Annotated in this window: 50 protein-coding genes (2 of these 50 cut by a window edge); 23 read left to right on the top strand and 27 right to left on the bottom strand. The window is 39.5% G+C overall.

What is annotated here, in order from left to right; translation table 11 throughout:
• Nucleotides 1–1296, bottom strand: the 5' portion of a protein-coding gene (gene mutS, locus G6Q48_RS08615) for a DNA mismatch repair protein MutS (RefSeq protein ID WP_166265814.1). Its footprint begins 1272 nt before the window's first position; only the first 1296 of its 2568 coding nucleotides appear in the window; it begins with the start codon at nt 1294–1296; the stop codon falls past the left edge of the window.
• Nucleotides 1297–1709: 413 nt separating this feature from the next.
• Here mutS and umoC point away from each other — a divergent pair, with 413 nt between their 5' ends.
• Nucleotides 1710–2135, top strand: coding sequence for a lysozyme inhibitor LprI family protein (gene umoC, locus G6Q48_RS08610; protein ID WP_166265811.1), 426 nt, complete (start codon nt 1710–1712; stop codon nt 2133–2135).
• A gap of 187 nt (nt 2136–2322) precedes the next feature.
• Here umoC and G6Q48_RS08605 read toward each other — a convergent pair whose 3' ends face one another.
• The 6 genes from G6Q48_RS08605 to G6Q48_RS08580 form a co-directional block, all read right to left on the bottom strand.
• Complete coding sequence (locus tag G6Q48_RS08605) at nt 2323–3642, bottom strand: cytochrome c (protein WP_166265808.1); 1320 nt, start codon at nt 3640–3642, stop codon at nt 2323–2325.
• 11 nt (nt 3643–3653) lie between these two features.
• Nucleotides 3654–4220 (bottom strand): (2Fe-2S)-binding protein, encoded by a 567-nt coding sequence (locus G6Q48_RS08600; protein ID WP_102140099.1) that lies wholly within the window; start codon nt 4218–4220, stop codon nt 3654–3656.
• The gene (locus tag G6Q48_RS08595; protein ID WP_166265805.1) at nt 4217–7135 is read right to left on the bottom strand and encodes a xanthine dehydrogenase family protein molybdopterin-binding subunit; all 2919 of its coding nucleotides are present in this window, start codon (nt 7133–7135) and stop codon (nt 4217–4219) included. Before G6Q48_RS08595 ends, G6Q48_RS08600 begins: the two co-directional genes overlap by 4 nt.
• A gap of 426 nt (nt 7136–7561) precedes the next feature.
• Nucleotides 7562–8797 carry a c-type cytochrome gene (locus G6Q48_RS08590; protein WP_166265802.1) on the bottom strand — a complete coding sequence of 412 codons (1236 nt, stop codon included), beginning with the start codon at nt 8795–8797 and terminating at the stop codon, nt 7562–7564.
• Nucleotides 8794–9345, bottom strand: coding sequence for a (2Fe-2S)-binding protein (locus G6Q48_RS08585; RefSeq protein WP_102140096.1), 552 nt, complete (start codon nt 9343–9345; stop codon nt 8794–8796). The genes G6Q48_RS08590 and G6Q48_RS08585 overlap by 4 nt, the downstream gene beginning before the upstream one ends.
• Complete coding sequence (locus G6Q48_RS08580; protein WP_166265799.1) at nt 9342–12137, bottom strand: xanthine dehydrogenase family protein molybdopterin-binding subunit; 2796 nt, start codon at nt 12135–12137, stop codon at nt 9342–9344. Before G6Q48_RS08580 ends, G6Q48_RS08585 begins: the two co-directional genes overlap by 4 nt.
• Nucleotides 12138–12332: 195 nt before the next feature.
• Here G6Q48_RS08580 and G6Q48_RS08575 point away from each other — a divergent pair, with 195 nt between their 5' ends.
• Together G6Q48_RS08575 and G6Q48_RS08570 are read left to right on the top strand one after the other, a co-directional pair.
• Entirely contained in the window at nt 12333–12896 is a 564-nt protein-coding gene (locus tag G6Q48_RS08575; RefSeq protein ID WP_102140094.1) for a nucleotidyltransferase family protein, read from the top strand.
• Between the two features lie 9 nt (nt 12897–12905).
• The gene (locus tag G6Q48_RS08570; RefSeq protein WP_166265796.1) at nt 12906–13916 is read left to right on the top strand and encodes an XdhC family protein; all 1011 of its coding nucleotides are present in this window, start codon (nt 12906–12908) and stop codon (nt 13914–13916) included.
• Between the two features lie 69 nt (nt 13917–13985).
• Here G6Q48_RS08570 and G6Q48_RS08565 read toward each other — a convergent pair whose 3' ends face one another.
• The 5 genes from G6Q48_RS08565 to gltS all read right to left on the bottom strand — a co-directional run bounded on the left by G6Q48_RS08565 (nt 13986) and on the right by gltS (nt 19855).
• The gene (locus G6Q48_RS08565; protein WP_166265793.1) at nt 13986–15647 is read right to left on the bottom strand and encodes an alpha-keto acid decarboxylase family protein; all 1662 of its coding nucleotides are present in this window, start codon (nt 15645–15647) and stop codon (nt 13986–13988) included.
• A 228-nt stretch (nt 15648–15875) separates the two neighbouring features.
• On the bottom strand, nt 15876–16229 hold the full coding sequence (locus tag G6Q48_RS08560) for a RidA family protein (protein ID WP_166265790.1): 354 nt from the start codon (nt 16227–16229) through the stop codon (nt 15876–15878).
• 2 nt (nt 16230–16231) lie between these two features.
• A complete protein-coding gene (locus G6Q48_RS08555; RefSeq protein ID WP_166265787.1) occupies nt 16232–17473 on the bottom strand; it encodes a D-amino acid dehydrogenase in 1242 nt (413 codons plus the stop codon).
• A 56-nt stretch (nt 17474–17529) separates the two neighbouring features.
• Nucleotides 17530–18438 (bottom strand): LysR family transcriptional regulator, encoded by a 909-nt coding sequence (locus G6Q48_RS08550; protein ID WP_102140089.1) that lies wholly within the window; start codon nt 18436–18438, stop codon nt 17530–17532.
• A gap of 211 nt (nt 18439–18649) precedes the next feature.
• Nucleotides 18650–19855: a sodium/glutamate symporter gene (gene gltS, locus G6Q48_RS08545; protein ID WP_102140088.1), complete on the bottom strand. Its 1206-nt coding sequence runs from the start codon at nt 19853–19855 to the stop codon at nt 18650–18652.
• Between the two features lie 780 nt (nt 19856–20635).
• On the opposite strand from gltS, the gene G6Q48_RS08540 reads away from it, so the two are divergent.
• Nucleotides 20636–21040 carry a RidA family protein gene (locus G6Q48_RS08540; protein ID WP_166265784.1) on the top strand — a complete coding sequence of 135 codons (405 nt, stop codon included), beginning with the start codon at nt 20636–20638 and terminating at the stop codon, nt 21038–21040.
• A gap of 58 nt (nt 21041–21098) precedes the next feature.
• Here G6Q48_RS08540 and G6Q48_RS08535 read toward each other — a convergent pair whose 3' ends face one another.
• The gene (locus tag G6Q48_RS08535) at nt 21099–22442 is read right to left on the bottom strand and encodes an NCS2 family permease (protein ID WP_102140086.1); all 1344 of its coding nucleotides are present in this window, start codon (nt 22440–22442) and stop codon (nt 21099–21101) included.
• Nucleotides 22443–22483: 41 nt separating this feature from the next.
• On the bottom strand, nt 22484–24259 hold the full coding sequence (locus tag G6Q48_RS08530; RefSeq protein ID WP_166265781.1) for an adenine deaminase: 1776 nt from the start codon (nt 24257–24259) through the stop codon (nt 22484–22486).
• Between the two features lie 144 nt (nt 24260–24403).
• Here G6Q48_RS08530 and G6Q48_RS08525 point away from each other — a divergent pair, with 144 nt between their 5' ends.
• The 3 genes from G6Q48_RS08525 (at nt 24404) to G6Q48_RS08515 (ending at nt 27314) form a co-directional block, all read left to right on the top strand.
• The gene (locus G6Q48_RS08525) at nt 24404–25330 is read left to right on the top strand and encodes a LysR family transcriptional regulator (RefSeq protein WP_102140084.1); all 927 of its coding nucleotides are present in this window, start codon (nt 24404–24406) and stop codon (nt 25328–25330) included.
• 166 nt (nt 25331–25496) lie between these two features.
• On the top strand, nt 25497–26393 hold the full coding sequence (locus tag G6Q48_RS08520; RefSeq protein WP_166265778.1) for a hypothetical protein: 897 nt from the start codon (nt 25497–25499) through the stop codon (nt 26391–26393).
• Between the two features lie 186 nt (nt 26394–26579).
• Nucleotides 26580–27314: a vWA domain-containing protein gene (locus G6Q48_RS08515; RefSeq protein WP_166265775.1), complete on the top strand. Its 735-nt coding sequence runs from the start codon at nt 26580–26582 to the stop codon at nt 27312–27314.
• Nucleotides 27315–27430: 116 nt separating this feature from the next.
• Here the strand turns inward: G6Q48_RS08515 and efeB are convergent, their stop codons facing one another.
• From efeB to G6Q48_RS08490, 5 genes are all read right to left on the bottom strand, one after another.
• The gene (gene efeB / locus G6Q48_RS08510) at nt 27431–28705 is read right to left on the bottom strand and encodes an iron uptake transporter deferrochelatase/peroxidase subunit (protein WP_166265772.1); all 1275 of its coding nucleotides are present in this window, start codon (nt 28703–28705) and stop codon (nt 27431–27433) included.
• Between the two features lie 11 nt (nt 28706–28716).
• Nucleotides 28717–29619 (bottom strand): EfeM/EfeO family lipoprotein, encoded by a 903-nt coding sequence (locus tag G6Q48_RS08505; RefSeq protein WP_102140080.1) that lies wholly within the window; start codon nt 29617–29619, stop codon nt 28717–28719.
• The gene (locus G6Q48_RS08500) at nt 29612–30445 is read right to left on the bottom strand and encodes an FTR1 family iron permease (RefSeq protein ID WP_102140079.1); all 834 of its coding nucleotides are present in this window, start codon (nt 30443–30445) and stop codon (nt 29612–29614) included. The genes G6Q48_RS08505 and G6Q48_RS08500 overlap by 8 nt, the downstream gene beginning before the upstream one ends.
• An 11-nt stretch (nt 30446–30456) precedes the next feature.
• Nucleotides 30457–30792, bottom strand: coding sequence for a cupredoxin domain-containing protein (locus G6Q48_RS08495; RefSeq protein WP_102140078.1), 336 nt, complete (start codon nt 30790–30792; stop codon nt 30457–30459).
• Between the two features lie 144 nt (nt 30793–30936).
• The gene (locus G6Q48_RS08490; protein WP_004913787.1) at nt 30937–31494 is read right to left on the bottom strand and encodes an iron transporter; all 558 of its coding nucleotides are present in this window, start codon (nt 31492–31494) and stop codon (nt 30937–30939) included.
• 281 nt (nt 31495–31775) lie between these two features.
• Here G6Q48_RS08490 and G6Q48_RS08485 point away from each other — a divergent pair, with 281 nt between their 5' ends.
• The 3 genes from G6Q48_RS08485 (at nt 31776) to G6Q48_RS08475 (ending at nt 35088) form a co-directional block, all read left to right on the top strand.
• Nucleotides 31776–32705, top strand: coding sequence for a DUF7916 family protein (locus G6Q48_RS08485; RefSeq protein WP_166265769.1), 930 nt, complete (start codon nt 31776–31778; stop codon nt 32703–32705).
• A 193-nt stretch (nt 32706–32898) separates the two neighbouring features.
• Nucleotides 32899–34233, top strand: a complete 1335-nt coding sequence (rimO, locus tag G6Q48_RS08480) for a 30S ribosomal protein S12 methylthiotransferase RimO (RefSeq protein ID WP_102140076.1) — start codon at nt 32899–32901, stop codon at nt 34231–34233.
• Nucleotides 34234–34446: 213 nt separating this feature from the next.
• Entirely contained in the window at nt 34447–35088 is a 642-nt protein-coding gene (locus tag G6Q48_RS08475; RefSeq protein ID WP_102140075.1) for a helix-turn-helix domain-containing protein, read from the top strand.
• A 607-nt stretch (nt 35089–35695) separates the two neighbouring features.
• Here G6Q48_RS08475 and G6Q48_RS22200 read toward each other — a convergent pair.
• Together G6Q48_RS22200 and G6Q48_RS22195 are read right to left on the bottom strand one after the other, a co-directional pair.
• Nucleotides 35696–35869, bottom strand: a complete 174-nt coding sequence (locus G6Q48_RS22200) for a LuxR C-terminal-related transcriptional regulator (protein WP_242685792.1) — start codon at nt 35867–35869, stop codon at nt 35696–35698.
• Between the two features lie 77 nt (nt 35870–35946).
• Nucleotides 35947–36330 carry a hypothetical protein gene (locus G6Q48_RS22195; protein ID WP_242685791.1) on the bottom strand — a complete coding sequence of 128 codons (384 nt, stop codon included), beginning with the start codon at nt 36328–36330 and terminating at the stop codon, nt 35947–35949.
• Nucleotides 36331–36801: 471 nt separating this feature from the next.
• On the opposite strand from G6Q48_RS22195, the gene G6Q48_RS08465 reads away from it, so the two are divergent.
• From G6Q48_RS08465 to purT, 3 genes are all read left to right on the top strand, one after another.
• Complete coding sequence (locus G6Q48_RS08465) at nt 36802–37797, top strand: LacI family DNA-binding transcriptional regulator (protein WP_166265764.1); 996 nt, start codon at nt 36802–36804, stop codon at nt 37795–37797.
• Between the two features lie 150 nt (nt 37798–37947).
• A complete protein-coding gene (gene rarD, locus G6Q48_RS08460) occupies nt 37948–38874 on the top strand; it encodes an EamA family transporter RarD (RefSeq protein WP_102140073.1) in 927 nt (308 codons plus the stop codon).
• 123 nt (nt 38875–38997) lie between these two features.
• The gene (gene purT / locus G6Q48_RS08455) at nt 38998–40176 is read left to right on the top strand and encodes a formate-dependent phosphoribosylglycinamide formyltransferase (protein WP_166265761.1); all 1179 of its coding nucleotides are present in this window, start codon (nt 38998–39000) and stop codon (nt 40174–40176) included.
• 711 nt (nt 40177–40887) lie between these two features.
• Here the strand turns inward: purT and G6Q48_RS08450 are convergent.
• Entirely contained in the window at nt 40888–41442 is a 555-nt protein-coding gene (locus G6Q48_RS08450; protein WP_166265758.1) for a fimbrial protein, read from the bottom strand.
• Between the two features lie 648 nt (nt 41443–42090).
• Here G6Q48_RS08450 and G6Q48_RS08445 point away from each other — a divergent pair.
• The 4 genes from G6Q48_RS08445 to yjiA all read left to right on the top strand — a co-directional run bounded on the left by G6Q48_RS08445 (nt 42091) and on the right by yjiA (nt 46424).
• Entirely contained in the window at nt 42091–42543 is a 453-nt protein-coding gene (locus G6Q48_RS08445) for a WG repeat-containing protein (protein WP_166265755.1), read from the top strand.
• Between the two features lie 431 nt (nt 42544–42974).
• Entirely contained in the window at nt 42975–45128 is a 2154-nt protein-coding gene (locus G6Q48_RS08440) for a carbon starvation CstA family protein (protein WP_102139446.1), read from the top strand.
• A 101-nt stretch (nt 45129–45229) separates the two neighbouring features.
• Nucleotides 45230–45433, top strand: coding sequence for a YbdD/YjiX family protein (locus tag G6Q48_RS08435; RefSeq protein WP_004260586.1), 204 nt, complete (start codon nt 45230–45232; stop codon nt 45431–45433).
• Between the two features lie 22 nt (nt 45434–45455).
• A complete protein-coding gene (gene yjiA / locus G6Q48_RS08430; protein ID WP_166265752.1) occupies nt 45456–46424 on the top strand; it encodes a GTPase in 969 nt (322 codons plus the stop codon).
• Nucleotides 46425–46562: 138 nt separating this feature from the next.
• Here yjiA and G6Q48_RS08425 read toward each other — a convergent pair whose 3' ends face one another.
• Nucleotides 46563–47885: an L-cysteine desulfidase family protein gene (locus tag G6Q48_RS08425; RefSeq protein WP_166265749.1), complete on the bottom strand. Its 1323-nt coding sequence runs from the start codon at nt 47883–47885 to the stop codon at nt 46563–46565.
• Nucleotides 47886–48093: 208 nt separating this feature from the next.
• Entirely contained in the window at nt 48094–49440 is a 1347-nt protein-coding gene (locus G6Q48_RS08420; protein ID WP_102139434.1) for an MATE family efflux transporter, read from the bottom strand.
• 199 nt (nt 49441–49639) lie between these two features.
• On the opposite strand from G6Q48_RS08420, the gene G6Q48_RS08415 reads away from it, so the two are divergent.
• From G6Q48_RS08415 to G6Q48_RS08405, 3 genes are all read left to right on the top strand, one after another.
• A complete protein-coding gene (locus tag G6Q48_RS08415; RefSeq protein WP_102139433.1) occupies nt 49640–50536 on the top strand; it encodes a diaminopimelate dehydrogenase in 897 nt (298 codons plus the stop codon).
• Between the two features lie 171 nt (nt 50537–50707).
• Nucleotides 50708–51430 (top strand): hypothetical protein, encoded by a 723-nt coding sequence (locus G6Q48_RS08410; RefSeq protein WP_102139432.1) that lies wholly within the window; start codon nt 50708–50710, stop codon nt 51428–51430.
• A gap of 4 nt (nt 51431–51434) precedes the next feature.
• Nucleotides 51435–52133 (top strand): hypothetical protein, encoded by a 699-nt coding sequence (locus G6Q48_RS08405; RefSeq protein WP_166265746.1) that lies wholly within the window; start codon nt 51435–51437, stop codon nt 52131–52133.
• Nucleotides 52134–52188: 55 nt separating this feature from the next.
• Here G6Q48_RS08405 and G6Q48_RS08400 read toward each other — a convergent pair whose 3' ends face one another.
• Both G6Q48_RS08400 and G6Q48_RS08395 read right to left on the bottom strand, forming a co-directional pair.
• Nucleotides 52189–53016, bottom strand: coding sequence for a phosphoenolpyruvate hydrolase family protein (locus G6Q48_RS08400; protein WP_166265743.1), 828 nt, complete (start codon nt 53014–53016; stop codon nt 52189–52191).
• A gap of 12 nt (nt 53017–53028) precedes the next feature.
• A complete protein-coding gene (locus G6Q48_RS08395) occupies nt 53029–54246 on the bottom strand; it encodes a Tm-1-like ATP-binding domain-containing protein (RefSeq protein ID WP_166265740.1) in 1218 nt (405 codons plus the stop codon).
• Nucleotides 54247–54622: 376 nt separating this feature from the next.
• On the opposite strand from G6Q48_RS08395, the gene G6Q48_RS08390 reads away from it, so the two are divergent.
• Nucleotides 54623–55246 carry a TetR/AcrR family transcriptional regulator gene (locus tag G6Q48_RS08390; protein WP_102139428.1) on the top strand — a complete coding sequence of 208 codons (624 nt, stop codon included), beginning with the start codon at nt 54623–54625 and terminating at the stop codon, nt 55244–55246.
• 220 nt (nt 55247–55466) lie between these two features.
• Nucleotides 55467–56516 carry an AbrB family transcriptional regulator gene (locus tag G6Q48_RS08385; protein WP_102139427.1) on the top strand — a complete coding sequence of 350 codons (1050 nt, stop codon included), beginning with the start codon at nt 55467–55469 and terminating at the stop codon, nt 56514–56516.
• 59 nt (nt 56517–56575) lie between these two features.
• Here G6Q48_RS08385 and G6Q48_RS08380 read toward each other — a convergent pair whose 3' ends face one another.
• Entirely contained in the window at nt 56576–56923 is a 348-nt protein-coding gene (locus G6Q48_RS08380) for a YacC family pilotin-like protein (protein ID WP_102139426.1), read from the bottom strand.
• Between the two features lie 240 nt (nt 56924–57163).
• On the opposite strand from G6Q48_RS08380, the gene cueO reads away from it, so the two are divergent.
• On the top strand, nt 57164–57671 hold the 5' end (the start) of the coding sequence (gene cueO, locus G6Q48_RS08375; RefSeq protein WP_166265737.1) for a multicopper oxidase CueO. 1154 nt of this gene lie beyond the right edge of the window; 508 of the gene's 1662 nt are visible here — the first part of the coding sequence; its start codon is at nt 57164–57166; its stop codon lies beyond the right edge, outside the window.

Below are 57671 nucleotides of genomic sequence, written 5' to 3'. Positions count from 1 at the left end.
TTCACTGTTATAACCCGGGGCGATAACTCCGCCATCACGTACCAATACAGGTGGCGCATCAATGATAGCTTTTTCAAGTAAGTCTTGTAACTCATCAAATTGACCAATACGATTTTGAAGGGCCTGTAAATACGAACAACTTGATTGGCTTAGTATTTGATGAATATCTTGGTATTGTTGGAATGCGTAACGCATACGGGTTAAGTCGCGTGGGCGTGCAGAACGTAGGGCTAGACGTGCTAATACGCGTTCTAAATCCCCTATTTGGCGCAAAAATGGTTGCAATTCAAAGCCGCATTCTTGCAATGCACTAATAGCTTGTTGGCGGTTATTTAATACTTGAATATTACGCAATGGGGTATGTAGCCAACGTTTTAGCATACGGCTGCCCATTGGGGTCACACACATATCTAAAATGGCGGCAAGTGTGTTTTCTGTACCACCTGCAAGGTTTTGGGTGATCTCTAAATTGCGACGAGTCGCTGCATCCAAAATGACATTATCATTTTGTTTTTCCATCACAATACTGCGAATATGGGGCAGTGAAGTACGCTGCGTGTCTTTTACATATTGCAATAGGCAGCCTGCGGCTCTGAGCGCTTTGTGTGCTTCTTCAACTCCAAAACCGATTAAATCTTTTGTGCCAAACTGTAAACCGAGTTGTTGTTTTGCTGTATCGAGTTCATATTCCCACAGTGGGCGACGACGTAGGCCTTTATTATGTTCAATTAATGCCATACTGGCGAAATCTTCGGGGTATAGAAGTTCAGCAGGGCGAGTGCGTTGCAGTTCGGCTTGTAATGCTTCTTCGTCGGCAATTTCACTTATAATAAAGCGGCCTGAGGTAATATCTAATGTTGCGAAACCAAAACCTTGTTGGTCTTGCCATACCGCGGCTAAAAGGTTGTCTTGCCTTTCATTTAATAGGGCTTCATCGGTAATGGTGCCTGGTGTCACAATGCGTACTACTTGGCGCTCAACTGGCCCTTTACTGGTCGCTGGGTCGCCAATTTGCTCACAAATGGCGACGGATTCACCCATTTGTACTAATTTAGCTAAGTAACCCTCTGCAGCATGGTGAGGGACACCTGCCATAGGGATCGGCTGCCCTGCGGATTGACCTCGCTTGGTGAGGGAAATATCTAACAGTTGAGACGCTTTTTTAGCATCATCAAAAAACAATTCGTAGAAGTCACCCATGCGATAAAACAGCAGTATGTCTGAATGTTGTGCTTTTAGTTTTAGATACTGCTGCATCATTGGTGTGTGGGATTCGAAACTTTGCTTATCAGTCATAATGTTGTCTGTTCTAACGTATTGAGTTAACTAAATTCTGTGAGGTGTTCAGAGACTAAAATACCACAGATCGTATCAAATGAGAGTAGGCAAACGTGTTAGCCATGGATTTCTTTATGGTATTACGTTGAGGTTATCGGGAGCAACGTGCATTTGGTGATAAAGTGTCTGAAATATGTATTAGTGATACAAAGGTAAAATTGATGACTAAAAATGAAATTTATGTAGGCATGTTGTTCTGGATTTTGCCTCATATTAGGAATATGCAAATTCAAGATAAAAATCTAGACTGTAGGATAAGTTTTATTACTATGAGTAAATACTAAGAATAGTCCATAAAGTTAGTGTGTTATATCGATTTTTTTATTCGTATAAGTTAAAAAGGCACTTCATATACAAATTGAGAGGTTTTTATGAAGTTAAGTACATCAAAAGCATTATTTATCGCTGCAGCAATGACTATGCCTGTGATGGTTTATGCTAGTAATGTCCCAGTACCTGGGTTAGCAACGGATCCTCTCAACGAATGCTATGAGCAGATTGCAGATGCTCCACGGACAGCAGTTCAAGCATGTTTACAAAGTAAGCTAGATAGAGCAGATGAGGTGATGAGTAAATCACTTGCAGATGATGAAACTGAACTGAAAAAAATTGACTCTTCTGCAACAGCACAAGCGATTGCTTCTCTAAAAAAATCACAGGATGCTTTTCTGGCGTTCAGAACCAGTGAGTGTCAACGTCAAGGTGATGCTTTACTTGGTGGAAGCGGAATAGGGGATGTGATGTTAGCGTGTAAGGTTAAACTGACTTATTTCAGAATTGAAGCGCTGAGTCTTTAATCGTATTTTTCATTATGTATTTTGGCGCCTTTATGTATGTCATGATGCGCTATTATCTAATATAGAAAAACGTCTTTTCCCCTTAATTAACTTCTTAATTTTTAGTAAGGGGTTTTTAGTCATATCTTATGTCGTTATTATGAATACTCCTCTTTGAGCTAATATAAGTCGCCGAGGAGTATTTTAGTTACTGCGCTGCTTTTTTCAGTTTTTCAACTTGTTCGGCGGTGACGGGTTTACCTTGCCCACCCCACTCAGCACGTGCCCATGAAATTAAATCTGCCATTTCTTGAGGCGTTAAATCATCAGCAAAACTTGGCATGGCATACATACGCTGCCCGTTCGGGAAGGTGGTGGTTGGAATACCAGTTAGTACCACACTGATAAAGGTTTCAGGGCTATCCATGGCTAGGATAGCATTACCTTTTAACGCTGGAATACCATTTGGCACACCTTCTCCGGTGATCCCGTGGCAGCCTGCGCAGGTAGACATATACATCAAGCGGCCCGTTTCCATGGTTTGACTGACATCACCCACTTCTGGTGAACTTGCTTCAGGTAATGGCGCTGGTGGAGTTTTGGCTCCGAGTATTTTTCCTTGTTTATCGGTCATCAAATAAATCGCCATGTCATCCACATCGCTCTTTTTCATCTGACTGGTGGAAAAGTGGGTTACTGTGCTCATGTCTGCAAATGCAGAGCCTTGTGGGGCATTGCCTGTCAGTAAAAACTGGCTCAAAGAGGCGGTATCGTACCCATGTTTGGAAAGCGCTTCTGCCGTGATATCAGGGATCGCTAAACCGGCTTCTTCACCCCCTTGAAGTGACCGTGAAAACTCGACACCCATCATTAGGTTACGTGGTGAGTGGCAAGCACCGCAGTGTGCCAAACCTTCGACAATATACGCGCCACGGTTCCACTCGGCAGAGCGTTGCGGGTCATGGGGCGCATTTTGTTTAGGAAAATTGAGCAAAGTCCAGAAGTTCATAAATGGGCGAACGGGTAGGACAAATACCCCGGTATTTTCTTTGTTTGGCACCGCAATTGGTGGAAGTGACATCACATAAGCATACAGGGCATCAATATCTTCCGATGTGGTCATATGGGTAAATACAAACGGCATCGCAGGGTAGAGATTACCTCTCTCTTTGCCAATTCCGTCTTTTAAAGCACGATGGAAATCAGCACGGGTATAGTTACCGATACCAAATTGCTTATCAGGTGTTATATTTGTGGAGTAAATGGTACCGAAGGGGGTTCCGATAGCACGACCACCCGCAGCCAATGGGCCTTCAGGTAATGAGTGGCAACCAAAGCAATCCCCAGCGGTTGCCAGTTCTTGTCCTCTAGGTAGTAACTTGGCGACTTCTTCTGAGGTCAGCGGTTTATCTAAATCAGGGCCGATACTGGAGGTACGAAAAGCGCCAAACAGGATCGCAAGCATTAATATTATGAATAATAAGATAATAATATAAATGCTCTTACGTAGAGAGCTGGATTTAGCCATGATGTTTCCCCCTAGTCGATCACGCAGCCAGGAGTGTCAAGAGCGACTTTCCTCACAGCTTCATAGTAGCGTACATAACCTGTACAACGGCAAATATGCTCATTGAGGGCTTCTTCAATGGCGTGTTCGAGTTGGTCACGTTTCACTGGGTTTTTCTTCAGTTTATCAAGAAATACCGTCGCGCCCGTGACAAAACCGGGCGCACAATAACCGCATTGGAACGAAAAGTTTTCGATAAAAGCTTGTTGAATTGGCGTTAATTCAACAACTTTGCCTTGTTCATCTAGTTTGGCTTGCCCTTCGATGGTCACAATATTTTTATTGTTGAAATAATGGGCACCAAAGATACAGGTGCGGCTTTCAACCGTTGAGCCATCGGGCTGGATTTCCATAATGGTGCAAGCATGGCAGATCCCTTGTCCGCAACCAAAGTGGGTGCCAGTGAGGTCTAGGTATTCATGTAGAAACTCAATCATTGGCATCCCAACAGGGACATCAATAGGACCAACTTTTTGGCCGTTAATGGTCAGTGTTAGTGGCTTGCGCTCAATAATCGGAACGGCATTGTTGATTTTCATGAGAGTGCCTTTTTAATTTTATCTACCGTGATAGGAAATTCATAGAAACGCTTGCCTGTCGCATGGGTTAATGCATTACTCGTCGCAGGTAAGATTGGGATCATCCCCAGTTCAGCCATGCCTTTTGGTGGCGAAGTTTCTGAGAGAGGTGGTAAGTAATCAATGGTTTGCTGCCAAACCGCCACATCTTTTGCGCGCGGTAGGACATAACGATTAAAGTTCCATGTCCCGTTACCTGGCCCATCTTCATACAGTGGTAATTCTTCCATCAATGCATGGCCAATACCCATCGCGGTACCTCCTTGGATCTGGCCTGAAACTAATTCAGGGACAATCATCGTACCGGGATCCATAATCATATGGTGGCGCATGACATCGACCTCACCTGTCATCGTGTTGACGTTGAGCTCGACTAGGCAAGAAGCGGGTGTGACCGTTGTGGGGTCTGCTTTTGCGCGTTGTGTGGGTGGGTAATAGGCAATTTTACGTTTAATAAAATGATAACCGCCAGTTGTCATCTGTTTTTTCAGTTCTTGTGGCGCACCCTCGCCATAACGAACGGATATCGCATCAAGAGGCAGATTTTTTAAGCCCACAGTTGGGATATCGAACTCTGCGCGAGCCCACTGCCAGCTGGAATAGCCATGAACAGCAACCCCGGTGATGAGCCCCATCTCATGGGCTCTTTTGGCTAAAATGTCAAAAGGAATGGGCTTCATTCCGCCACCGCCAATACCTTCTGGGCCAACGCGAATATCGGCAAATTCAACATTTAAGCCGTTGAACGCACCGCCGCCGGGGCCTTCACTCCAAATGCTTTTGGCCGCAGGCCAGAGGGTATTTTCCAATAAAAAATGCCCCGCTTGGCGCGTGCCGAACCCAATGTAATAAACACCGCTCGATGAACTCATGTCAGGGATCAGAGCAGGAGTCCAATAGGGATCAGTTTTGGACAATTCGTCTTGTTTTTTCTGGTCGGCCCAACTGGTTTTAAGCGGTAGTTCTTCAAACTCAGTCACCCCAAACTCAACCACATCAGGGGCTTTGCTGAGTGCTTGCCATACCATTACTTGCTGCGCGGTTGTACCACCTGTACCAATCTCTTGCATACAATGGCGCATTGTTAGCTTGCCATTGATATCAAATTCGAGGGAAAGAATGGTAGGGACACCACTAGAGCCATAAACTTGCTGCACTTGCGCAAAGCCAACACCGTATAGCTTACCGGGGTTTTTCGCTTCATAATTGGCTTTGTTTTTCTCACGATCGACCCAAATCGGGTGTTTTTCCGCGAGATTTAACATTTCGACATTGCGAGGATCACCTGCGATAACACCGCCTTGTGTATTCGGATAACCTTCTAAAATAGCATTACGGCGGCGCAGTTCAATCGGGTCAATATTGAGGTTGTGAGCGATTTCATCGACCATCAATTCAGTGACAGCCATCGATTGCAAGGAACCAAAGCCACGCATTGAGCCCGCTTCGACAGCCGGAGTGGCCATGGCGAGAGCGGTGAGGTCAGATTTAGGGAAATAATAAATAGATTGGGCGCCACGTACCGCAACGTGGGATACGGCAACGGAGAGGTTTTCACGGCCTCCACCATTACAGTTGTAAGTGCCTTTTAAAACATCAAATTTACCAGTTTTTTTATCACCAATAATGGTGACATCCATCTCGATGGAGTGGCGTTTCATCCCCATTTGGAATTGTTCATAGCGGTCATTTGCCATGCGAACAGGCAAGCCATCAGCGTAGAAACTGGCAACCATCGAATAGAAAGGGAAAACTGAATAGTCTTTTGAGCCGTAACCGACAGTCGAACCGGTTAATAATACAATGTTTTCGACGGAAAAATGTTTGTTGTGTTTAGATAGCTCAGCCGCGGCATTGACCACACCAGCAGGAGATTGGGTTGCCGTTAAGATATGCAGCGTTTTGGTTTGTGCGTCATACCAAGTATTACAGTTATCAGGCTCCATCGCGCAAGGGTCGATGGATTGTGAAAAACCATGGCGTTCAATCACAAACTTATCAGGGTTCTGGCGAGCGGCTGCGATTTCTTGCTCAATTTGCCGTGCGTAATCCATCGCTTTTTCTTGTTTATCAGGGCTCTTTTCTGCCTGATGAAGGGCTTGAATAAAGCCGCCACCACGATCTTTACGGATTACGGGTGGAATAGAAATGGCGTGTTTGGGGTCATAAGGTGGCCAAATAGGCGTATTGCCATCGAACCCGCCTTTAATACCCGAATCTTGATAAGGGGAAAAGATAGAAGGTGAAAGTGGGGTGTCACCACCGATACGCACGTACCGTGCTGCACCGTAGTTAGCGGGCGGTTTTGGCCCTGTCACCGTTCCGTATTTTACGGTGTTTGTGGCGAAGCGTAACATCCGCTGTGCTGCACTGTATTTATCGAAATCATGATAAATCAAGATAGCAACAGGGTGGCCAATAATCGGCGGGGTATCCCCTAGAGGAACTAAAATATTGGTGCCATAAAAGCCTTTCCCCATACTGGTGTCTTGAGGGATATTTAAGCCATCACGGATAAGGTCTTCTTGTAAAACAATTTTATCAGGCTGTAGATTTGGCCCTAACATTGAAATATCAATGCCTTCAAAGGTTTTATCTGCCTCTGTCGCTTTTAACATAAAGGCATAACTTTGTTTTTTTGGCCAGCCGGGGATGTCTTTAGCGCGGTAATCACGAGCAAAATTTTTACGCCCAGTAACTTTTTCAACGCCGTCCCAACGAAAACGTGCTTTACCGTTTTGACCAATCCAATCCGTTGATGGAGAGTCAGAATCGAGCTCCATTGCTATCGCAAAAGGGAGTTTGCCGACCATCACTGCAATGCCTGCAATCGTGCCTAGTTTGATGAAGTTACGTCTAGAAATATGACCCGACATAGTGTGCTCCCTGATTATATTTTTAGGGTTTTTATTATGAGCAATGGAAGTAAATAATATTTTTTAGCCATGCACTATAAGACTATTTTATTTTGATTAAATTAGCTCACAATTCGATGACTAATATCAGATAGCTCAGTAAGTTACACAAATATTATGGGTATCTGTAATGATATATCAAGAATGAGTAAGGGGATTTATACAAGAAAGTGAATAATATTGTTGGAGTCATCTTAATATGACAGTATTGAATAAAATAACTGAGCTTTATTAGAATGTATTTTATTTAAATGATATTAATTCTTATTAATGAATAATTAAATCAATATGTATTCTATTATATAAAGTATATTCCTATAAGGGGATTAAATAGAGGCCAGTCGGGCTCATTAAATATTAACAAGCCCGACTGGTCATTTTTCGTCATTATTGACGTAAAGATTTAATATGCTCCGGGGTGACATCGGCAGGCTGTCCTCCCCATTGAACGCGAAGGAAGTTCACTAACTCACTAATTTGTTGGTCATTTAGCTTATTAGCAAACCCTGGCATACTTTGCATGTTTTGGTTATTAGGAAACGGCTGTTCAGGTAAACCATCTAAAATAGCGTTAATTAGGTTAGTGCTATCCGCATCACGTAATGTTGAATTCCCTTTCATTGCCACGGCAACATTCGGTTTGCCGCTACCATCATAGGAGTGGCAGCCGGAGCAGGTTTCTAAATAAATTTGGCGGCCTTGTGCGTTACCTTCCCCCATTCTTAATGGTGAAGTGGCTGGTGGGTTATCGCCCATTAAATAGGTGGCTATGGCACTATTATCTTCTGGAGTTAAATGTTGTGAACTCAGATAAATTACAGGGTGCATATCACTGTAGGCGGAACCTTGTGGCGTGAGCCCAGTCATGAAAAACTGCTGTAAATCTTCTTTTGTCCATCCTCGTTCTGCAAGCGCTTTCGGGGTAATATCTGGCGCCATAAAACGGCCTAATGCACCGCCTTTCATAAAGTTATCTAAATCCATTTCACCCAGTTTCCCTCTTGGCGTATGGCATTCGGCACAATGCTCTAATACATTAACTAAATACCGGCCACGTAACCATTCAGAGGAGCTACCTTGTGAGCTATTTGGGAGCGGTTTATCGTTAAAAAACAATAAATTCCAGCCAATCATTGCCATACGTTGGTTCAATGGGAATGGCAATGAATTTTCAGGTGGCGCGACATCAACTGCGGGTTGACTCATCAAATAACTGTAAATAGCGTCAGAATCTTCACGAGTGATCCCTTTGTAAGAGGTATAAGGCATTGCCGGATAAAGATTTTTACTCGGCGGTGAAATTCCTTGGGTCAGTGCTTTATAAAAATCATCTTTTGTCCAGCGGCCGATACCAAAGTCAGCTGAAGGGGTTAAGTTGCTGCTGTAGATTATCCCAAATGGAGTATCTAGAGGAAAACCACCGGCTAATGGCGCGCCATCAGTGCTGGTGTGGCATGCAGCGCAGTCACCAGCAAGGGCGAGATAACGGCCCCGCTCAATTTCTTGGGGAGTCGCGGTGACTTTTTGTACCGGGCCATCTAAGGTACGGCTTTCATACCAGTAGAGCACCGCCCAAACGATGATAGCGATGGCTATCAACCATAAAATAATTCGTTTGATCATTTTATTGCCTCCTTGATAAGACCAGGAGTCGCAAGAACCACATCGCGTACTGCTTCATAATAGCGGACATAGCCCGTACAACGGCAAATATGGTTATTTAGAGCTTGTTTGATAGCATCTTCTAGTTCTTCTTCTGCAATAGGGTTTCGCTGAAGTTCTTCAATAAATACGGTAGCGGCATTCACAAACCCTGGGGTGCAGTAACCACACTGAAAACTGAAATGTTCAACAAAAGCTTGCTGAACCGGAGATAATTTTACCTCTCCATTTTCTTCTTTAGTGGCCGCCCCTTCGATAGTCCGAATACTTTTATTATTGAAAAAATGGGCGCCAGTAATACAGGTGCGGATCTCTTCGCTGGTACCAGATGGATTATCTAAGATAACAACGCATGCATGGCAGATACCTTGACCACAGCCTAGGCGAGAACCTGTTAGGTCGACATATTCATGAAGAAAGTCGATCATCATGAGGCCTTCAGGCACGTCCATTGGTCCATACTGTTGGCCATTAATGGTTAAGGTAAGGGGAAGGAAATTTAGGCTCATGATATTACCTCTAAAATGTCTTTTGCGCGTACAGGCAAATGCAAGAAATGATGACCAGTTGCATCTGCAATGGCATTAACGATGGCTGAAACCACCGGGATCATAACAACCTCAGCAACGCCTTTCGGCGGGTCAGTGTCCGAAAGTCCTGGTAGGACTTCGTTGGTTTGTTGCCAAACAGCAACGTCACTGGCAAGAGGGAGGTGATAACGGTTGAAGTTCCATGTCCCATTACCGGGGCCATCTTCGTAGAGAGGTAAATATTCATGGAGCGCATGGCCGATACCCATTGCTAATCCACCTTGAATTTGCCCTGAAACCAGCTGTGGAACAATGAGATTACCGCATTCCACCACGCTGTGATGGTTGAGTAATTCAACATGTCCCGTCGCTTTGTCGACGGAGAGCTCTGTCACCGTGGCAACGGCACTGTAGTATGTAACTCCGGCATTATTTCTTTGTGTATCAGGGTAATACGCTTTCTCGCGGTGGCAAACTTGGTATTCTTTATCGGCAAATCGTAGCGATAGCCCATCAATCGGTAAACGGCGGGTTTCTCCCTGAATAGGGAATTCCGCTTCAGCCCATTGCCAGCGGTTAAATACGTGGCACACTGCGCCGGTTACTCCGCCCATTGCAAAAGTGCGTTCAATTAAGCGCGATAAACTCAGCACCTCGAGCCCATCAGCGGTTAAGCCTTCAGCAACCCAACGTGCATCTTCACGACGAACAACGAGAGGAGCAGCTTGCCCGCCACCAATGCCTTCTTGCCAAATTGACATAGCCGCTGGCCATAACCCATGTTCAAAAATAAGGCGCGCTGCCGCTTCGGTGCTATGGGTGAAATAATAGGCGGAATTACTGGCACTCGCAGGTGAGCAGTAGTTCGGTGTCCATAATGGGTTTTGAGCTAGGTGGTTTTGCTCATCTTGTGACATGGCAAATGGGTTACCTGTCGATACCATCGGTAAAATTGACCAATCAACAACAGAAAAATGAGCTTGTTCCGCAGGCTTTCCTAACCATTTAGCGCAAACCACCGATTGGGACGTGGACATGCCTGTACCAATTTCTGCACCACTATGGTAAATGGCAATTTTCCCCTCGGGGGTGAGTTCTACGCGAGCAAAGGAGGATTCCGCGCCTGTTCCGAAGTCTTTTTGCACACAAGAAATCCCTGTGCCAAATAGTTTACCGCTATTTTTCGCTTCGAAGTCGGCTTTACGTTTGGCTCTATCTGTCCACATTGGATGCGCAGCACAGCGAGTTAACACTTCATCTGCACGAATAGCGCCACCAGGGATTGCCCCTTGGGTATTTTTCATCCCAGACTTGATGATATTTTTAAGGCGGAACTCGATGGGGTCGGCTTTGAGTAGTTTTGCGGCTTCTTCCATTAACATATCGGTTGCAGCCATGGCTTGTAATGTGCCATAACCGCGAGCTGAACCTGCATCTACTGCTCGTGATGCAATACCGACCGCAGATAAATCACTGCGGGGAATATAATAGATAGCTTGAGCACCTGTAGCCCCGACCATAACAACGGAAGGCGTAAAATTACAGCGACCACCGCCGTCACCGATAAAAGAAGCTGAAAGAGCTTCAATTTTATGCGTTTTTTTATTAACCGCTAAGGTGTAATCCATATCGAAAGCATGGCGTTTGATGGTGGATTGAAATTGTTCATAACGGTCATTAGCCAGACGAATAGGGACTCCGTCTCCATATAATGTTGCCATCGCCCCATAATAGGGGAATGGAGTGTGGTCTTTAGAACCATAACCAACGGTAAAACAAGGGTGTAGGAAAATTTGCTTAATTGGGAAATGTGATTTTGCCAACATCTCTGGTAATGATGCCGCAACCTCCTGAGGGGACTGTGTCGGAATAACAAGATGGAATGACTGTGTTTTGGCGTCGTACCAACCGTTAGCATTATCAGGCTCTAAGGCGGCAGTATCTATCGATTGAGAAAAGTATTTTCGTTTGATCACTAACCAGTCTTCTGGCGGGTTTTCCAGTTGTTTGGCGAGCTCATCAGCATATAGCATGCCTTGTTGGTCTAATTTTCCACCTTCGCGGCCTTCAGGCCAAACGGGTAAGTGTTTTTTCATGCCAATAGGGGAGATTGGCATGTCTTTTAGGCTTGAGTAAATATCGGGCTCATAAGGGTTTTCATTGCCAACTCGCACGCCACGGTAGCTTCCCCATGGGTCTCGTTCTAATGGGCCAGTTAATGCACCATATTGGATAACATCGTCACGGAATTTTAAGGTTTCTTTGGCAAAACGGAATTTAGCAAAATCATGGTAAATCAATAATGCGACGGCTTGGCCGAGGTAGGCTGGTGTTTTTCCTTCAGGAAGCAATAGATCCTCGCCATAAAATTCAGGGAAAGCGACACCATCTTTTTCTAAATCACTTGCGGTTACGATGCGGTCAGGCATCAGGCCATCTTTTAGCAGATCAAGGTTAAAGCCTTGGTAAACTTTATCGGCTTGAGTCACGCGGAGTAAAAATGCATGGCCTTGCTGTTTTGGCCAGTGAGGGATATCACGTGCACGAATGTCTCTGGCGAAGACTTTCTCCCCTTGGACTTTGGCAAAACCATCAATACGGAATTTGATTTGTTTGTCGACCGGGTTCCAGTCAGGAGATTGAAGGATTTTTTCTTCGAATAGCACATCGAAAGCACGGCTATACAAAGGGGCTAAATAAACAGATATTCCCGCTATAACGGCACATTTTAGAAAGTGTCTGCGGGAGAGTTCGACATTGCTTTTGCTCATAATACACCCTTACACTTATTATTATTACATCAGTATTTTTATTTTTATAGTCACATAGAAAAATTACTTGTATCACATTTATATTATACTTCTCTTAATAATTTTCAAATTAATGATTAAGTAGTTCTTGTGATCTTACTGAATATACTTTATTTATGAGGTATGCAATCAGTATATCGATTTAAAATAAAAACTATGAATATTGGCATTTTAATATTGGCAGCAGGAAAAAGTGAACGTTTTCAAAATGCTGGAGGTAAAGGAAGTAAATTAAACTTTGTGTTAGAGGAAAACACAGTTTTTGAAAAAACACTATGTAATTCAATTGATAGTGGACTTCCTATGCATGTGGTAACACGGCCTGAGAATGAAGGTGTCATTAATAATTGTTTACAATTTAATATTCCATACTCATTGATTAATAGTAATGGGTTAGGCGACTCAATCGCATTTGGTGTTAAAAACACTTCAAATTTAGATGGGTGGATAATTCATTTGGCGGATATGCCATACATCAATAGCCATTTATTTATCCGTGTAGCGAATAAATTAAAACAATATACATTAGTACGGCCAGTATATAATGGCTTGCCGGGACATCCTGTGGGAATATCTGCAAAATATTATTCAGATTTAATTAAATTGTCTGGAGATGAAGGGGCAAAATCAATATTACAGAATAATTTTGTCTATAAACTAGACATAAATGATGAAAATGTTGTGAAAGATATTGATTATCCAAGTGTTGATAACGAGTAAGGAACAAATATGTTGCGTGAAGATGTTTTTGTTATCTCCCAAGCTGTTGATTGGATAAAAGAGCAGCCAGTTTGGTTATGTACAGTATTGAATACTTATGGCTCTTCGCCTAGAAGTCCTGGCTCCTTGCTGGTTGCAAAACAGAATGGCCAATATGTAGGCTCGCTTTCTGGTGGCTGCATTGAAGAGGATTTTATTCAACGAATCAAAAATATTGATTATGTTAGTCGCAGCCAAGTTGTTCGCTATGGAAGAGGTGGGATTGAAACTAAAGTCAACTTGCCCTGTGATGGCAGCTTAGATGTTTTGATTGAATATTTACCCAATAATGAGAAATCGCTTCATTACCTTGTTGAGATCCAAAATGCGCTATTGGGTTATTCGGCGATTATCAAGAAAGTCACCTTGCCGCAGAGCGGTGAAATTCATATAGCTAATAAATCAGAGCAACCAACACAGATAGAACGTGATGGTGATAAAATTCAGCTATATATTGCGGCTCCTCCTCGGTTAATTATTGCAGGAATTTCTACCGTCGGAGCTTATTGCGCTAATTTTGCCTTAACATTAGGGTTTGAGGTCATTATTTGCGATCACCGAGAAGACGAACTAGCGCGGTTTGCACCACAAATTCCACCTCAAGTTGAGGTTGTTTCTTTATTTCCCGCTCGCTATTTAGAAGAACAAGGTTGTTCTCCAAATACTGCCATTGTTTCCTTAACCCATGATCCCCGAATTGATGATTTAACACTGATGGAGTCGGTTAATACAGATGCTTTTTACATTGGTGCAATGGGGTCAGTAAGAACGAGTGCTCGCCGTCGTGAACGGCTTATCGCATCCGGTGGGATGACGGAAGAGGAAATAGAGCGTATCCATGCCCCCATTGGTATTCCGATAGGTAGTAAAACACCACCTGAAATTGCTTTAGCGATAATGGCCGACATTGTTGCTTATAAAAATGGCGTGACCTCATCAGAGACTGCATATAAAACGAAGAAATTGATGGGTATAAATTAAATATAACGTAATTTTATTTCTAATAGCTCACGCCATTTTAGATGGCGGAGCTAATTACAAATAATCTAGTTAATATATAGAGGTAATCGCTTCTCCCATTTTCACCAAATATTTTGATGCATCATACCGATCGGTAATTATTTCAATGTAAGCTGCGGTCTCTAGAGTTTCAATATGCAGTAAGGTGTCATTGAGTTCCTCGCAGGTTGTTACTTTTTTACAATACCAATCATCACACCCAAGTGCCGAAGGTAGTTGTGCATAATTCCATTTAGCAACATCGTTATAATAATATTCAGGTTCTCGACAAAATAGTCGCTCGATAAGGTAGCCATCGTTATTTAGAACAAAAATAATAGGTTTTAATCCGAATCGTGCAAATTGACTAATTTCTTGCATAGTTAATTGATGAGCACCTTCACCGGTTATTAAAATAATACGACGAGAGGGAGATGCTAAGGCTGCACCTAATGCAGCAGGAGTCGCCCAACCAATTGATCCCCACAAAGATTGAGTTTGAAAGGATGCACCTTTAGGTAAAAGTGCAAATGCTAAGCCCATGGTGAATGTGCCTGTATCACCAAATATCATATCGTTAGGTTTGAGCATTTTTTCTAATCGAGGGTATAAGAATGTTTCCGTTATTTCTTTTGTGGCTGAAACGATTGGCTCCCCAAGTGATTGTGCTCTTGGGAATGAATTTTGACTAAAAGGATAATGAGTAGGAGATATTAAATTATTCTTTAAGGCTAAAAGAATATCCTTCATATAAATATTATTGTAGCATTGGCCATCTATAATTACGTAGTTATCCATAATATGGATGATGTCTTCAGTTTTAATATTTGAGGTATAACAAGCCGTATTAAAATCTGACATAATTGTGCCGAAATTTAAAATACAATCACAGCTTTCTACAAATGAAGTCACTTGTGGATTGATGAAATCACCTGCATACATTCCCATATATTGTGTGTTAGTTTCATCTAACACGCTCTTATCCATAAAGAGGGTTGCATAGGGAATTTGGGTATGTTCAATAATATCTTGTAACTCTTTTTCTAGCCCTAAACGTAAAGATATAGAGCCAGCCAATAGACAGGCTTGTTTACTATTAATTAATTTATTAATTATCTGATTAACGGTGATTTTTAGCGTTTTTGAACAGCTTTTTGGCTCTAATGATAAGGGGGTGTTAGTTTGTTTGATAATAGGCTGCATTGCAAAATCAGCAGGTAATCCAAAATAAACTGGGCGTCGTTCATGTAATGCACAAGCTATTAGTCGCTTTGTTTCTTCAATACAATTCTCAGGGGTAATGATGGCATGAGCACAGACAATATGCTGGCTCATTTTATAAAATACATCATAGTTTCCATTTCCTAATGTATGATGAGCAATGCGTTGGTTTTGCTGTGATTGGCTTGGTGGCATCCCAACTAAGTGAAATATTGGTAATCGTTCTGCAAAAGAACCCGCTATCGCATTTAGCGCACTTAGTTCGCCAACGCCAAATGTTGTTGATAATACGGCCATTCCTTTAACTCTAGCATACCCATCAGCAGCATAGGCTGCATTGAGTTCATTGCAGTTACCAACCCAACGTAAATAAGGCATTGTACAAACCGTATCATTAGTAGGAAAGGAATAATCACCCGGTACACCAAAAATATCTTCAATTCCTAAGTCATATAGTTTAGATAAAATATATTCAATCACAGTTTCGTTCATTTTATTTCTCCAATTATTAATTAATAATAGTCTTGTGATTTTTATTTTTATAAAATTAATACTAATTAATGTGGTAAATAATAAAATATTATTATTCGTAATGGGATTGAGTATATTTGTTAAATTGAAAAATAGTCATTTTCTATCTGATAGAATGAATTGAAAAATAATGAATAAAAAGCAGCAGATCTTTATTATAAGATCTCGCTGCTATTATTAAATGTAATATTAAAATTTAGCGGCTGTTACCATTATTTCAACAAGCACTTGGTCTCGAGCCATATTGGCTTCAACAGCAGCACGGGCTGGGCTGCTTTCAACTGGCATCCATTTTTCCCACACAGCGTTAAACGCTGAAAAATCCCTTGCCATATCTTTAATCCAAACTTGAGCAGATAAAATTCGAGTTTTATCACTGTCGCTTGTAGCGAGTAAGGCATCAATTTTCGCTAAAACCTCAGTTGTTTGTTGAATTATGTCGCCAGTTAGATCATTAGGTACTTGCCCTGATAAATAAACTATCCCTGCATATTCAACGCTGTCTGCTAAGCGTGGTTTCGGGTTGTTCCGTTTAATTGACATGATTACCTCGTTAATCCAGTTAAAGAAATGGGGGATGTTTGTTTTGTTATAAGCTGAGTCAATATTTCCGCGCTGCCTGCGGCAAGAGTAAACCCTAAACTACCGTGTCCAATATTAAGCCATAAATTTTTATAGGCAGTTTTTCCTAATAAAGGAGGGCCTTTGGGTGTTGAAGGGCGTAAGCCACACCAACTTTCAGCATCGTTAATTTTGGGTAATTCAGGGAAGGTATTTTTTATAATATTTTTGAGTGCTTGTATTCTATTTTCACGTAAACCTTGATTGTCATAGCCAATATCAACCATTGCAGCAATGCGTAATTGGTCATTCAGTTTGGCATAGACAATTTTATTGGCGTAGTCGGTAACATTAATTTTCGGAACAATATGTTCAGTTTGCGGGTATTCGACACTTAGGCTATACCCCTTTAACCCTAAAATAGGAACATTAATATTCAGTGGTTTTAATAATTCGTGGCTACCATTTCCTGCACAAACAATAAAATCATCAGCTTGGATCGTTCCCTGGTGAGTGGCTATTCCAGTGACTTCGTTATTTTGAGTAATGAAAGATTTAACACTGTGCTGCAAACAAAGTTTAAATTTAGGTTGTGTGAGTAAATATTGCAGTAGATTTTTACAGAATAAATAACAATCAGCGCTCTCATCATCAGGGGCATATATTGCACCTACTAGCTGAGACTGTATCTTTTTTAAAGAAGGCTCTAGTTCAACAATTTCAGCGGGTGTTAATACTTTTTGAAATTGTTTATCAACCGTTTCACTGGCTTTTTGGAAACTTTTATTATCACGGTGGATAATTAATTTCCCTGATTTTTCCCAAGCAAAATCAGCGATATCACCATTGCTACGCCATTTATTCATTATTTCTTGGCTCAGGAGTGATAAACGTAAAAGATGGGCACCATTAACTTTATTGGTTTTACGGTTACAAGCTAATGTGAATTGCGCTAACCAAGACCATTGTTGTAATGAAGGCATTATTTTTAAATTTAAAGGTGAGTCACTTTTCCCCATCCAACGTAAGCCTTGTAAAGGAACACCTGCATCAGCAAGGGGAGATACATAGCGATAGCTGAGCTGCCCACCGTTAGCAAAACTGGTTTGCATACCGACATCGGTATCTGATTCAACTAATGTTACGGTTTGGCCTGCTTTAATTAATGAATAGGCGGTGCTTAAACCAATAACACCAGCTCCAATTACCACCACATGTTTAGTCATAATAATCCGTAACCCATAATAACCAAGATGTTATTATTTAACGGCGAATAAGCTAACTAAACAATTGAGTTTTCATTACTAGAGTATAACTTTTGGTTAACTACTTTGTTTCTTTTTTCGAGTGTGGATGCCAAGGTGTTAACATAATTCTGTGCGGCTTTGGTTAATGGCTTATCTGCTCGATGAAAAACAGATACGGCAAGATGTAAACCTTCCTGTAATGGGTAAATCATCGATTCAGGTAATGTGTGTTCGGCTGAAAAAATATCGGTAATACTGCAGCCTAATCCAGCTTGGACAAATTCTGCTGCCATATGGTAGGTGTGCACACTAATATTTGATTCTGCAAACTCGTGACGCTTTTGTAATAGCTGAGATAAGGAATCAGAACCAGGGTGGATCCAACGCTCTTGGTCGATATCAGTGAGTGATACAGGGGAGTGTAATGGTAATTTGCTATCCACATAAACTAATGGGATATCAGCAATGGGGAGAACAGTAATCCCCCCTTCAATTTCAAGATTAAAGCCAATACCAATATCGAGATCTTGTTGGGTTAATAGCTGCAGAATATCCGTTGTATGATGTGTACCGATCGTGAGTTTGATATTGGGGTGCTTTTTTATAAATTGCGCGGTTACTTCAGGCACTAAGTTTAGCCCTAAGCTAGGTAAGCAGCCAATGGCTAATTTACCTTGTGGATCACGTGATAAGTTTTGCGCTAAAATTCTGAGCTTATCTAAATTATGATAAACTTCTTTGGCTTCCTCAAATAGTAGGTTTGCCTCAGCAGTCGGAATTAATTTTCCTCTTATTCTCTGGAATAAGACTAAGCCAAGTTGTTGTTCTGCATGTTTTAAGGCCTTACTTGCTGCGGGTTGTGAGATATGTAAAACCTCCGCTGCACGGGTTAAAGAACCACAGGTCATGACCGCATAAAAAATATCGAGATGCCTTAATTTCATTTTCAGAAACCTATTATTTGCCTTTACTCACAGAAACCGACTGTTGGTATTAATTCGCATATTCTACCGAATTAATACAAATTAATCTGAATAACTCTTCATTTAGTACTGAAAATGGTGAAGGAAATTAGGCGGTATAAATTAAAAAGAGATAAAAAAGCGAAGGCCAGGCTATATACATAAGTTATAGCCTGGCCTTTATGATTGTGTGCTAGGTAAAGTACGTACCAATTTCGAGAAAGATTTTAATTAAGATACTATTTGAAATATCGACAATAAATGCACCTACCATTGGCACCACTAAGAAGGCTTTATGAGAAGGACTGAATGCTTTAGTGACTGTTTGCATATTTGCTATTGCGGTTGGTGTTGCTCCCATTCCAAACCCACAGTGCCCAGCACTAATAACAACTGCGTCATAATCTTTGCCCATCATTCTAAAGGTAACAAACGTTGCAAATAGAACCATAACCACCGTTTGTACGGCAATAATAATTAGAACAGGGCCTGCCATACTGGCGAGCTGACCGAATTTTAAAGACATTAGCGCCATTGCTAAGAATAAGGACAAGGCAACACTACCTAAAACATCAACCGTTGGCTCGAAAACTTCGTGCTTAAATACATGTGTTAAGACATTACGAATTATAATGCCAACAAACAAACACCAAACAAAGGTTGGTAATTGCATGACGGTATCTTTAAAAAACTCGCTAATATAGCCGCCCACGACAATACAGATAATTAGCATTGAGATGGTTTCAATAACATTATTAGCATTAATTTTTCGTTTAACACTCGGTTGTTCGAAAGCTTCGACGATCGTTTCTTTTTCGAGCTCAGTGCTTTTAGGGATTGATACTTTTTTCAATAAATGGCGAGCAACAGGGCCGCCAATTAACCCACCGAGTACTAAACCTAAGGTTGCACATGCCATGGCTAATTCAACGGCACCTGTCACTCCATATTTATCAGCCAGTATTGGTCCCCAAGCCCCTGCGTTGCCGTGGCCACCGGTTAGTGTGATTGAACCCGCAATTAAACCAATAAATGGGCTTTCATTAAGCATGACAGCCATTCCCATACCAACGGTATTTTGAATAGCAATTAAGATAGTCACCGCGATAGTTAATAAGACAAGTGGCTTACCACCTTTTATTAATCGCGAAAAATCTGAGCTCAATCCAATTGATGAAAAGAAGGTAATCATTAAAATGCTTTGTAGCGAGGCATCAAAAGTAAATGAGTATCCTGCTGTTTTATCAACAATTAGTAGAATGATAGCAACAATGAAACCGCCAACAACGGCTTCAGGAATATGGTTTTTTTGTAGAAAAGGTGTGTATTTTACAACAAACATACCAATCAATAGCGCCAAACAAGCGACTAATAAAGTGTAGCTGGCATCTAGGATCATTATTTTACCTCAAGTTAGTTTACCAGAACTTTCACTGTTGTTATTTAACATTAGCGATAAATTAAGTTACTTTGCGTAACTTTTATTTAACAATGAGTTTTGTTTGGGTATCTATAACTTTTAGTTAACCGCGATATTTTTACTTTTTCATTTATTGAGTCATTAAATTCTGCAATAGATTATTCATTTTTAACTTAACCAATTGTTAATTATGATTTTTATATCTGATGTGTATTTGGGGAACATTTATGTAGTGACTAATATTTGCACTGGCTTTATCTCGTGGTAATAAAACCGTATTCAATATGAATGATGAGAAGTGTGATGTGCCGCATGTAAGACGCTTAGCAAATATAGGAGAAGAGGGGGGAATGCTACATGATGTAGAATGCGCTTAATAATTCAAATGAAAAGTGATGTCTTGGACATGCCGTTTGGGCTCAGTATCTGAACGATTAATTGCTTTTAACCTCAGTGGAATGAATGTGAATATTATTGATTAAAATAATAGTATGATTTTATTTGTGCCATAAATGTAACTTATTGATTTATTGGCTTACTTTGTTGATTGGATTACTGTTTATATGGGTATTGGCATGGTTAAATATCATAGGGCGCGACATTAATGATGACTCCACCCGGAGCAGAACAAGCACTGGTTATTTTGCAAAAATATTTTTTGATTCATTATACTAATCAAATAACGTTTGCCTGATATTTAATGAATTGAAAAGAAAAAGTCTTATACTGCCTCACTGTTTTATTCAAGATGGAACAAAAATGACTAAAAAATTGATAAATCCAACGTCTGTCTTCAATTCTTTGCAGTATGGCTTTAGCCAAGCCGTAGAAACAACGGGAACCCGACAATTATTTCTATCAGGCCAGGTTGGTGTGAATGCTGCGGAAGAAACTGTTGCTGGGGGAATTTACGAACAAACCGTGCAATCATTAATTAATATTGAACATGTACTGCATGAGGCCGGTGGCGACTTATCTCATGTGGCTATGTTACGTATTTATATCAAAGAGGGCTTTAATAGCCATGAGGAACAAGCTGATATTGCGAAAGCATTAAAAGAAAAATTTCCCAATATGCCACCTGCATCTTCTTGGGTTATTGTTTCAGGGCTTTCCTTGCCGGAATGGTTAATAGAAATAGAAGCTCATGCAGTTTTGAACTAAATTTATTCGAATAGAAAAGCCGACAACAGATGTATCGGCTTTTCTGGCACTCGTGGTATTAGTGTTTTACTAACGTTGAAAAATAATAAACAAGCGGTACCGCGAGGATCCACAAACTAATTGGAATTTCTCTCCATTTGCCTGCAACCGCTTTGATTAAAATATAAAATAGCAGCCCACCCGCAATGCCTGTACCAAAACTATTAGCGATTAACGTAATCATCACCATCATTAATACCGGTAAGCCATCAGTAAAATTGCCTAAGTCCACTTTTCGTAAGCCGCTGAACATATTTAGTCCAATTAAAATGAGCGCTGGAGCTGTGGCTTGGGCTGGGATCATTAATGCGATAGGCGTAAATAACAGCATTAATAAAAACATAAAGGCAGCGGCAAGGGCGGTCATACCTGTTTTCCCCCCAGCCTCTGCCGCGGCTGAAGATTCAATAAGTGCAGTTGCCGCAGGAATACCTACCCACGGGCCTAATGCAGCAGCAATAGAATCAACGATAAAAGGGCGGTTAATATTTGGCATATTACCTTCTTTATCTAATAAACCGGCTTCTCCGCCAACGGCTAATGTTGTTCCCATCGTTGAAAAAAATTCAGCGGCAAAAAAGACAAATAAGAAAGGGAGAAACGCGATATTTAGTGCGCCAATTAAATCAACATGGCCTAAGACAGGGGCAACAGAATGTGGAATACCAATAAAACTTTCAGGTAATTTTGTGACGCCAAATGGAATACCCAAAAGGGTGGCAAATAAAATTGCCCATAAAATTCCGCCTGGTATTTTGCGAGCTTGTAGAGCAATGGCAATGAAAAAGCCTGCGAGTGCGACTAACGCTCCAGGAGAAAGGAAATCACCAAGCATTAATGCATTTGTTTTTGGGTTAGCGAGGACTAATCCTGCATTTCGAAAGCCTAAAACGGCAACGAAAAGACCAATTGATGCAGTTAATCCGAGTTTAATTGATTGAGGGACAGAGCGTGTAACGACTTCACGCAAGCCAAATTTAGTTAATAGAAAAAATAAGATCCCTGACCAACAAGCAATGCCTAGCCCTATTTGCCAGTCAATACCTTCACTGCCTGCAAGAGTAATACCGACAAGAACAGAACCTCCGATACCAGGGCCAACAATAAAGGGTAAGTTTGCGTAGAATGCCATTAATAAACTGGCAATAACGAAGACAATAATCGTTCCAGTGGTTGCTGCGCCTTTATCCATCCCTCCAGCGGCAAGTAAACCGGGGATCACCACAAGAAGGTAAGCCGCGGCTAAAAAACCAGTAATTCCGGCTAAACACTCTGTTTTCACTGAACTTCCACGCTCACGTAAAGCAAAGCGTCTTTCCAGCCAACTCCCTGATGTTGGCTTATCTATTGAATTGTCAGCCATTAATTGGCTCTCCTATTATTATTTTTGATATTTATAGTTTTCTAGGCATGCTTAACAGTATGGATGATTGCGTTAACGATTTGACGCGTTGTTCCATCAGTTAATCCTAAATCAGTTAAATGCGGTCCCGCATTGCATGCAAGACAAGTTCCTTCAATGGCTTTAAAGACTCGATATGGCGGCTCCCAATCTGCGATTTGACTACTTAATTCACGTAATTGACGAAATTGAGCGGCCAGTTCAGTTGCGGGTAAATCAGATAACATACCGGCAATTGGCATTGCGACATGAGCTAAAACCTTGCCATTTTGTACTAACGCCATACCTCCACCACTTTCGATTAATAAATTAGCGGCAGTGGCCATATCATCAGGATCACGACCAAGCACAACGAGGTTATGTGAATCGTGTGAATAGCTAGTTGCAATGGCTCCGCGTAATTCCCCCCAGCCCTCAAGTAAGGCTATTTGAGGTAAAGCATCGTGGCGGCCGTGACGGTGCTGAACTCGAATAAGACTGAAATTATTCGGCAGTTGTACCACGCTATTTTTGATTTGTACGTCAATTTCTCCCCACTGGGTAAAGCGTGCTCCACGAATGTGACGTAAACGCGCACTACCATTATTGATTCCATCAATTTTTAGTGTGCAATCATTTGGGGTTATTGGCGAAAGTCGCATGGTATCGCGTGGTGGTAAAATATTATCAGGGATACTTAACGCATTAATGAGTTGGTTGTTTTCTGCAATTTTTTGCCCTGATACATACACAGCTTGTGCTCTTAATATTTCCAATGAATCGAAAATGACTAAATTTGCTTTTCTCCCCGCAGCAATCAGGCCAAGGTCATGGCGCTGTAGGCGTATTGCCGCATTGAATGTGGCAAAGCGCAGTACGTCAGTTGCCGGCATTCCATACTCGATTAAAAGGTTTAGCAACGCAATAATTCCACCTTTTTCAATCAACATGTCGGGTGGCACATCATCTGTGCATACCGTAATTTGTGATGATAAATGAGGTAAAGATTTTAATGCGGCAACAATATCGGGAAGGAGATAAGGATGTGAGCCTCGAATTTCTAACGTAAGACCTGCACGTAGCTTTTCAAGAGCATCTTCAGCCGAAGTTAATTCATGATCAGAGGTGACGCCAGCCGCCAGATAAGCTTGGAGATCAGCCCCTTTTAAACCTCTTGCATGGCCTTCTATAAGTTTGCCTGATGTAATTCCTGCATTTAAAATTTCTTCCATTCTATCACTGCCATGGAGCACACCAAACATATCCATAACTTCAGCCACACCGCGGACTTCCGGCCAACTCAGCATGGTTGACATTTCATTCCCAGCAAAATCCGCACCAGACATTTCTAAGCCAGGTGTTGATGGCACTGATGAAGGGGCTGCAACCATAACATCTAGCGGCAAATTTCGGCTAGAATCAATAGCATAACGTACACCTTCTAAACCTAATACATTGGCAAGTTCATGGGGATCCCAAAAGACAGCTGTTGTTCCTTGGGCTAGAACTATTTCTGCATAACGAACAGGGGGTAAGTGTGAGCTTTCTAAATGGACGTGAGTGTCTATTAAGCCGGGTGAAATGAAATAGCCAGATAAATCATGGGTTTCATTTGCATCACTACGAGTTCCTGTAGGGTGAACGCTAGCAATTAGGTTGCCGGTTATCCCGATATCTGCAAGGCGAACTTCACCTGTGACCATATCGACAATATTGGCATTAGCGAGTAAAAGGTCAAAAGGCTTTTCACCTTTAGCGGATTGAATGACATGACGCCTATTTTGTTTTGTTATGCACATAAAGTTACCATTGCTACAGTTTATGACTGTTACTTTATGAGCAACGCAAACGTTTGCCAAGATGATAAAATTTATCATGCGATAAGAAATGGTTATAATGAACAGATATATTGGCTAACCCAATAAAAATAAAAGTACATTATTATGATAGAACCTTGGCAGAGACTGCCAGCACTCACGCTCAAACAACTGCAGTATTTTGTGACATTAGCAAAACTGCGTCATTTTACCGAGACAGCAAATCGTCTAGCGGTGAGCCAACCTGCTTTGAGTAGTGCTTTGCGGCAAATAGAAACGGTTATTGGAGGAAAGTTAATTAATCGCACCGCTTCATCCGTAACATTAACGGAGCTAGGCGCTGCAATTTTGCCATATGCACAGCAAATTCTGAGTGTTTCTCACCGTGCATTTAGTGAAATTCAGAAAATCATCGTAGAGGGTGGGGATGGTACATTACGTATTGGGTTAGTTCCTTCCGTAAGTTCTTTGTTATTTCCAGCAGTACCTGAATTATTAACTCAATATTTTCCGAGGCTTAATATTGAATTTTATGACCAAACGAATGACGCTTTGGTGGAAAAGCTTATCAATCATGAAATTGATTTTGGCATTGGTGTGTTAGATAGCTCAGTGCCTCAAAATTTAAATATCTTTCCATTGCAGGATGACCCTTTTGTTGCCGTTATTCATCATGATGACCCTGTATCTGTTAATGCGTTTCACTTGCCGTGGAAATTGCTAAATAATCGTGATATTGCCGTATTTTCGAAAGGAAATATTCAACGTTTAGTTGCTGCTACGGTGGAAAGTCACCGACTAAAATTAAATATTCGTTATCAAGTAGATTATATTGAAACCTTATATGGCTTAGTTCGTTCGAAATTAGCGATTGCTATTTTACCACAGCTTTATACTGTACATTTACGTGACCCTGAATTGAAAGTTTTGCAATTACAACAACCTGAGTTAACGCGTACAGTCGCTTTAATTCGCAATAGCCAGCAAACAACACCATTAATGGATGAGGTTTTTCAGGTATTGTTAAAAGTATTGCGTGAAAATAACGTATGAGATATATCCACTAAGTTTGGTTATTATCGCATTTATCGTAAAGTTATTTTATTCGAATAACTGAATAATGGTCTCTAATATCGACAATAATATGTTAAAGAGCATCATGGATAGCTCTGGTGTTTTTAGTTAATAAATTAATTTTAAAAAGCTTTGGAATAACATTATGAATACTATACTAAAATATAGCTGTATTGTCTCTGCAGTTATGTTACTTTCCGCTTGTGATGATATGGATCTTTTAAGTGGTAAAGGCAAATTTTATTATAGTAATCCAAGTGAAAGCACTATTACGTTTACGCTAGATGGTAAAGATTATGACGTTTTACCAGATGATAAAGGGGTTGTTTTACTTTCTAGTGGGTTACACCAGTTAAAAAGTGATGAAGGTCATGTGACAGATTTTTTTGTTTTTGAAAATAACTCTGGTGGTATTATTAACCCAAATAATTTTGTTTATTACACATTATCTGAAGTCTATGCCGTCGATGGTCAAGAAGATAAGTTTAAGCCTGCGAGCTACCCCATTACAATTAATGGGCATGAGCTTGAACTACCCGCTCGCAGTTCCAACGCGACGCTTATTGATGCAAATATATTCAGGTGTAGCTACCCTGTGGGCGAAAGCTTTCCTGATTCAATTACACTTTATGATGATAAATTAGATGGAAATATTAAATCTAAGTGCTTTGATAAACAAGAATTAGTTACCTATTTAGATAATGAATATGGTCAAAGCTTATTGCAGGATCCTGCTAGTCATAAAACTTTAGATTCTATCAATATGCTATTTATGTATGAAGTTCCAACAGTTATTTTTGATAATCCAGATGTACAGGTAAAAGCCGAAAAATTAATTCAGTTGGTTACACGATTAAAAAATACCGATGATGTTGATATTCATAAAAAATTAAACCAAGAATTTCACCATGCTATCACAGAGTTAGTACTTGAACAGTCTCGAAGCGCTTCGTCAAGCTCTGTCGCTGAAAATATAAAGTATAATAATTTTATTCAAGAAATTAACATACTTAGAGAAAATGGTATTTGGTTGAAAGAGTAACCATTTTAAGTATATTTACTTTTTTGTGTATTGATATAAAAATATTATTTTTATGTAATAGTGGTTTTTTGAAATTAATTAAGAAAATGCTTATTAAGTATACAGAGTAATCTTATTTGAAATATTTGGTGAAAAAGCGAGATTGAGGTGGTTATATTTTTATTAACCTCACCAAGGAACTCGGCGATGAATTTATCCATACAATCTGTTTTCACCGTCATATCAGCTGTATTTTTGTTTTTATTTTCTTCTATCGCTAGCAGTACAACTATTATTGATACCAAAAAAGATCCTGATGTTTTGGATTTAGTATTCATTCTTGATAAAAGTGGCTCAATGTCAGGTTTCGAGACTGATACAATCGGTGGATATAATAGTGTATTGACTGAAAATAAAGGAAAAAAAGCAAAGACCTACATTACAACTATTTTATTTAATGATAAAACAAGTTTACTCCATAATAGAGAACCCATTGAAAAAGTTTCTAATCTAACGCTTGATGATTATCCTGTTGGTGGCTATACCGCATTATTGGACGCAATAGGAGAAGGCATTGAAAAAATGCAAGAAAATAGAAAAGTTACTAAAAATAATAATGTTCTTTTTGTAATCATTACCGATGGGCAAGAAAATAGTAGCCGTAAGTATTCCCAAGCAAAAATTAAAGCGATGATTAAGTCAGCAGAAACAGAAGACAAATGGGATTTTATTTTCTTAGGTGCCAATATTGATGCCATTTCTGAAGCTGAAAATATTGGAATTAAAAGTTCAAATGCCACTGGTTATGTCCAAGATGGGACTGGATACGATAAGGCTTATCGTGCTGTAAATAAAGCGGTGGAAGCTAAACAAATGTCTGCGCCAATATCAGAGGACTGGAAGCAAGAAGTCGAAGCGGATGTGAATGAACGTAAAAAATAATAATGAATATAAATCTAGAGGGCATTTTATTAATTAACATGTTGAATAATTGATGATATCGCTCCGAGTAAAGCCCCTATAGAAAGTGTAATAGGGGCTTTATTTTATCAGTATCATCACTCGGTTTGTTTTAAAGCCGTAAACATTTTTTCAGCAAGGGTGTCTTGTGCTGATTCGACTCCTGGTAATACAAAATAATATCCACCACCAAAAGGTTTGATATAACGTTCAAGTGGTTCGCCATTGAGACGTTTTTGAGTGTCAATAAAGCCTGTTTTTAAATTTTGCTGAAAAGAGACGAAAATCAACCCCATATCGAGGGCCCCAGTTTCGGTCAGCCCGAGTGAATAGCTGTAACTTCTACGCCTCAGTTTTGCGGTATAACGTTCAGGATTACGAGGCTCTGCACGACGCATATGGGAATCAAATAAAATACGGTCACCATGGGGATCTTCGCCAAATTTAGGATCATCATGCTCATTTTTCATGCCGATTGGAGCCCCTGAGTCTTTATGCCGACCAAAATCATTTTCTTGATCTTCTAATGGTGTTCTATCCCAAAACTCTAAATTAAAACGAATAAGACGTACTGCTTGGTATGACCCTCCGTCGCACCAAGATGGTTCTTGGCTACCTTTTGTTATCCATATTAATTCGTTCATTAACGAATTATCATCGGCAGGCGCATTTCCTGTTCCATCCTTAAAACCAAAAAGGTTGATAGGAGTTGAGTGGTTATCAATATCCCGTGCAGGTAAGAAGCCATCTATTTTCCAGAGAGGAAAGCTGTATGGCGAAATATGACGTAGGATGTCACGTAATGCATAGATAACGCTTTCTTGGCTATTCGCACATATTTGCAGAAGGAGATCACCACCACACCATTTTTGTTCTAGTCGATCGTTAGGGAAACTGGTCATTTCACTAAGATGTTTAGGCTTAATTTTATTTAAGCCGAACCGGTTATCAAAAAGAGAATTTCCTAAAGCAACGGTGATAGTTAGTGAGTCGGGTTGTTGTTGTGTCCCAAGAATACCTGACTCTGCCGGAGGGATCTTATCGTTATTGATTGACGGCTCTATTTGGGATTGAGTTAAGTGAGCAATACGCTGGGTCAGTAAAGTAAAAACAGTTTGTAATTGTTCAACAGAATTCGCTGTAATATTAAATGCAATAAAGCTGGCATTTTTGGGTTCAGGCGTTAAAACACCGGCTTGGTTAAGCCCAAGGTAATTGATTGCTTTGTTATAGGTGAGTTGGCAATTGGCTATTTTCCCTTGAGCTTTTAATGTTGGAGCTGCTAAAACTGCGCTACTAATAGCGAGCATTTTTAGGGCATTACGCCGAGACATTCCGTTGGTTTGCAATATACTTCTTAGTTTAGCTTGCATAAATATATGCCTTAATATTTATAGTAAACATCGACATCGAGCTCAGCACGTAATTTCGCTAAGGTTTCAGCTTGCTGAGTGAGTAATGAATAAAGCGCCATTTTGTCTTTTAATTGTAATTGGCTATAAGGTTGATATGTGGTATTTGACAGTTGATATGGCTGCATTATTTGATTAATGAGCTGTTCATTCTGCTGTATTCTCTCAAGTGTTTCTGGCTTGATAAAAGGTTTAAGAACCTCAATTATTTTTTGTGATCCCTTTAAATTAGCGGCAATATCAGTTAAATCAGACAAACTGTAGATATTTTCTTTACCACCCAATTTCGTTTCTAAGATCATTTCAATAAAATCAGCCGAGGCTTGCACGAGCTTTGGTATTTCAATAGTTTCTGTTACCACTCGTTTATGTAAGTCACGCCCTTTGAGTAATAAATCTTGGTTTGCGGTTAAAGCAAGTTTTGCATTTTTTTGCTCAAATAATTGGTACTCAACAAGATGAAACCCCGTAAAGCGATAATCAGTTTCTTTATCGAGGAAATAATCGGCTCTTGGATTAATCGTCCTATCTGTATTACCAAATAGAATAATAATTGGGCGCACTGTTTCATAGTGCTGGTGAGCTTGAATGTATGCAGTTTGAGCTTGTTGTAGCTTTCCTTGCTGTAAACTCTGTTGCAATAATTCCAATTGCGTGACCATTTCTGCTAGCTCAGTATTGGCAAAGGTGAGATAGGTTTGGATTGCATGTTGATATTTTTCTGGAGTGGGTATATCCCCTTTAGCAATAATGATGTTATCCCCTGTTTGCACAGGGGATCTCAGTGCTTTACTTTGAACTAAAGTAGGCAGCGCAACACTGAGTATTAAGCTAAAAGATATCCATTTGATATTCCGTCTCAGTGAGCTAGACATTTTTTTTGCTCCGAGCAAACAATGGGATCACAATAGCCCAATAAAGGACAAAGGTAATGACGCTGAGCCAAATAGGTTGTGAACGATAAGCAAAGAAAGAAGAGATAAAATTGCCAGCGATACCAGAATCATCGAGAAATGCAGTTGTATCCCAAGCGGGATAAATTAAAAAGTCAGGGATAGTAAAATCATATTCGATTAGTAAGTTTGCACTTTCTTCGACCCCTTTAAGCAACAGAGATAATGCAAGGAATAATAGAATAACCCCTGTAACTTTAAAGAAGATAGACCAAGAAACTAAGCGATTTGTTAATAAGAAGATATAAAGTGTAAGACCTGCAATTGCAATTCCTCCACCTACCTCGATAAAGAAAGCCGATGCATTAGATGCGGTTAAAGACATAATAAAACTAGATAGGAAGACGACTATTTCACTCCCTTCACGGGCGATGGCAATGGCAATAATTAGTGCGGCTCCCCACCAGTTATGGTGAGAGGCATTACGGCTGATTCCTGATTCAATTTCTGATTTCATTGAGCTGCCATGTTTGTTCATCCAATACACCATTTGGACAATCAAAATACAGGCGAGTAATTCCATAAAAATCATGAATAGTGATTGCCCTGTATCATCAAGGACATTGAATACGCCATAAATCAGAAGTGCTAGTAATATGGAGGTAATAACCCCAATAGCGACACCAGCCCAAAGGTATTTCATACCATTTTGTGCGTCAGGATGACGTTTAATCCACGCATAAATAATGCCAATGACAAGTAGCGCCTCAAAACTTTCACGCCAAACAACAAATAGAACTTGTCCCATATTAAATCCTTTTATTTCGCAATGATCTCGCCTTTGGGGTGAGAAAGGTGGAAGTCATCAAAAAAAGAATAAGTACCGGGTTTTAGTGGTGCGATAACAACAACTGAGCTTGCTCCAGGTGCTAAAACTTTTTCTTTTCTTAACTGAATGCTTTCAAATTCTGCGGGCTCAGTGCCTGTATTGGTAATTTTAATTCGAATAATCGTTTTTGCGGGAACTTCAAGAACACGTGGGATGAGATCACCATTTTTCATTTCTAATTCGACAGTGTATTTTTCCGCAGCAAATGAAGATAGGGGAATTATTGTACAAGCGATAACCAGTAAAAAACGCAGTAATGTTTTCATTTTGGCTTGGTTTATCCTTTAATAAGTACAAACAAATAATAAGTACAAACAAATAATAAGTACAAATAAATAATAAGTACGAACAAAAAAGGGCTCATGCAAGAAAACTTCCTTGATTAAGCCCTTAGTTAATTTCGATTAAAATTAGTAACTACCTTTACGGCCAACACCTGCGTAGTCAAAGTCCCAAGAGACTTCGAAAGGTTGGAACCAAGGTGCTACGCCGGTTTCTTTGTCAATATGGCGCCCAAAGGCAACATCTTTATTGTGTGATGGTGGATAAATTTTATAAGTGACACGGTATTTACCATTGCCATCTAATTTAATGTTTTCCCCATAATGAGGACCATCACTGGCCACCATCGGCATAAACGTGCCCGTTTGAGTTTGTGGTTTATCACCGAGTTTGGTAACCGAATATTCAATGGTTAGGTAAGGGATCCAATCACCTTCTGCAAAGCCATTTGGGTTATCTTCAACCGCGTGAATATCTGCTTCTAAGTGGACATCTGCTTTATCTGCCGCTAAGTGCGACATTGCATGATGGCCTTCTTCGGTATCCATTGTAATGGGTTGTAGATAAACGCCTTGGATTTCCATTCCGTTTTTGATCACAGGGTGACCGAGAGGGTACTCTTGAGCTAATGCAGAGATTGAAAACAACGCAAGACCTGAAACAGCAGCTTTGTAGGCGAGTTTCATTATTTTAGTCCTTACCATAAGTGATATAGAGCTGTAATGATAATCATTACTATTACTAAAAAACAAGTGGTAATTTACGATAAGTAAATTACTTGCCACTGAAAAGTTTGTTTTTATATAAAAATCTGAGTGTTAGAAATAGTTATTATTTTAAAAAAAATAACTTACTAATAGTGTGTTCTATTAGGCTGTTTATTATTAACTACGTGATATATTTCGAACGTAGATATTTTATTTCGAAAGAGTTATTCATCAATTTTGTTGAAAATAAAGGTACAGCCATGCAACGACGTTATCTTGATTGTTCAGCTTCTGAAATTATAAATTTCAATAAAAAGAAACTATTAGAATCTATTAAAGCCAGTGAAGGGCGGATATTAGTTTCCGAAACCATTGGTACTATTCAACCTGTATTAATGACAGTGACGAATGCTGAATTAGCCGCAAGTCAAGGCGCAGATATCTTGCTGCTAAATGTTTTTGATGTTAATCAACCAATTATGCAAGGCCTACCTGAAGGGATTGAACCCGAAGAAATCATTCGCACACTTAAGCGTTTAACGGGACGAGCTATAGGCGTTAATTTAGAGCCCGTCCCTGATGGATTTAATAATCCGACACAAGATGAGCAATGGAAAATATCGGAAGGGCGATTAGCAACAGTAAAAAATGCCATTAAGCTAAAAGAAATGGGTGCTGACATTATTGTTTTAACGGGAAACCCTGGAAATGGAGTTACTAATCAGGAAATTAACCAAAGTCTTAAAGAGCTTAAAGCTGTTGTGGGTGAAGATATTGTGCTTATTACAGGGAAAATGCACGCTTCAGGGGTTTTGAATGCTTCAGCTGAGCAACTCATAACAGAAGATGATATTCGTACTTTTATTAACAGTGGTGCAGATATCATTTTGCTCCCAGCGCCGGGAACGGTCCCCGGGATCTCGTTAGAATTTGTGCAAAAAATGGTGAGTTATTGCCATTCCCAAGGTGTGATGACAATGACAGCGATTGGGACTTCTCAAGAAGGTGCAGATTTACAAACTATTCGACAAATAGCATTAGTGTGTAAAATGGCCGGGACAGATTTACATCATATTGGTGATTCAGGGTATAACGGAATTGCATTACCTGAGAATATTTTAAATTATAGTATTGTGATCCGAGGGGTTAGGCACACTTACTCACGTATTGCTCGTTCAGTTAATCGTTGATTAACATTCTTAGGTGGTTTTTACAAAAATACTTTGCAGAAATCGCCTATTTCAAGCAAGATTTTTTTATCCTATTTCAGCTCTAAATACAGATTATTTTCGACAAAAATTTATACAATTCCCTCAATTCTTCAGGTAAAATTTCGCCCATTTTTCTAAAACAATATTTATAACACAATAAAAGAAGTGAGTTATGTCGCAAAATACTAATCCGGTGCCAAAAATTGGTTTCGTCTCTCTTGGCTGCCCAAAAAACCTAGTTGATTCAGAACGTATTTTAACTGAATTACGCACTGATGGTTACCAAGTGGTTCCAAGCTATGATAATGCTGATTTAGTTATTGTGAATACGTGTGGATTTATCGATAGTGCAGTGCAGGAATCGTTAGAAGCGATTGGGGAAGCACTGAATGAGAACGGTAAAGTGATTGTGACAGGATGCCTTGGTGCGAAAGAGAACCAGATTCGTGAAGTGCATCCGAAAGTATTGGAGATCACAGGTCCACATAGCTATGAGCAGGTACTTAACCATGTGCACCACTATGTTCCGAAGCCTGAACATGACCCTTTCTTTAGTTTAGTCCCAGAACAAGGGGTAAAACTGACACCGAAACATTATGCTTATTTAAAAATTTCCGAAGGGTGCAATCATCGTTGTACTTTTTGCATAATTCCTTCTATGCGAGGGGACTTAGATAGCCGTCCAATCGGTGATGTGTTAAATGAAGCTAAGCGTTTGGTCGCTTCAGGCGTAAAAGAGCTACTGGTTATTTCACAAGACACTTCCGCATATGGTGTTGATGTTAAAAATAAAACAGGCTTTTGGGATGGGCAACCTGTAAAAACCAGCATGGTGGGGTTATGCGAACAACTTGCTTCAATGGGCGTATGGGTGCGTTTACATTATGTTTATCCTTACCCACATGTTGATGATGTCATTCCTTTGATGGCAGAAGGTAAAGTTTTACCTTACTTAGATATTCCGTTACAGCATGCAAGTCCCAAAATTTTAAAATTAATGAAACGCCCTGGTGCTGTTGAAAGAACACTTGAACGTATTAAACGTTGGCGTGAAATTTGCCCTGAACTCACCTTACGTTCAACTTTTATTGTCGGATTTCCTGGTGAGACAGAAGAAGATTTCCAAATGCTATTAGATTTCTTGTCAGAAGCTAAGTTAGATCGAGTAGGCTGCTTTAAGTATAGTCCTGTCGAAGGTGCGAAAGCGAATGAGTTAGCTGATCAAGTTCCTGAAGAAATTAAAGAGGAACGTTATCATCGTTTTATGCAACTACAACAGCAAATTTCTACACAGCGATTACAAGATAAAATTGGTAAAGAGATTTTAGTTATTATTGATGAAGTTGATGATGAAGGTGCCATTGGCCGTAGTATGGCTGATGCACCAGAAATTGATGGCATGGTTTATCTTAATGGTGAATTTGGAGTTAGCGCTGGAGATATAGTGAAAGTATTCGTTGAGCATGCAGATGAATATGATCTGTGGGGGAATATAGTTACTTCGTAATTTGATGAAAGCGTTTTAAAAGTCTATGTGGCTAACTTAGGTAAATTAAGTTAGCCATTTTGTTTTTTAGGACACAGATATACTGCTTTTAATTATAAAATTGATGCAGATCAATGGTTTTAAATCTATCAATTAATAACTTGATCTAGAATATAAAAATTAAATGGCAAGTTGACATAATCAGATAACTCTTATCGAAGAATAAGGATAACTATGTCAACCCATTTAACATTTCCAACTACAACACCTGTAATAGAAAGTAATTATAATTCAGATGATTACGAAGACATCGTTGAGCTTGCTTATACAACTATTGAAGATGGATTAGCCTCATTACATGATGATCATATTCGTAGTTCTCTCGTTAGCACTGATGGAAAAACGTTTTGGCTTAGTAATGAGTTTAGCGGTAATTTTGAAATAGCAAACTTGTTATCAGGTAATTTAACTTGTGGATCACAAGTTAGGCTATATGCAGCTCCAATTGAACTACATGGGATCTTTTATTATTTAGCACCAGTATATTCACACACTGGTGAGCCTGTATTAGTTGTCGCTATATCTTCAACTCAGAATTGCTGCAATGTTTTGTTTGCGCTTACGCAATCTTTGGCAAGAGAAGTGAGTGAAAAATTGAAATTCCACTATTATGAACAAGAGGCTTTTAAGGTAGATAAGGAAGAGCAACGATTCACTAACTTGGATATTCACTCAGTTGAGAAAGCTTTGATTATTGAAGTTGCACAAGCTTGCAAAGGTAAAATTCAGCAAATGCATAAAGTCCTTGCTATGGGGCGGACAACGTTATGGCGCAAACTAAAGCAGTACGAAATCAACATTAAAGACTATAAATAGTTTCTTGCATGTGTTCTGATGAGTAAAAAAATAGCGCTTTCGCATGTTTTTGTGGACAACAACAAAACAAAAATAGCAAAGCGCACAAAATTTACCAATATTTTGAACGACAGCCAATAGATAAATAAAGCGTAGCTATCTGCTTGTATCGTTACTTGATGTATCGAGAAAAGAAAATGAAAACGATGCTCATTATGCAGGGATTTGGTAAGGCGGTATACTGTTTTTAGCCTTGTTTTTTTAGATTTATGATGGATGAATACCGATGAGAAAGGCTATTGTCTTACTAAAAAATGGCGTGATAGAAAACATTTTATTTTAAATAGTATTTCAATAACCTAAAAAAATATTATTTTATCTTGTAAGTATTAGGGGCTGTTATTCCTATTGGAATTATCAATTTACTTGGTTTTTTAATCCATAATAGAGTGGTACTATTGTTTATCTCATGTAAAAATAAATCATTATTTCATAATTGGCAGAATTTTAATCTATATTTATCTAAATTATAGTGTCTTTAGCATTTCTCAGATAATTAATTTCTGATGGTTTAGAATAAAACCATCAGAAATAATAACGCTATAGAAAAGTAAACATATCATATGAATTAAATATATTTAGGATAAGTGTTAATGTATTCGTATTCTTGAATAAGTTGTGGCAATGACTTAATACCTAATTTTGTATAAATGTTAGAGCGATGAACCTCAACAGTCCTTGGTGATAAAGACAGTTTTTCAGCCGTTTCTTTACTCGTATTGCCCTCTAATATCATATCCATAATTTCTCTTTCCCTAACCGAAAGGCGGTTAAATTTATCAGAGAGATGAGTATATTTCTTATGCTTTTCATGCGTGCTTAAAAATAATTCCGTTGCACTATTGATGGCATTTGAGATTTCAATGTCCTTGAAAGGAAAGGAAAGGGAAAAAAATCAAAACTTCCAGCTTTAAAGCTCTCTCGACACAGACTGACAGAAGGCTCTTCGGCAAGCACAATGAATGGAACAATACCAAATGAATTACTTATATTGTTTAATCGATTAATACGATTTTCATCATTGTTTAAGAATAATAAAATACACTCTTTTACATTATCCTCATTAGGATAAGTATAATTACTCATAAACACTTCTTCATTATTATAAAATCTCAAGGTGAAACCAAAAGATTCTATCATTAATTTCAGTTTATTCTTAAAGACATTATCACTTTCTACAATTATATGAATGGTGTTATTCATCACCATACTCCTGTTGAACTGATTTGATATTCATATCAATCTGATAAAATACGTAGATAAATAAAGTGAAATTTAAATTTCACAATAATATTTTCTACTGATCGTTGTTTTTTTTATAATGTATAACCGACCTTAATTTATATTAAAAACATCATCTAGCTAAATTTAATATAAAAATAGAAACAATAGTTAAAGTTTGTGTCATTGAGTAATATTCGATTAATGATGTGTAACATCTTAGGTAAATTTACTTATTAAATGTGTTCTTTAACATAAAGTGATTGATGGAAATATTGTTAAAGCTAATCAATAATATCTTAAATCATTAGTCAGAAAAAGTCTTAGATGTGAACTTTATGCTATTTTTTTAGGTGATAGTACTTAACTTGTGAATTGATGAAGATTAAGTGCTTTTTATATCTAACATGTTAGAATTTATTTTTATCTAGTTTCGATGAGTGAATATACGTAATGGCTTCTTTAAAAGACGTAGCTCGGCTTGCAAACGTTTCATTGATGACAGTATCACGGGCAATTAATAATCCTGAATTACTTAGGCCTGAAACCTTGAAACAGGTCCAACAAGCTATTGAGTCACTCAATTATGTTCCTGATTTTTCGGCACGAAAAATTAGAGGAAAAGGTTCTAGGGTGTCAACCGTCGGCGTTTTGGCCCTGGATACAGCAACAACCCCGTTTTCTGTCGAAATCATTCTTTCCATAGAGCAAACAGCGAGGCAATTTGGTTGGAGTAGCTTTGTTGTTAATATTACATCTAGTGAAGATAATGAAAGAGCTGTTCGGCAATTATTATCTCAGCGGCCAGATGGTATTATTTATACTACAATGGGGCTTCGAGAAGTGGCTATTCCAGAAGCATTACATAATAATCGTTTGGTTTTAGCTAATTGCATAGATAAAAAAGGGCAATTTCCAGCTTATGTGCCAGATGATTTTAATGGTCAATTTAATGCGGTGAATCGCTTAATAGAGAAAGGGTATCGAAATCCTCTTTGTCTTTATATTCCACAAGAGACTCTAGCTGGAAAAACGCGCCGTGAAGCGGTGGAGTCTGCATGGGCAAATGCTAATTTACCACTATCATCACTTCAGCAATACCATTTAGAGTTAGGTGATGAACACTATTTAGATGTGATAGCTTTAATTAATAGTCATTTTGATAATAAAAAACCTGATTTTGATGTCATTATTTGTGGAAATGACCGTATTGCCTTTTTAGCTTATCAAGTACTGCTTAGCCATGGTTTGCGTATCCCACAAGATATTGCAGTACTTGGCTATGATAATATGATAGGGGTTGGGGAGCTGTTTTATCCACCATTAAGTACGGTTGTGTTGCCACACTATCAGTTAGGCCAACAAGCTGCTTTGCATATTATAGAAGAACGGCAGCAAAGCCGTGTTGAATATGTTGCTTGTGACTTGTTAGAACGTGATTCTTTTTAATTTTGTCGAGAAAATCAAACCTAATAAGCAGCTATTCAATTGATTTTTTGAGTTCCCAATAAACCGCTTTTTCTAACAAGTTTTATTTTCTGCATTTTGGCGTATGATACGGAGCTAATATATTTAATCAGATTGTATTGTGGATAAATTATGTTGCTTCGCTCGGGAGTGGCCCTTGCTATTTTTTCCTATATCTTATGGGGAATAACACCATTATTTTATCGTTTACTTCCCGGCGCTGAACCTCTAGAGCTGCTTGCTGAACGTCTTATCTGGTCTATCCCTATACTTTTTTTTGTTCGCTTAATTATTAAAAACAAATCTTTGTGGTGCCAGGTATGGTCTGATAAACGATCGATAATCCTCTGTTTATTTAGTTCGTCGGTTATGGCGATATCTTGGACAACATTTACCTACGCATTAACTCATGGGCAGGTGTTAGCCGCTAGCCTTGGGTATTTTATTAACCCATTATTTTCTATTTTACTTGGCGTTTTGTTTCTTCGCGAACGGCTTGTTTTCGCAGAAAAAATGGCTGTTATTTTTATTTGTGCGGGGGTCGGTTACCAAATTTGGCAGTATGGTGAATTACCTATTTTAGCGTTAGTTATGGGTAGTGCATTTGCGATATATGGGTTAATTCGTAAATTTATTCGATTTGATGTGATTACGTCTTTATTTCTAGAGGCACTTTGGCTACTTCCTATCGCAATAGCGATCACGTGGTGGTTAGTATCTAATGGTTTAAGTGAAGTGGCACAAGGCGATTGGCAAATCAAAATTCTTTATATGTTGGCCGCTCCTGTTACGATAATTCCGTTGCTCTTTTTTACAGCAGCAATTAAAAGAACATCATTAACGGTGATCGGGTTGGCACAATATATAGAACCAACAATTCAATTTTTATTAGCCGTATTTTTATTTAATGAGCTATTTGATTGGGTTAAAGGCATCAGTTTTTCATTCATCTGGGTTGGTTTAATGTTTTGTGTATTCGCTATTTTACGCAAACAGTATATTAAATTTTCACATAAAGACCCCTTTATTACAGGGCGTGATAAAACACCGCTAGATTAATTTATTGATATTATTATCAAATGGTTATGAGGTTTTTGTTTTGTGACTTTTTATCCTTGATAGTAAAAGCAATCGATTGCGTATATAATTGATATTAACTTTTTGTCGGTAGGGTTATCAATTATGAATCAATTAGGTACTGCGCTGTGTAAATCAGCAACAAAAGTGATGTTGTTAGGCGCTGGAGAGTTAGGCAAGGAAGTGGCGATTGAATGTCAACGGTTGGGTATCGAAGTTATTGCAGTTGATCGCTATGATAATGCGCCGGCGATGCATATTGCACACCGCAGTTATACGATAAATATGCTTGATGGCGAAGCGCTGAAGCAAATCGTTTCAATTGAAAAACCCGACATTATTGTGCCTGAAATTGAAGCGATTGCGACACAGGTATTAATGGAGCTTGAACAGCAAGGGCAAAAAGTGGTTCCGTCAGCGAAAGCCATTGTGCTTACTATGGACAGAGAAGGGATCCGCCGATTAGCCGCAGAAGAGTTGAAGCTGCCAACATCAGAGTACCAATTTGTGGATAGCAAACCCGATTTTGTCACAGCGGCAGAAAAAATTGGTTTTCCTTGTATTGTTAAACCGGTGATGAGTTCGTCAGGGAAGGGGCAAAGTGTGATCCGCTCTCAAGATGAATTAGAGCAGGCTTGGGATTACTCACAGCTAGGTGGGCGAGCAGGGCAGGGACGTGTGATTGTTGAAAAAATGGTTAATTTTGATTTTGAAATTACATTGTTAACGGTCAGTGCGATAGATGGTATTCACTTTTGTGCACCCGTGGGGCATCGGCAAGAAAAAGGCGATTATCGTGAGTCTTGGCAACCACAGTACATGAGTGAGGTTGCATTGAAAAAAGCGCAGGACGTTGCTGAGAAAATTGTTACCTCTCTAGGGGGCTACGGAATATTCGGTGTTGAATTATTCGTGTGTGGTGATGATATCATCTTTAATGAAGTTTCACCTCGCCCTCATGATACGGGGATGGTGACACTTATTTCACAGAGTTTATCTGAATTTGCCTTACATGTGCGTGCATTTCTTGGTTTCCCAATCGGTGTGATCCGCCAATATGGGCCAAGCGCTTCAGCCGTTATTTTACCCAATTTACACAGTCAAAATGTGGTTTTTTCACATATAGGTTCAGCGTTGGGGTCTGATACCCAATTACGATTATTTGGTAAACCTGAAATTGCAGGTACTCGCCGATTAGGTGTTGCTTTGGCTATTGCGGATTCTATTGAAAATGCATTAGATATGGCCAAAAAAACCGCTAGTACAGTGTGTGTTTCTGGTTGACTTCGATGAGATCTGCGCTCATCCACTTTAAGTGAGTGAGCGCTTGTATATTGCCGCGATAGCTGCCTGCTTTGATTGTTTCAAAATGGTCGTTGTGACCGTTTTATGAAGGGCCAAAACGGAACCGAGTCATCCCCTAGCGCCAATTACTGACACTGTAAATTTCATCCCTTTCACTGCATCACCTTTTGTTATTTATTGTTGTGAGTTATTTTTCAACCGGAATATATTTTATTAACGCTGTAGCCCAATATTACTAGTTGAAGAGGAGTTAATATTATTTTAACGTTGTCATTTCTATTAAAATAATTTGGCTCATTTAAAATAATCAAACATCAAAAAACGATATAATTATTTATCTATATAGGTTATTTTTGAACAAAGTGAATTATTTAACTTTTTATTTGTTATCGCTTTATAATCATTATTAATCGGCGTAATAGCCAATCGTTAAAGTTGCTGAAAAATCACCTTCATAGGGTTCACAATCTGTTTTGGCGCAACGCAATTTAGCATTGACCATTTTTTTTCATTCGTGCTTTTTATATTATCCCAAATAATTGAAGATGCATCTGGTTTGGCTAATGGTGTTTGATTGATACTAATAACTCGAGTCCCATCTAATAATTGGACACCAATCACTCCGTTAGGGGCATCATTAAAGAAATTATTACTGCCTGCATTACTAGCTAAACTAACGGATGGCTGTTATTAGTCGTAAGCAACACTGAAGGTTACTGGTACGTTTAAGTTTTGAGCGACAGCATCAGTTGTTGTTGCATAAAGACCTGCAACCATTGGGATGATGTAATCACTTTGACCAGTAACTTTCAGGTCTGCAACTTCAGTTGTTGTGTTAGGCTTAACCGCAACTTTATCTTTACCAGCTGCTAACTTAACACTGATTTGTGATGCTTGAGCATCTGCAAACATGTCTGAATGGCCAGTTAATGCTTCACCTGTTGCTAAGATAGAAACAGTAGTTGCTTTTCCAGCTTCGTTATCGCTACCAGCGGCACCGTCATAGACTTTAGTACAGTTATTTAAAACTAAGTTAAAGTTTGCTTCTGATAATGCTTTAGCTGTGTCAATTTTTTCGTTTGAGTGAGTTCCTAAGCTGATTAAGTCTTTAGAAGCGCTAATATTACAAGTTGCAGCAACTAAACGTGCATTAAAGTTAACAGTTGCATCTTGAGCAGCAAAAGCTTGAGAAGAAAGAGTTGCAACAGTGAATGCACCAATCAGAGCAAGTTTATTTAATTTCATAATCATAGTTCCTAAGTATATGGGAAAATTTTAATTTTGTTTTTAAATTAATATATATTTAAAGTTTCATATTTCAGATTAAGTTTTTATTCTATTAATAAATATTAACAACCCGACAATCATTATTTAAGAATCTATTAATAAAACGAGTTTATTAATATTAGATATTTAATAAATAATTTACTTCTTCATAAAAACTTAATTTTAAATGTCTTAGTATTTATTTAGTGAACACAGGTTCACCGGAGAACGTGATTAACATTAATTCTACTTACGTAGGTTGTCAAACAGGTAGAAAATGCATTTTTCTGTTTTTTTAATTGATTTCTAATTGTTAATTCTTATTTGTTTCAATTGGTTATGTGGTTTTTCATTGTCTTAAGTGATATCGATGGTTGATTTCTGGTCTTATATGTTATATGGGTGAATAGGTTTGATAAATAAGCATGGTATGTTACCCCATCATTTCTAGTTGATGACTCAATTTCAGTCTTGAGATTATTCTTATATAAGACTTTGTTTACCGTTATTCCTAGTTTCATTGAAAGGGATATCAGCTATCTTTATTAAGTGAGTATTCAATAGAACAAATCAGATAAGCTTGGTTTCTTATCACCTATTAGGCGTAAAAGTAGAGCAAGGAAAGTTATGAAGATTCATTATGTAGTGGGTTTAATGTCTCTAGGATTAATATCTGTTTTATCAACAGCGCAAAATCTTGAACAACAATTTAGTTTATGGGTAGAGAACGAAAAAGATAAAATTGCGTGTTTTGAGCAACAATCTTCATTTAAGTATTGCTTAGGAAAATCACCTAATAAAGGTTTGGCTGTTTTTAACCAAAAAGGAGAAGAGATTTACCAACTTTACTATTTTGATAATTGGCCTGATGAAGCACAAGACGGGGTATATCGAATACGCAAAGAAGATAAAATTGGTTTTGCAGACGCAATAACAGGAGAAATTGTGATTGATGCAATTTATGATTGCGCGTATCCATTTGAAGCAGGAAAAGCAAAAGTCGGTATCGGATGTGAAACACAAACAGACGGTGAACACAGTTGGTGGGTTGGTGGTAAATGGACAACGATTACACGCTAATAGTAAATAGGTATTATACAGTTTTAGATAAACCACTTTTGAATTTTACGTTATTAATGAGATTTATTTACAATAACTCTCATTTTACTCACATTAAATTTATTTTTTAACTTATTGAAAACAAAATAAAATAGTTATATAGATCACACTTTTGGCCGTATCTAGCCCCCCTAAAAACCATTCAAAGTAAAAAACAAACCGCTTAATTCCTTATGTCACCACTTAGCCTAACTTTAGTCATTTGCAGAGTGTAATTTCATACCATATAGACCATGGCAGAGCTCAATTTTTTAATGTAATACAGTTCAACCACTGCCAATTAAAAAGCCATCAACGATAAATGGTAAGCAATGAAAACACAGCGATATCGTTTTTTATGGTGGTTAATACAAAATCAATGGCATGTTCGTTTTACCTCAGAAGGGTGTTCTATGAACAAAAATGGTATTTTAAAGCACATTCCGTGGATGATCCTAGGAATAATCGGTGCGGTCTGCTTGGGGGTAGTCGCACTCAGACGTGGTGAGCACATCAGTGCTCTGTGGATTGTCGTCGCTTCTGTGGCGGTGTATCTCATCGCATATCGGTATTACAGCTTATATATTGCTAAGAAAGTGATGAAGCTGGACGAAACACGTGCGACTCCAGCCGTCATTAATAATGATGGGTTAAACTATGTTCCGACAAATAAAAATGTTCTATTTGGTCACCACTTTGCCGCGATTGCAGGGGCAGGGCCATTAGTCGGACCGGTTCTTGCGGCTCAAGTCGGCTATTTACCCGGCACCTTATGGTTGCTTGCGGGGGTTGTGTTAGCCGGTGCGGTGCAAGATTTCATGGTGTTATTTATTTCATCACGCCGTAATGGTGCATCATTAGGGGAAATCGTTAAAGAGGAGCTTGGCCCAATTCCGGGAACGCTGGCGCTCTTTGGGTGCTTCCTAATTATGATCATTATCCTTGCTGTATTAGCATTGATAGTGGTGAAAGCCTTGGCAGAAAGCCCATGGGGTGTCTTCACCGTTGTGTCAACGGTGCCTATCGCATTGTTTATGGGGATATATATGCGATATATCCGGCCGGGACGCGTAGGTGAAGTTTCTGTTATCGGTATTGTTCTGTTAGTGGCTTCTATTTGGTTTGGTGGCGTGATTGCTCACGACCCATACTGGGGCCCAGCACTGACATTCAAAGACACGACAATTACTTATGCATTAGTGGGTTATGCGTTTATCTCAGCATTATTACCTGTATGGTTGATTTTAGCGCCTCGTGACTACTTAGCGACCTTCCTGAAAATTGGGGTTATCGTTGGTTTAGCGATTGGTATCGTTATTCTAAACCCTGAATTAAAAATGCCAGCAGTCACACAATTTGTTGATGGCTCCGGCCCTGTTTGGAAAGGTACTCTATTCCCATTCTTATTTATTACCATCGCTTGTGGTGCGGTATCCGGTTTCCATGCGTTAATTTCTTCAGGTACTACACCTAAGTTATTAGCAAACGAAAAAGATGCGCGTTACATCGGTTATGGTGCAATGTTAATGGAGTCATTTGTTGCGATTATGGCACTGGTAGCGGCTTCTATTATCGAACCAGGTCTGTATTTTGCAATGAATACACCACCGGCAGCGTTGGGTATTACAATGCCTAACTTGCATGAGTTGGGTGGCCCAGATGGCGCAGCTATCATGGCTCAGCTCAAAGATGTATCTGTTCATGCAGCTGCTACAGTGAGTTCATGGGGCTTTGTGATTTCACCTGAACAAATCATGCAAACAGCTAAAGATATTGGTGAGCCGTCAGTGTTAAACCGTGCAGGTGGTGCGCCGACATTAGCAGTAGGTATTGCGTATGTTTTCCATGAAATCATGCCTGCGGCAAATATGGGCTTCTGGTATCACTTTGGTATTCTGTTTGAAGCTCTGTTTATCTTAACTGCATTGGATGCAGGAACCCGTTCTGGCCGCTTTATGCTGCAAGATTTATTAGGTAACTTTGTTCCGTTCTTGAAGAAAACTGATTCACTGGTTGCGGGTATCATCGGTACAGCGGGATGTGTTGGCCTGTGGGGTTACTTATTGTATCAAGGCGTTGTTGACCCACTGGGCGGTGTTAAGAGCCTATGGCCTCTGTTCGGTATCTCGAACCAAATGTTAGCCGCTGTTGCTTTAATCTTAAGTACAGTTGTATTGATTAAGATGAAACGCAGTAAATACATTATGGTGACCGTCTTACCTGCTGTATGGCTATTAATCTGTACAACTTGGGCATTAGGACTGAAATTATTCAGTGATAACCCACAACTGGAAGGGTTCCTATACTTAGCGAAATCTTATAAAGATAAGATTGCGGCAGGTGGTGCAGAATTAACTGCACAAGAAATTACTAATATGAATCACATTATTATTAATAACTACACCAACGCAGGCCTGAGTATTCTATTCTTAGTGGTTGTCTACGGTATCATTTTCTACGGTATCCGTGTTGGGATGAAAGCATACAAAAACCCAGAGCGTACAGACAAAGAAACACCTTATGTTCCTGTACCTGAAGAGGGCGTGAAAGTTTCATCTTCACATTAAGTTACCCTTCAACGAATTTGAACATCGAAAGGTGTTTGATAAATGAAAGGTCGCCCTACATTGTGTACTCATGATGTAGGGCATTTGTATTGGAGAGGCTGATGTTTGGAAATCTCGGCAAAACAGGAAAATACCTCGGGCAAGCCGCACGAATGTTAATTGGTATTCCTGATTATGATACCTATGTACAGCATATGAGTGATAATCACCCAGATAAACCCGTGATGACATATAAAGAGTTTTTTCGCGAAAGACAAGATGCACGGTATGGTGGTAGTGGTAAAGGCGGATTTCGCTGCTGTTAATCAATGAAGTGTGAGGGCAATAATGAAACCTATTAGCGTAACAATTTTAACCGGTTTTCTCGGTGCAGGTAAGACGACTCTCCTTAGCCATATTCTTCATGCTGAGCATGGTCATAAAATCGCAGTGATTGAAAATGAGTTCGGTGAAGTCCCCATTGATAACGCAATAATTGGTGATCGTGCGACACAAATTACTACATTAAGTAATGGGTGTATTTGTTGTAGCCGTTCGAATGAATTAGAAAATGCCTTATTAGACCTATTAGATGGCCTTGATAGTGGAAAATTAGACTTTGACCGTCTAGTCATCGAGTGCACTGGCATGGCAGATCCAGGCCCGATCACTCAAACTTTTTTTTCCCATGAAGTCTTATGTGAACGTTATGTATTAGACGGCATTATTACCTTAGTGGATGCTGTCCACACTGATAAACAATTGAATGATTTCGCCATTGCCCAAGCGCAGATTGGCTATGCAGACCGTATTTTATTGACCAAAACCGATATTGAGCCAAATAATGAAGCTTTAATTGAACGTTTACAACGTATTAATGCCAGGGCACCGATTTACCCCGTTATTCACGGTGATATCGACCTGAATTTATTATTGGACATCGAAGGCTTTTTATTGGATTCACAATTGAATGTCAAACAGCCGACATTCCGTTTCGCCCCTAAACAACAAAATGAAGTGGGCTCGATTGTCCTTGAATTTAATTACCCTGTTGAACTGATGGCAGTTTCTCAGGTAATGGAAGAATTATTACTTGGTTTTGCTGATAATTTACTGCGTTATAAAGGAATACTTTCTATTGTGGATGAGCCAAAGCGGTTGCTATTCCAAGGTGTTCAGCGCCTTTACAGTGCGGATTGGGATAGAGACTGGGACGTTGATGAACAACGCCGCAGTGTATTAGTGTTTATTGGTATTGACCTACCAGAAGAGATGATCCGCGAAAAATTCGCAGCCCTAGAAGTTAATTCAAAATAGAACAATTCAAAAAAAAGAATTTCAAAAAAAGAAATTCAAAGTCATTAGCGGCGTAGCAAGGCGGCAAAAGAGCCAACCCCTAGGAGCATACAAAATATGTAACTAGGGTTGGCGAATGTAGCCAACAATGCAACAGCGTTAAGGGCGCGCTTTAGCGGCCATAATTTCAATAATCTGCACGTCAGTATGCTTCATAGAACCCGCTGCTAGAGAACATAAGTTGGCAATGGACTGGTCGACATCATCAGAAACGATACCATCCGACCCTCTAACACAGCTATTATCTAATGCCATCAACACGGCTTTATAAGCGGCACTCGCACTGGTTGACACCTTCATGGCACAACTGTTTGACGCACCATCACAAATCATACCGCTAACATCACCAATCATACTGGAAATTGCCATTGCAACGACTTCATATCGGGACTCGAGTAACCAGGCAATGCCTGCCGCAGCCCCCATCGCTGCGGTTGTCGCGGCACACAGTGCCGATAATGCAGGGAGCTGATTATGAATATAAATCGCCATTAGGTGCGACAACATTAAGGCGCGAGCCAGTTGTTCTTCGGAAGATTGTAAATAATCAGCCGTGACAACCACTGGCATGGTTGCAGCGATACCTTGGTTACCTGATCCTGAATTACTCATGGCTGGCAATACAGCCCCACCCATTCGAGCATCAGAGGCCGCAGAGGTACGGATCATAATTTCTGACATTAAGTCTTTTGAAAGCAGGCTACGATCTCGCTGGGTTTGCAATGTTTTACCAATATGTAAACCATAAACATTGCGTAAACCTTCTTGAGATAAGGCTTCGTTTAAATGGGCCGCTTCAAGAATAAAACGAATATCTTCTAATGGCGCTTCGGTAGCAAATTGATAAACAGATTTAGCGGTGACTGGCGGCAGTGGGACGTCTGCCGCACAGTCAACAGGAGATTCATGATGAGGTTGAGCTGTCGTGGCATCAAATACGGTATGATTGTTGTGGATCATTTTAACAATATTCGTATGAGACCCCGCAATGATAACGGTTGCGGATCCAGTTTGTGTGTATACCGTGGCTTCGGAGTATATGACATCATCACAAGGGTGCTTGATATCAACGGTAATAGCCCCTTGAGCTAACATGCTTTTACTCAATGCAATAGCATCCGTAGATGCTGATTTTAATACTTCTAAACCCGCTTCAGGATCACCGCCAATTGCGCCAAGGGCTGCGGCAATGGGTAAACCAACCATACCTGTTCCGGGTACAGTTACACCCATGCCATTTTTCATGAGGTTAGGGGAGACAAAAGCACAGACACGGATCACGGCTCCATCAAGTAATGAAGCGGCTTTGGCGGCAGCATATGCCAATGAAATCGGCTCAGTACAACCTAAGGCAGGTTTTACTTCTTGTTTTACTGCGTTGATAAAATATTGCCAAAGTAGTGGTTGTGATTGAGCATGCATGGCAAATCCCCTTAATAAAATCTTTTTCAATTTTATTATTTTAAACAACAGTCTGGAGAAAAACTTCACTAAGTTAGGGGATTTAAAGAGAGTGGGGAGAAATATTATCTCTAATTTGAACTATAAAAATGAAATATTTCTAACTTTGAGCTTTGTCACAAAAGTCCTGCCTATGAAATTCGACAGGACCAAGTGATAATTGAAAAGGTTAGTTTTCTACATCAAGGCGTTTACTTTGCCACTTACGTGAGCGCCAGCGCCATGCATTGGTTAAGCCGCGCAGCCATTCATCAGCAAAGAAACCTAGCCAAATGCCTAAGAGACCCATCTCCATTTTTATGCCTAAGAAGTAGCCTAATGGGATAGCAACGCCCCACATAAAAATAATGGCAGTACATAGCGGAAAGCGAGCATCGCCAGAAGCACGCAAGGCATTTACCATCACGATATTAATTGTCCTGCCAGGCTCTAAGAACACCGAAAGTAAAAATAATGGCAGCAGTACCTTAATAATACCTTGGTCATCCGTAATATTATTTAAAATAGGATCGCGGAATAACCAAAAGGCGATAACGACACCAATTGTTACGTAAAAACCCATTTTAAGGCTTTTTACACCGCGCCTATAGGCATCTTCAAAGCGCTTTGCGCCAACAAGGTGACCAACCATAATTTCATTACCAATGCTGATAGAGATCCCAAACAGCATGATAAACAATGACAATTGGAAATAGAGCGTTTGTGCCGCGAGGGACGTTTCCCCCATTAAACCGATAAATGCAGATGCGGTCATGAAATGGAGGATCCACACGAGATTTTCTCCCGCAGAGGGTAATCCAATGTGTAAAATTTTCCCCAATATTTTCCGTGACCAGTGTATTAACATCATTGGGACAAATTTAATTCTCAGCCCATAAAACAGTAGGCAGAAAAGTAAAATAACGGCAACAATACGCCCTACGACAGTTGACCATGCAACGCCTTCCAGCCCATATTGTGGTAAGCCGAAGAAACCATAAAGCACAATGATGTTACCAAATACGGTAATCACATTAGCGATTAATGTGACCCACATTGCGGGTTGTGCTTTACCATAAACCCGCAAGCATGCCGCTAAAATAATTGAAATTGCTTCAGGGATTAAACAAATCCCTAGAATACGTAAATAAGTATAACCATCAGCCATTAAATGCGATGGCATATTCATAATAGTTAAAATGCTATAGCCAAAAAATAACGCAACTAATGCGCTGGAAAAACCAAGAATAAAGTTAAAAGCGATTGAAATATGAATCGCTTGGCTGGCTTTTTCTCGGCGGCCTGCCCCTAGGTATTGGGCTATAACAACGCTACACCCCACACTAATAAAGTTAAAAATAGTGATAAATAGATCAAATACTTGGTTTCCCACCCCCATAGCGGCAAGGTAGGCAGTAGAAACGTGACTGACCATATAGGTATTAATTAATAATGTGGCCAAATGAAGAAAAATATCGATAAAAATTGGCCAGCTGAGCGAAAAGAGTGACCGCTCAGTCACATCGGATTGATGCATTGAGAACCTTTATATATTCATGAATGTTAGGGAAAGCTTTCTGAGTGGCTAATTCTACATGGATTTCAATAATGAAAATAGGGTTAAAATGCGTCTGATTTAATTAGGCTAATGTTTTGTTTACTTTTAATTATTCTGTTAAATTCAATTTCGCTATAAATAATTTAATAAGCAACATCAGAACTGTATAGGAGCAAAAATGACAAAAATTAAAGCAGCAATAGTGGGCTACGGTAACATTGGTCGCTATGCACTAGAAGCTGTTCTGGCCGCTGAAGATTTTGAGTTAGTCGGGGTAGTTCGTCGTAATACACAAGATATTCCTGCGGAACTTTCAGCCTACAAAGTGGTTGATGATATTGAAAAATTAGGAAAAGTTGATGTTGCGCTACTCTGTTCACCTACGCGTGCAATCGGCCCATTAGCAGCAAAAATTTTAAGTTTGGGAATTAATACGGTTGATAGCTTTGACGTACATTCGGATATTGTGGCTTTAAAACGTAGCTTAGATGATATCGCGAAGCAGCATAATAGCGTGGCGGTTGTTTCTGCCGGATGGGATCCCGGTTCTGATTCGATTATGCGTACATTGATGTTAGCAATGGCACCAAAAGGGGTAACTTATACGAATTTTGGTCCGGGGATGAGTATGGGGCACAGTGTGGCCGCTAAGGCTATCAATGGCGTAAAAGATGCACTTTCTGTCACAATTCCATTAGGAACAGGGGTTCATCGTCGTATGGTTTATGTTGAATTAGACGGTGGCGCTAAGTTCGATGAAGTGGCTCAAGCGATTAAAGCAGACAGCTACTTTTCTTCTGATGAAACACATATTCGTCAGGTGGATAGCATTGATGCACTAAAAGATGTTGGGCACGGTGTGCACATGACTCATAAAGGCGTTTCAGGGGCAACACATAACCAGTTGTTCGAATATTCAATGCGCATTAATAACCCTGCACTGACGTCTCAATTTATGGTTTCTGCCGCACGAGCGACGATGAAACAAGCCGCAGGCGCCTATACTGTGATTGAAATTCCACCGGTAAATTTCTTACAAGGTGACTTAGATACGCTGATCGCCAAACTGGTTTAATTTCCATTTAGTCTATCTGTGGCATGGCGTTTCTACGTTCATGCCATCTTGTCGATATTTTTTACACTTTATCTTGTCTCGAGTCTATCATTCAGACTTTAACCACTGTTTATTTTTTGTATTATCAAGTAGCTTATTAATAAAGTGGTATTGATGGCATGGAGTGAGGTAATGGTAAAGCCACCAAGGAGTGGAAAAGATAAAAGCCAAGGTTTTTTCCCAAAACAATCTTCAGTAAAAAGTGTGAAGGAGAATTCGCACTCTTTCAGTATTCTTCGTGCTTTTTCTAAAATAATAAACTACGGTTTTTCATTATTTTATGTTGGTTTTATTTTATCGGTATGGTTTTTTCCTGAATACTATACGGTAGAAATTATTTATAACCTGACATTGATCCTGATTTTTGAATTTATTTTAGTTCACTCGGGCGTCTTTATGGCGGTATTTCGTGATTGGAGAATATTAACGTTATTTGCTCTTTTCTATGGTCTTTTTGCACTGGCCATTAATATGTCAGTATTAGGTGATTCCCCATTAATTTTATATTTATACAGTGCCACTGTTGCAAATCGAATGCTTTTTGGTTTAACCAGCCGAACAGAGCAAGAACGTTCAGAAAATATGGGCTATTCAGCATTAATGGCACTTAATTTTATGTTCTGTATTTTCTCAGTGTTAATTTTATCTTTCCTCGTGCCTTATGGCGGGTTAACGCCTGAATATTTAAGGTCTATTGGCTATTATTCGAGTATCTCTAGCGGTGGTGAATTCCCAGATAAACCCCATGTGGCTTTTGCCTTTGGCGTGCTCTACTTTGGTATGCCTGTATTTATGGCTTGCTTAATGCATTTTTTATGCAAAGGGCATTCTATTTACCAGGAAAAAGGGAAATAACTTTGTGGCTAGAAAGATAAAAAAAAGGAAAACTCCTCGCAAAAATACGTCGACTATAGGGACGAACAAAAAACATTATTTTCTTGAATCAGAAGAACCGCAAGGAATAATGGGGACGTTGCCAACATTGGTTGAGCACGGGCTCACTATTTTTTATATTGTATTTTTGTTGTCACTTTGGTTTTCACCTCAATGGTCTGGGGTGGCTGTTATTTACAACATGGTATTGATTTTATTATTTGAATTTATTTTGATTCATATGAGCACCATGATGGCTGTTGTGGCGAAAGGTTTTTTCTTTATTGTGATTGCCGCGATTTTAGGTGGCGTTGCGTATATTTTTCATACCACACAAATTAACTCCTCTGCGATCCTCTATATTTATGCCGCAACATTAATTAATCGTATTATTATTGGACGAAAACAGGCTAATGATATGAATAGCCATTTTAATGCTTTTGATGAAGGCATTGCCAAATTACGTCATTATGTCGCGTGTTTTATTATTATCATGCTGCTTGGTCGTTATTTACCGCAAGGTGGGTTAACGGAACAGTATTTGGAGCAAAATAACTATTATGGCATGCTCAAGATGACTGGAGCGACAGAAAACCCATTAATGGTTATCCAATTTGGGGTTTTATATTATTCGACATCATTACTCTGGGTGTTATGGCGCTATTTAAACCCAGCTAAAAAATAAAAAAAACGCCTACCGAAGTAGGCGCCTAGTGTTGGCAAAACATAAAGTAAAAAAACTAACGTGTAATTGATTTAAATTTTTGTGTGGTGGCAGTTAATGCTACTTCTGTTGGTAAACGCTCCATTGAGCTGGCACCATAGAAACCATGGCAATCAGGGCAGTTGGCTAAAATGTATTCAGCATCTTCAGGGGTGGCTATCGGGCCACCGTGGCACAGAACAATCACATCTTCGCGTACTGCTTTTGCCGCTTTTGCCCATTCATTGATTAGTGGAACGCAATCCCTGAGCGTCAGTGCGGTTTCAGCTCCAATATTTCCCCCGGTTGTTAACCCCATATGTGGCACAATAATGTCAGCCCCGGCTTTAGTCATCGCAATTGCGTCTTCAGCACTAAAAACGTAAGGCGTCGTGAGTAAATCTTTCTCATGAGCGAGGCGGATCATCTCAACTTCTAACCCATAGCCCATTCCTGTTTCTTCTAAATTGGCGCGGAAGTTACCATCAATTAGCCCGACGGTAGGGAAATTTTGTACCCCTGCGAAGCCTGTTGCTTTGATGTCATCGAGGAATTTATCGAATTGGCAGAATGGGTCTGTTCCATTCACACCGGCAAGGACAGGAGTATGTTTCACTACGGGCAAAACTTCTTTTGCCATATCCATAACGATTTCATTTGCATTGCCATAGGCTAATAAGCCTGCAAGTGAACCTCTACCTGCCATGCGATAACGGCCTGAGTTATAGATAACGATTAAATCGATACCGCCCGCTTCTTCACACTTAGCTGATAGCCCTGTTCCTGCGCCACCACCGATGATTGGTTCTCCCCGAGCAATCATGTCTCTAAATTTTTTTAATAAATCTGCGCGGTTATGTTTCATAGTTAACCTCTATTATTTGTTCAAAATTTCCTGGTGAAGCTGAATAACCTGGTCACAAAACTCGGAGGAGTTAATATGATAAGGACTCAAAATAAGCTGTCTTTTCTCTGTTATGATTAGATTTTCGGTTAAAGCATCAATGAAGGCTTGGTCTGCGATAGGATCCCAAAATGGAGCACCGTCAATATCTAATGCCGAAAACCCTGCTGTTGGAATAATAAAGCGCACTTCACCGTGACAACGATTTAATTTTTCTGCAATCCAACGACCCATTTGTTGGTTTTCTTCTTTGGTCGTTCTCATTAAAGTGACTTGAGCATTGTGGTGATAAAACAAGCGATCTTGGTAGTGTTCGGGCACGCTGGAAGGACGGCCGAAATTCACCATATCCAAGGCTCCACAAGACATCACACAAGGGGTCTGAGTACGCTCAATAGCACCGAAACGGTCTTCATCACAAGCCAATACGCCACCAAATAAGTGGTCACACACTTCGGTGGTTGTAATGTCTAAAACTGAATGCAGTAATTGGCTATCAATCAGTTTTTCCATGGCTTTACCACCACTGCCTGTCGCATGGAAAACTAGACAGTCATATTGCGCCTCTAACTGTGTTGTAAGTTGTTGTACGCATGGGGTCGTTACCCCGAACATGGTGAGTGCAATTGCTGGTTTTAAGTCATGCGGTTGTTCTTCGTCATCAAACCAAACAGCTCCTGCGATTTGATTGGCTGCATTTTTTAATACTTTGCGAGAAATGATATTCAAACCTGATACATCAGTGACGGAATACATCATTGAAATATCACTCGCACCGATATAACCAGAAATGTCCCCTGAAGCCATAGTGGAAACCATTAATTTTGGAATACCCACAGGCAATACTTGCATGGCCGGTGTGATGAGAGCTGTTCCTCCTGACCCGCCTAAGCCAAGAATAGCGGCAACATCTGTTTGTGCGGCAAGATAAAGGCTGAAAGCATGTGCCATGGCTTCAATGGCTTTACCACGGTCACCGCAGAAAACGGCTTCAGTGCCGAGCGGATGAAAACTTGCAACGGTATGTGCGCTGATATCTGCGTTTTTTTCTAATTGCGTTGGCTGTGTTGTCAGGTCAACGGTACGTACCGCTAATCCGGCGTTTTTGATTAATTCACTGACATAAAATAGTTCAGCACTTTTAGTGTCAAGCGTCGTTACAACATAAATAAAACCCGGATGTTTTTTCATAGAACAACCCTTTCAGAGTAAAACGAGCGTTGAATTTTCCATCATAATGAGACCATGGTATCATTTGGTTTAGTTTTAAAATGAGACCGTAGTCTCATTTTTTGTTTTATTGTGAAAGACATTGGTTGCTAGTATTCATATCCTATTGATAAAATGTAATAAATACTTATTAATAATCTTGAATTACTTCGAATACATGTAGAAGATTAAAAGATTTAAATGTGATTGTTATGATTTTTGCTATTATCGTTGAAATCACCTCCATAGATAAATCTTTTCAAATTATCAATTAAGTATATTTACCTGTTTACACTTATGTGTTTTCATTAACGCTAACTGGCCTTATAGTAAGTGACAGTATTTTAAGGATAAATTAATGTCTAAAACTCACTCACTCTCAGAATACAAAGGGACACGAAAACGGACCTATGTATTATTGGTTACGACAGCTTTAGATTTATTTGAAAAAGGGGCGATGCCTTCTGTTTCTGAATTGGCAGTTGAGGCGGGAGTTTCTCGTGCGACAGCATATCGTTATTTTCCGACACAAGCCGATTTAATTACCGCAACGGTTAATGAAAGTTTAGGTCCTATTTTAACTTGGCGGCCACAAAGTGAGCAAACCGAAGAGCGTATTGGCGAGCTATTAACCTATGCTTTTCCACGTATGTTTGAACATGAAGGTGTTTTGCGCGCCGCGCTGCAAGTATCACTACAGCAATGGGCACAGGGGCGAGCTGCTCCACAAAATATTAAAGATAAGCCTCTAGAACGCGGAAATCGTAAAGAAATTCTTGCGATGGTGACATCGCCAATGAAATCAGAATATCCGCAAGAAATTATAGACAGAGTCATTCGAGCCTTTTCTGTTATTTATGGTTCTGAAATATTTTTAGTATTAAAAGATATTTGGAAAATGGATGATGCTCAAGTAACAGAATTAGCCCAATGGATGTCCAAAGCGATTATGAATCAAGCTCGCGCTGATAATATAAAATGAAGAAAACAGTTAAAGTAAAAATAGTTTTGTTACTATGCTATGTTAATTTGTGTTAGAGAGATTTTTTCAGACTAAGTTAAAATAACTAGATCAAAACCTAATAAATGAATAAATACTGGTAGATGTCACTAAGGGGATAAATAATTAAAAACTAAAACCATATTGCTTAAATAATGTGATATAAATTAGGGCTATAAAAAGACTTAATGGTTAATACCATATGATGAAATTATTAAAAATGATAGGTGGAATTTCCATCTGTGCTTTAATCGGTGGTGGGCTTACTTATCTTGGAATTCCCCTTGCATTGATGTTTGGCCCGATCATTGCGATTATCATTTTTCATCGTTTTGGTATTTCGTTCGCAATTCCTAAACATACCATTACCTTTGTTCAAGTCACACTGGGAACCTCTGTCGGCTTGATGTTCAATCAAGTATCTCTTAATGAAGCAGACAATTTATTTCTTTTACTATTAATGCTAGTTGTCTGTTTGGCCGTGCAATTTTCGTTCAGCTTTTTTTGGTTTTACCGAAAAGTCGGTTGGACAAAACAAGAGGCAATGCTAGGCTCTGTCCCCGGTGCGATGGCTGCAATTCTCGCATTAACTGACCATACCCATACACCACCCCAAAAAATTGTTATTTCCCATACAATTCGTTTAATTATTCTTATTTTATTAGCAGGTATTGTTGTTGGTAGTGATGGTGATCCGCAACCGATAATCGAATTTCCAGAACTCACATTAGTTTCAACGGGATGGCTACTGCTTATTATTGTTGTTGGTGTTATTTCAGGGATAATTTTACAGCGTTTAAGAGTCCCTGCGCCTTTTATGTTAACGTCATTAGCAGCGGCAACACTCATTCAAGGTTGGGTTGATATCCCATTGAATTTCCCACTGATGTTGACTGAACTCAGTATGGTATTGATCGGGATGAATATTGGTAACCATTTCATTGTTTTTCCACTTTCATCGTTGATTAAAAATATATATTCTTCAGCCCAAGTTGTGGTGGTAAATATCGTGCTGACTTTTCTTATCACGGTATTTGCATCTTGGATGACAGGCTATGATATTTCAGTATTATTGTTAGCTTGGGCGCCGGGGAGTATGGAAGCAATGACATTCGCAGCAATTACCATGAATTTAGATGCGGGCTTTGTGATGTCAAATCATATTATCAGAATGGTGATTATTCAAAGTATTCCATCGATAGCCCTGTTTTGGCAAGAACGAAGGCAAAAAAGGAATAATAATTTAGAGTAAAGAAAGAAAACATGCAGACTATATTTGGGCATGTTTTCTTGATGGGCTTTATCCTCCGCTTATTTTACGTAAGCAAAAAGGCCTAGCGAATCGCGAGCAAGGGACTGACATTTAAACTCGGTGGTAAGTGGTATTCCTTTTAGGTCACTATAACTTTCTTTGTTAAGAGCGGTCATTTTTTCCGCATTATAGTTACTAAGATCCCATTTGTTGCTTTTAGCAAAGTAAACGATAGCACGTTCAATTTCTCTATCAGGGATTTGTGAATACCCACAATCATATTTTAGATAAATAAAAACGGCCGTAAGATCAGCAAGATCTTCAGCTTCGTTGGTAGAAAGAGCTCTGGCAGAATTGGTTATCCCTAACAGAGTCATTAAGCATGACATCAATATAAATTTGCGCATTCGTTATTCTATCTGTTTTCTATGTCAAGTTACGTTAGCATAAGAATAGAATTGTTAGTCAACTATATTTTTCTTAAATCCATGTAATAAACCCACATTTATAGAGTGGCTTTATTGACCTTCCTGTAAGGGGAGGCTTTATCATACCTTCATTAAACCATGTTTTGCTTCGAAAGTGTAATTTGCCATAAATTACCCCTCTGATGATTATTAATTTGATAAATAAAAGGAAGGTTATCAATGCTACGTCGCGATTTTTTGAAATTAAGTGCTATCACATATGCTGCAAGTGCGCTGCCTATTTGGAGCCGCATCGCGGTCGCAGCGGGAAACTACCCTGAGCTGGCAATCCCTCCGCTAGTTGAGCCAGATGCACAAGGCAATATTCAGCTAGCTATCCAACAAGGTATTTCGCAGTTTATTCCAGGAAAGAAAACAACGACATGGGGTTATAACGGCAATTTATTGGGCCCTGCGATTAGCTTAAAGAATGGGCAAAGCGTTAATATCAATATTGTGAATCAATTGGCTGAAGATACAACCGTTCACTGGCATGGCTTAGAAATTTCAGGTGAACAAGATGGTGGGCCTCAAGCGATAATTCAGCCGGGAGCAAGCCGTAAAGTGAATTTTACGGTAAACCAAAGTGAAGCGACATGTTGGTTTCATCCACATACTCATGGAAAAACGGGTTATCAAGTCGCAATGGGCTTAGCTGGTCTTGTATTAATTAAAGATGAAGACAGCA

Origin of the sequence: Providencia sp. M-27, from assembly GCF_011077905.1 — a bacterium.
GTDB lineage: Bacteria > Pseudomonadota > Gammaproteobacteria > Enterobacterales > Enterobacteriaceae > Providencia > Providencia huaxiensis.
Note: the sequence above shows the minus strand (reverse complement) of the source record. Positions and strands in the feature narration are given on the sequence as shown.

Excerpts from the sequence above, each read along its gene's own strand:
- umoC (WP_166265811.1), top strand. The coding sequence starts at position 1,710 with ATGAAGTTAAGTACATCAAAAGCATTATTTATCGCTGCAGCAATGACT.
- G6Q48_RS08605 (WP_166265808.1), bottom strand. The coding sequence starts at position 3,642 with ATGGCTAAATCCAGCTCTCTACGTAAGAGCATTTATATTATTATCTTA.
- G6Q48_RS08600 (WP_102140099.1), bottom strand. The coding sequence starts at position 4,220 with ATGAAAATCAACAATGCCGTTCCGATTATTGAGCGCAAGCCACTAACA.
- G6Q48_RS08595 (WP_166265805.1), bottom strand. The coding sequence starts at position 7,135 with ATGTCGGGTCATATTTCTAGACGTAACTTCATCAAACTAGGCACGATT.
- G6Q48_RS08590 (WP_166265802.1), bottom strand. The coding sequence starts at position 8,797 with ATGATCAAACGAATTATTTTATGGTTGATAGCCATCGCTATCATCGTT.
- G6Q48_RS08585 (WP_102140096.1), bottom strand. The coding sequence starts at position 9,345 with ATGAGCCTAAATTTCCTTCCCCTTACCTTAACCATTAATGGCCAACAG.
- G6Q48_RS08580 (WP_166265799.1), bottom strand. The coding sequence starts at position 12,137 with ATGAGCAAAAGCAATGTCGAACTCTCCCGCAGACACTTTCTAAAATGT.
- G6Q48_RS08575 (WP_102140094.1), top strand. The coding sequence starts at position 12,333 with ATGAATATTGGCATTTTAATATTGGCAGCAGGAAAAAGTGAACGTTTT.
- G6Q48_RS08570 (WP_166265796.1), top strand. The coding sequence starts at position 12,906 with ATGTTGCGTGAAGATGTTTTTGTTATCTCCCAAGCTGTTGATTGGATA.
- G6Q48_RS08565 (WP_166265793.1), bottom strand. The coding sequence starts at position 15,647 with ATGAACGAAACTGTGATTGAATATATTTTATCTAAACTATATGACTTA.
- G6Q48_RS08560 (WP_166265790.1), bottom strand. The coding sequence starts at position 16,229 with ATGTCAATTAAACGGAACAACCCGAAACCACGCTTAGCAGACAGCGTT.
- G6Q48_RS08555 (WP_166265787.1), bottom strand. The coding sequence starts at position 17,473 with ATGACTAAACATGTGGTGGTAATTGGAGCTGGTGTTATTGGTTTAAGC.
- G6Q48_RS08550 (WP_102140089.1), bottom strand. The coding sequence starts at position 18,438 with ATGAAATTAAGGCATCTCGATATTTTTTATGCGGTCATGACCTGTGGT.
- gltS (WP_102140088.1), bottom strand. The coding sequence starts at position 19,855 with ATGATCCTAGATGCCAGCTACACTTTATTAGTCGCTTGTTTGGCGCTA.
- G6Q48_RS08540 (WP_166265784.1), top strand. The coding sequence starts at position 20,636 with ATGACTAAAAAATTGATAAATCCAACGTCTGTCTTCAATTCTTTGCAG.
- G6Q48_RS08535 (WP_102140086.1), bottom strand. The coding sequence starts at position 22,442 with ATGGCTGACAATTCAATAGATAAGCCAACATCAGGGAGTTGGCTGGAA.
- G6Q48_RS08530 (WP_166265781.1), bottom strand. The coding sequence starts at position 24,259 with ATGTGCATAACAAAACAAAATAGGCGTCATGTCATTCAATCCGCTAAA.
- G6Q48_RS08525 (WP_102140084.1), top strand. The coding sequence starts at position 24,404 with ATGATAGAACCTTGGCAGAGACTGCCAGCACTCACGCTCAAACAACTG.
- G6Q48_RS08520 (WP_166265778.1), top strand. The coding sequence starts at position 25,497 with ATGAATACTATACTAAAATATAGCTGTATTGTCTCTGCAGTTATGTTA.
- G6Q48_RS08515 (WP_166265775.1), top strand. The coding sequence starts at position 26,580 with ATGAATTTATCCATACAATCTGTTTTCACCGTCATATCAGCTGTATTT.
- efeB (WP_166265772.1), bottom strand. The coding sequence starts at position 28,705 with ATGCAAGCTAAACTAAGAAGTATATTGCAAACCAACGGAATGTCTCGG.
- G6Q48_RS08505 (WP_102140080.1), bottom strand. The coding sequence starts at position 29,619 with ATGTCTAGCTCACTGAGACGGAATATCAAATGGATATCTTTTAGCTTA.
- G6Q48_RS08500 (WP_102140079.1), bottom strand. The coding sequence starts at position 30,445 with ATGGGACAAGTTCTATTTGTTGTTTGGCGTGAAAGTTTTGAGGCGCTA.
- G6Q48_RS08495 (WP_102140078.1), bottom strand. The coding sequence starts at position 30,792 with ATGAAAACATTACTGCGTTTTTTACTGGTTATCGCTTGTACAATAATT.
- G6Q48_RS08490 (WP_004913787.1), bottom strand. The coding sequence starts at position 31,494 with ATGAAACTCGCCTACAAAGCTGCTGTTTCAGGTCTTGCGTTGTTTTCA.
- G6Q48_RS08485 (WP_166265769.1), top strand. The coding sequence starts at position 31,776 with ATGCAACGACGTTATCTTGATTGTTCAGCTTCTGAAATTATAAATTTC.
- rimO (WP_102140076.1), top strand. The coding sequence starts at position 32,899 with ATGTCGCAAAATACTAATCCGGTGCCAAAAATTGGTTTCGTCTCTCTT.
- G6Q48_RS08475 (WP_102140075.1), top strand. The coding sequence starts at position 34,447 with ATGTCAACCCATTTAACATTTCCAACTACAACACCTGTAATAGAAAGT.
- G6Q48_RS22200 (WP_242685792.1), bottom strand. The coding sequence starts at position 35,869 with ATGGATATGATATTAGAGGGCAATACGAGTAAAGAAACGGCTGAAAAA.
- G6Q48_RS22195 (WP_242685791.1), bottom strand. The coding sequence starts at position 36,330 with ATGAATAACACCATTCATATAATTGTAGAAAGTGATAATGTCTTTAAG.
- G6Q48_RS08465 (WP_166265764.1), top strand. The coding sequence starts at position 36,802 with ATGGCTTCTTTAAAAGACGTAGCTCGGCTTGCAAACGTTTCATTGATG.
- rarD (WP_102140073.1), top strand. The coding sequence starts at position 37,948 with ATGTTGCTTCGCTCGGGAGTGGCCCTTGCTATTTTTTCCTATATCTTA.
- purT (WP_166265761.1), top strand. The coding sequence starts at position 38,998 with ATGAATCAATTAGGTACTGCGCTGTGTAAATCAGCAACAAAAGTGATG.
- G6Q48_RS08450 (WP_166265758.1), bottom strand. The coding sequence starts at position 41,442 with ATGAAATTAAATAAACTTGCTCTGATTGGTGCATTCACTGTTGCAACT.
- G6Q48_RS08445 (WP_166265755.1), top strand. The coding sequence starts at position 42,091 with ATGAAGATTCATTATGTAGTGGGTTTAATGTCTCTAGGATTAATATCT.
- G6Q48_RS08440 (WP_102139446.1), top strand. The coding sequence starts at position 42,975 with ATGAACAAAAATGGTATTTTAAAGCACATTCCGTGGATGATCCTAGGA.
- G6Q48_RS08435 (WP_004260586.1), top strand. The coding sequence starts at position 45,230 with ATGTTTGGAAATCTCGGCAAAACAGGAAAATACCTCGGGCAAGCCGCA.
- yjiA (WP_166265752.1), top strand. The coding sequence starts at position 45,456 with ATGAAACCTATTAGCGTAACAATTTTAACCGGTTTTCTCGGTGCAGGT.
- G6Q48_RS08425 (WP_166265749.1), bottom strand. The coding sequence starts at position 47,885 with ATGCATGCTCAATCACAACCACTACTTTGGCAATATTTTATCAACGCA.
- G6Q48_RS08420 (WP_102139434.1), bottom strand. The coding sequence starts at position 49,440 with ATGCATCAATCCGATGTGACTGAGCGGTCACTCTTTTCGCTCAGCTGG.
- G6Q48_RS08415 (WP_102139433.1), top strand. The coding sequence starts at position 49,640 with ATGACAAAAATTAAAGCAGCAATAGTGGGCTACGGTAACATTGGTCGC.
- G6Q48_RS08410 (WP_102139432.1), top strand. The coding sequence starts at position 50,708 with ATGGTAAAGCCACCAAGGAGTGGAAAAGATAAAAGCCAAGGTTTTTTC.
- G6Q48_RS08400 (WP_166265743.1), bottom strand. The coding sequence starts at position 53,016 with ATGAAACATAACCGCGCAGATTTATTAAAAAAATTTAGAGACATGATT.
- G6Q48_RS08395 (WP_166265740.1), bottom strand. The coding sequence starts at position 54,246 with ATGAAAAAACATCCGGGTTTTATTTATGTTGTAACGACGCTTGACACT.
- G6Q48_RS08390 (WP_102139428.1), top strand. The coding sequence starts at position 54,623 with ATGTCTAAAACTCACTCACTCTCAGAATACAAAGGGACACGAAAACGG.
- G6Q48_RS08385 (WP_102139427.1), top strand. The coding sequence starts at position 55,467 with ATGATGAAATTATTAAAAATGATAGGTGGAATTTCCATCTGTGCTTTA.
- G6Q48_RS08380 (WP_102139426.1), bottom strand. The coding sequence starts at position 56,923 with ATGCGCAAATTTATATTGATGTCATGCTTAATGACTCTGTTAGGGATA.